This window comes from Vitiosangium sp. GDMCC 1.1324 (assembly GCF_003044305.1).
Taxonomy (GTDB): domain Bacteria; phylum Myxococcota; class Myxococcia; order Myxococcales; family Myxococcaceae; genus Archangium.
Genome location: NZ_PZOX01000015.1, coordinates 1 through 57,671, shown reverse-complemented (window position 1 = coordinate 57,671; position 57,671 = coordinate 1). Strand labels below are relative to the sequence as shown.

The following is a 57,671-nucleotide window of genomic DNA, read 5'->3' as shown; positions in this document are numbered from 1 at the left end:
GGCCAAGGGGGACGGCCGCTCGCTGGAGTGGCGGGGCCGGCATGACGGCACGTACGCCGTGCGGCCCTCCGAGCACCCGCTCGAGCACCCGGGCACCCAGGTCTTCCTCGTCGCCCGGGCGGACGCCGCCGAGTACTTCACCCCGGAGCGGGTGCGGCAGCTCGCGGTGCACTACGGTGGGCTGCTGCCCTTCCCCATCCACCTCACCGCGCACGGCGGCACCGAGCACCTCAACCCGGCCCCGCCCCCCTGGCGCCGCCGGTACGAGAGCGCGGCGGAGCGTCGCGCGGCGCTACTGGCGTACGGGCGCGAGGTGTTCGGCATGGACTTCGTGGACTGCATCCCCCTGCGCGCGGAGGCAGGCCAGGTGGAGGGGGTGGCCTTCGTGCTGCCCTTCTCGCCCCACTTCAACTCGCGGCAGAAGCACCGCGTGTACCTCAAGGACATGCTGCTGTCCGAGAGCGCGGAGAACCTGCTCCCGGAGTGGGCCTTCTTCGTCAAGTGCGTGGTGAATGCCCAGGGCCTGCGCCCCACCGCCAGCCGCGAGGCCTTCTATGAGGACGACACGCTGGCGCGCGCCCGCGAGTCGCTCGGCCAGGTGCTGCGCCAGTACCTGGTGGACCTGGCCCACCACGACCCGCGCAACCTGCAGCGGCTCATCGCCCTGCATGGCCTGTCCGTGAAGGCGCTCGCGCTGGATGATGACGACTTCTACCGGCTCGTCATCCATTGGCTCCCCTTCGAGACGACGCTGGGGATGATGACGCTGGAGCACTACCGCCAGACATTCCCCATCGTGCGCTACGTCAACACCCTGGACACCTTCCGGCAGGTGGCGCGCGTGGCGGCGGCGCAGGGGCTGTGCATCATCAACGCGGCCTATACGCATGACGCGGCGCTGCTCGAGAAGCTGCCGCGCGTGCTGCCGGAAGTACAGGTGGAGCTCTTCTCCGCGGCACAGCTCCCCCAGGGCTTCGAGGAGCTCACGGCCGAGGAGCGCCACACGGTGGAACGGCTGCGGCAGGTGGCGGAGGAGGCGCTGGCGCCGTTCCGCTGCGAGGTGAGCCTCAAGAAGTTCCTCCCCGCCGAGGTGCCCACGCTCTACGGGGACGCGGACGACGGGGCCTTCCGGCGCGACCTGGAGCGCGCCCGCGAGGAGACGGACGAGCTGTATGCCTCGGTGCTGGAGGGCGCGCTGGCCGAGTCCCGTGAGGAGGAGCGGCCGCAGCTGTGCTTCAACTTCCGCAACCCGGTGGTGCGCCGGCTGGCCCGGGTACGGGACACCGCTCAGCTCAAGCTGTCCGTGGAGATGCTGTACGTGCAGGCGCTGCTGCTGGGCCACCGCCCGCTGAACGCGCAGGAGATGGCGTTGCTGAACCGGGGGCTGCTCGGCCTCATCGCGGCGCGCCTGGACGATGACGAAGGTACGGGGAGTGTGCATTGACGGAGTCGGATTGGCGCGAGCAGGTGAAGAGTCTGCTCGGGCGCGCGGAGAGGCTGGAGCCAGGCGAGGCCAAGGTGATGGCGCTGGAGGAGGCGGCGCGCCTGGCGGACGCTCATGGAGACGTGCCGCTCGCCTTCGAGGTGCGGGACGCGCTCATCGACGCGGCCACCTTCGGGGGCTTCCCGGACCGGGCACTGGTGGCCTTCGCGTGGTGCCGGGGCCAGCAGCAACGGGACCCGGAGCGCTTCGCTCCGGAGACGCTGTTGTGGAAGCAGAAGTGGGTGGTGGGCCGGCTGGACGAGTTCCCTCACATCAGCCGCAAGCAGATAGAGGGCGCGCTGGACGACGTGGAGCAGTGCTTCGCGAAGTCGGGCGCGGGCCAGCGCGCGGTGCTGAAGCTGCGCTACCAGGCGGCTCGGGACATGGGCGACGAGGCCCTGGCCGAGTCATTGTGGGCCCGGTGGGTGGAGACGCCACGAGACCACCTCACGGACTGTCGCGCCTGCGAGCTGGATGACGAGTTGGATCACCACATCGACCAGGGCGAGTACGCGGTGGCGCTCCAGAAGGCGCGGCCGCTGCTCGAGGGGCGCAGCGCGTGCGCGGAGGTGCCCCACCTGACGCTGGGAAGCGTGCTCTACCCGCTCTTCAAGCTGGGACGGTTGGAGCAGGCACGGGACAGCCACCTGCGCGGCTATGCCCTGGTGCAGCGCAACCGGGAGTTCCTCGCCACGATGGGCGACCACCTGGAGTTCCTCACGCTGACGGGGAACGTGGAGCGCGGGCTGAAGCTCTTCGAGCGGCACATGGGGTGGGCGCTGGAGCATGCGAGTCACCGGGACCGCTTCACCTTCCACTCGGCCGCGCTCGCCCTCATGGAGCGGGCGCTGGCGGAGAAGCGGGAGCGGGTGGTGCTCTCCCTGCCTCGCGCGTTCCCGCTGTACTCACCCGGGGACGCATACGAGACACGGGCCCTGCGCGGCTGGCTCGCGGCACAGGCGGAGGGCATCGCCGCGAAGTTCGACTCGCGCAACGGGACGGACCGCTTCCACAAGCTGCTGGCCCGCTCGCGCCGCCTCGGGGAAGAGGTGGTCCCCTTCCCCATCGACGCCCCCCTCACCGCTTGAGCGCTACGGCCGCTTCTCGGGGTTGGACAGCTTCGTCTTCTCCGGGTCGCGCTCGACGACGGGGCCCAGGATCTCGTCGATGCGGCGCATCACGTCCGCGCCCAGCTTCACGCCCGCCGCCTTGACGTTCTCCTTCACCTGCTCGGGCCGCGAGGCGCCGATGATGGCCGAGGAGACATTCGGGTTCTGCAGCACCCACGCCACCGAGAGCTGCGCCAGCGACAGTCCCACTCCATCCGCCACCGGCTTCAACTGCTGCACCCGCGTGAGGACATCATCGGTCATGAAGCGCTGGATGAAGCGCGAGCCGCCCTTATCGTCCGTGGCGCGGCTACCCTCCGGCGGCTTCTGGCCCGGCTTGTACTTGCCGGTGAGCACGCCCTGGGCAATCGGCGACCAGACGATCTGCCCCACGCCCAGCTCCTGGGAGGTGGGCACCACCTGCCCCTCGATGACCCGCCACAGCATGGAGTACTGCGGCTGGCTGGAGACGAGCTGGAAGCCCAGCTGTCTCGCCAGCTTCACGCCCGCGCGAATCTGGTCGGCCGTCCACTCGGACACGCCGATGTAGAGCGCCTTGCCCTGGCGCACCACGTCAGCGAAGGCCTGCATCGTCTCCTCGAGCGGCGTCTCGAAGTCATAGCGGTGGGCCTGGTAGAGGTCCACGTAGTCCGTCTGCAGCCGCCGCAGCGAGCCGTTGATGGACTCCAGGATGTGCTTGCGCGACAGGCCCCGGTCATTGGGACCCGGGCCCGTCGGCCAGTACACCTTGGTGAAGATCTCCAGGCCCTCGCGACGCTGCCCCTTGAGCGCGCGGCCGAGTACCTCCTCGGCCCGCGTGCCAGCGTAGACGTCCGCGGTGTCGAAGGTGGTGATGCCCTCGTCGAGGGCGGCGCGCACACAGGAGAGCGCCGCGGCCTCCTCGACCTGGGAGCCATGGGTCAGCCAGTTCCCGTAGGAGATCTCGCTGACCATGAGACCGCTGCTGCCGAGATGTCGGAAGTTCATGCGGGGAGACTTAACCCGCGCCATCCCCTCACACCACCGGAACCTCTCAGCCCTCCGCCAGGGGACGTATCGGCAATGAAACGGTGAACACCGTCCCGTCTCCCGGCACGCTGCTCACCTCGATGTCGCCTCCGAAGCGGCGCACGATATTCCGGCTGATGGAGAGCCCCAGCCCCGTTCCGGTCGAGCCCTTCGTGGTGAAGAAGGGCTGGAAGAGCCGGGGCAGCATCTCGGGCGGGATTCCCGGGCCCGTGTCGCTGACCTCGATGACGGCCCGCTCCGGCTCCCGGCGGGTGGTGATGCGGATCTCCTTGCGCGCTCCCTGCCACCCATCGAGCGCCTGCGCCGCGTTGACGAGCAGGTTGACGAAGACCTGCGAGACGGGCCCCGGGCTCCCCTTCACCTCGAGCCCATCGAGCAGGTCGGCCTGGACGACGGCCCGCCGCGTCGTCTCGACACGGGCGATGCGGAGCGCCGAGCGGATGGCCTCGTTCAGCTCGAACCAGCCCCCGGCCTCATCGTCCATCCGGGCCAGCGAGCGCATGTCCCGCACGATGTCGCTGATGCGCAGAGCCCCCTCGCGCGCATCCAGCACGGCCTGCTCCAGTTCCGCCAGGTCCACCGGCGCGCCCTGGCGCAGCGCCACCAGTTGCTCCCGGATGTAGCCGAGGTTGCTCAGCACGTAGGCGGAGGGGTTGTTGATCTCATGCCCGATGCCGGCCGCCACCTGGCCCAGGGTCGCCAGCCGCTCGGAGGCCGCGAGCTGACAGGCCAGGCGCCCGTTCTCCAGCGCGAGCACCACGTGGCTCGCGAGCACCGCCGCACGGTCGAGGTCCTTCTTGCCGAAGATGCGCGGGCCCACCCTGCGCAGCAGCCCCAGCACTCCGATCACCCGCTCCCCCACGAGCAGGGGATAGAGGATGAGCGAGGCCACCTGCCCCAGCGCCCGGATGGAGCCGAGCCGTGGATCCTCGAGGCCTGGAACCACCAGCGCCGGGGTGCGATCCGAGGACAGCCTCTGGACCACCCGCTCGCCGAACTCGCGCAGCAGCGTCCCCTCGGACTCGGAGGCCAGACCGCTCGCGTGCGCCACCTCGAACCGGCCCTGCGCGTCCGGAATCAGGAGCACCACCGCGTCCGCGGCCATGATGCCCCGGCTTCCCTCCACGATGGCCTCGGGGAGCCGCTCGAGCTCGTTCGAGGAGAAGAAGGACTGGCTGGCGCGCACCAGGTCCGCCGAGGCGTTGAGCCGGTAGCGATCGAGCGCACGCGCCACGCACGAGTACATCTCGTGGATGTCGAAGGGCTTGCGGATGAGATCGAACGCGCCGGCCCGCATGCACTCGATGGCGGTCTCGACCTCGGCGTAGCCGGTGGCGACGATGACCTCGGTGGCCGGCCGGAACTGCTTCACCTCGCGCAGCAGCTCCAGCCCGCTCATGAAGGGCATCCGGACGTCGGTGATGACCAGGCCGGGTGTGGACTCTCGCAGCAGCCGCAGGGCGGCCTTGCCGTCGGATGCCTCGGAGATGTCGTAGCCCTCCAGCTCCAGCTGGTAGCGGAGCAGCAGGCGCATGTCCCGCTCATCGTCCACGACGAGGATCTGCTCGGGGACGGGGGAAGTCCGGGTCGGAGAGGGGGTGCTCATGCGGAAGCCTCCGAGGAGAGCGCCGGCGCCACCGGGAGCCACAAGCGTACCGTGGTCCCGGCACCCGAGGCCGATTCCACGTCGATGCGGCCGCCATGCGACTCGACGATGCTACGGGTGATGGACAGCCCCAGGCCCGTCCCCTGTCCGACCGGCTTGGTGGTGAAGAAGGGATCGAAGATGCGCTGGAGCACATCCGGAGGGATGCCGCTCCCCGTGTCCGTCACGAACAACTCGAGGCCCTCGCGTGTCGGGGAGCGGCGCGCCCCGACGGACACCGTGCCACCTGGAGGCGTCGCGTCCAGCGCGTTGCCCACCAGGTTGAGCAGCGCGGACTCCAGCTCCGGCGCGTTGGCCTCCAGGCAGGGCAGGTCCGCCGGGGGCTCGACGATCTCCAGCCGCACCTGGGCCCGCCGGGCCTGGCCACTGGCCAACTCGCGCACGCGCTCGAGCATCGACGCCACTTCGACACGCTCGCGCGCCGGGCCGCTCTTGCGCGAGAAGTCCAGCAACGTCCGCACCAGCCGGGCACAGCGCTGGGTCTGCTTCTCGATGGAGAGCAGCCCTGTGCGCGACGTCTCGTCCAGCCCGGACCTCCTCAACAGGCCCTGCGCGAAACCGAGGATGATGCCGAGCGGGTTGTTGAGCTCGTGCGACAGGCCGGCCACGAGCGTTCCCACCGCCGCCATCTTCTCCGACTGCACCAGCGTCTCGCGCAGGCGCTTGACCTCGCGCAGGTCCCTCGCGATGCACACGTACCCCTGCACCTGCGCCCCCGCGTCGAGGATGCGCGACACCGTGAGCTGCACGGGGATGGCGCCCGCCTCCCGGGTGAGGAGGAAGAGCTCTACCTCCACGGGCTCGCCGCCGCTGGCACGGGCGAGCAGCGAGGTGAAGTGCTCGCGCGTGTCCTCGGGCACCACCCGCTCCTGGAAGGAGGCCCCCAGCATCTCCAGCCGCGGCCACCCGAAGAGCTTCTCCGCCGCCTCGTTCCACACGAGGATCCACCCCTCCGTGCCCACCATGACGCTGGCGTTGGGAGAGGTGGACGTCATCTGCGCCAGCAGGGAGAGGTGATCTCTCGAGCGCTCCAGCTCGGCGGTGCGGTGCGCGAGCCGCTCGAGCATCAGGTTGAAGGTGCGCGCGATGGCGCTCAGCTCGTCGCGCGAGGGAATCTGGACACGCTCGCCCAGGTCTCCCCCGTCGACGATGCGCCGCATGGAGGCATGCAGTTGGTGGAGCGGGCGCAACAGCAGCCGGGTACGCCAGACGACCAGCAGCGCCAGGAGCACCGCCGCCGCCACTCCCGCCTGGATCATCCGCTGGAGCAACGCATCCACCGGGCCGGAGATGCGCGCCACCGGCACGGAGAGCACCACGGACCAGCCGAAGCCATGCTCCCGCGCGAAGCCCTCCACCGGCACGAGCAGGTAGAACATCCCGTCGACGAGCGCCGTGTTCCGCCCGGCGGACGCGGAGGGCAGGGACCGCAGCTCACCCATCACCTGCCCGGGCAGCGTTCCGGCCAGCGGCTTCTCCCCGTCCAATAGCACCAGCTCGAGTCCCAGGCGCGCGGCGTCCCGCCGCGCGAACGAGAGATCGAACCGGGCGACCAGGACTCCCTCCGTGTGCAGCGGGTTGCGGATGGGGAAGGCGAAGAGTACTCGCGGCTGGCCCGCCTCGGAGGTGACCAGGGCCTGCGGCTGGCCCTCGCGAACCTGCGGCCACCAGGGCGCGTCCGCGAAGGAGCCCACGCTCTGGCCGCGGCCGTTCCACGCGATGACATGCCCCGTGGAGTCGAGCAGCCAGAGGTCCGCCTCCTCACCGTCCTTGCCGGGCAGGCTCAGCCGCTGCACGAAGGGCTCGAGGTGATCGCCCCGGCTCAGCATGTCGATGACGCTGTGGGTCATGAACGGGTTGGAGGCGAGCGCCTGCGTCGCGGCCCACCGGAGCTGAAGCTGCTCGTCGATGTCGTGCGAGGCGTAGCGGGCCAGCTCGTGCAGGTGCTCGCGGCTGGCGGTCTCGAGCGCCGCACGCGCACCACCGGACACCGTGGCGATCAGCGAGCCGACCAGGGCCACGTCGATGAGCAGGAAGAAGAAGAGGAGCTTGCCTTGAAAGCTCCGGAGGATGTTCACGGGGGATACCTACGGCGGGGGGAGGGCCAGCACACCTCGCGCATCGGAGGTGGCTGGTCTGTCATCGGAGGGGCTCAGGGGGGGACCCAGCGCCGCGTGGCGCGAAGGGACGATGGACGACTTCGCGTGGGCCACGGCCACGCCGCAGCTCTGCAGCGCGAGACCGAAGACTCCTGGCGGCGGTCGTCTCATGGCTCCCCGGGAAACCCTGGGAGGCCAGAATATACAAGCCCGTCGGCGGGGGCCATGTGACCCCCCGTGCTCCCGGGCGCCGGACAGCGGATTCCGGCGCCGCGCGGGAGCCCCGCTCAGCGCTTGAGGTTGCGGAAGGGGTTGTTGAAGGGCTCGGCCGAGGGCTTCTGCGGAGCAGGCGCCTTGCCGCTCCCCTGCTTGCCCGCCGGAGCAGGACGCGAGGCTCCAACCGATGAGCGTGCCTCACCGCCGGAGGAGCGAGGAGCCCCGGCGGACGGCCCCGAGGTGCCCTCGGTGACGGCGCGCACGGACAGCGCGAGCCGCTTGCGCACCAGGTCCACGCTCAGCACCTTCACCGTCAGCCGATCACCCACCTTCACCGCCTCGGAGGGATCCTTGATGAAGCGGGTGGAGAGCTGGGACACGTGGACGAGCCCATCCTGGTGCACGCCCACGTCGACGAAGGCCCCGAAGGCGGTGACGTTGGTGACGACGCCCTGGAGCACCATCCCCTCCTTCACGTCCTCCAGCTTCTGCAGATCCTCGCGGTACGCGGGCGCGGTGAAGTCGCCACGCGGATCCCGGCTGGGCTTCTCCAACTCGGCGAGGATGTCCTTCAAGGTCATCTCGCCCAGGTCCGGGCCCAGGTAGCGCTTCGGGTCGATCTTCCGCACCAGCGCGGCGTTGCCCACCAGGTCCTTCACCGGGACGCCCAGGTCCTTCGCCATGCGCTCGACGACGGCGTAGCGCTCCGGGTGCACGGCGCTCGCGTCGAGGGGCTCGGGGCCATGGACGCGCAGGAAGCCGGCGGCCTGCTCGAAGGTCTTCGGGCCCAGCCCGCTCACCTTGAGGATCTCCCGGCGCGTGGTGAAGCGGCCCTTGGCGGCACGGTGGGTGACGATCTTCTTGGCCAGCGTGGGGCCGATGCCAGATACGTGCTCGAGCAACTGCGGCGACGCGGTGTTCACGTCCACGCCCACCGCGTTGACGCACGAGTCCACCACCTCGCCCAGCTTCTTCTTGAGCAGGCCCTGGTCCACGTCGTGCTGGTACTGGCCCACGCCGATGCTCTTGGGGTCGATCTTCACCAGCTCGGCGAGCGGATCCTGCAGCCGGCGGCCGATGGACACCGCGCCGCGCAGCGACACGTCCAGGTCGGGGAACTCCTCGCGCGCCACCTCGGAGGCCGAGTAGATGGAGGCGCCCTGCTCGCTCACGGACACCACCGGCACCTGCGTCCCGAGCGCCTTGAGCACCTCGCGCACGAACGTCTCCGCCTCGCGGCTGCCGGTGCCATTGCCCACGGCGATGAGCTCGGGCTTGTGCTTGAGGATGATGGCCCCGCACTGCTTGGCGGCGGCGGCGCGCTCACTGCCACTCTTCTCCGTGTAGAGCGTGGCGGTGTCCACCAGCTTGCCGGTGCCATCCATCATGGCGGCCTTGATGCCGGTGCGCAGACCCGGGTCCAGCGCGAGCACGGGCCGAGTCCCCGCGGGCGAGGTGAGCAGCAGGTGGCGCAGGTTCTGCCCGAAGACGGTGATGGCCTCGCGGTCCGCGCGATCCTTGAGCTCGTTGCGCAGCTCGGACTCCAGCGAGGGGCCCATGAGCCGGTCCCACGAGTCCTCCACCGCTGCGCGCAGCTCCGGGGCGAACGGGGACTGGGGCTTTGTCACGACACGGGAGGCCAGCGTGCCCTTCACCTCGTCATCCGGGAGGGCCAGCTGGATGCGCAGCACCTCCTCGGCCTCGCCGCGCAGCAGCGCGAGGATGCGGTGCGAGGGCGCCTTGGACAGGTCCTCCTCGTGGTCCGCGTAGTTGTCGAACTTGGTGGCCTCGCCCTTCTTCGCGGCCACGACGGCCGAGCGCAGGCGGCCCTTCTGTACGCACAGCTCTCGCGCTCCCCGGCGCAGTCCCGCGTCCTCGGCAACGCGCTCGGCGCAGATGTCGCGCGCCCCGGCCAGCGCCGTCTCCAGGTCCGGCACCTCCTTGTCCGGGTTGATGAACGCACGCCCCTTGGCCGCGACGTCCTCCTTCTTCCCGCCCTCCTGCTTCCACAGGAGGTCCGCGAGCGGCTCCAGTCCGCGCTCTCGCGCGATGGCCGCGCGGGTGCGCCGCCTGGGCTTGTAGGGGAGGTAGAGGTCCTCCAGCTCGGTGCGCGTCTTCGCCCGCTGGAGCGCCTGCGCCAGCTCGGGGGTGAGCTTCCCCTGCCCCTCAATGCTGCGGAGGATGGCCTCCCGCCGCGTGTCGAGCTCCTCTCGCTCGGCGGCCCGGTCCAGGATGGCTTGAATCTGCACCTCGTCGAGGCCGCCAGTGGCCTCCTTGCGGTAGCGGGCGATGAAGGGGACGGTCGCTCCGTCGGCGCTCAGCGCCAGGGTCCGGTCCACCTGCTCGGGCTTGAGGCCCAGTTCCTTCGACAGCTCGACGGCGTAGACGTGCATGGCGACATAAACCCTACACCATCCCACACAAAATGGCGAGTCCCCTGGAGGGCCCGCTCGGGGGATGGTTCGAGGATGCGAATCGAGCCTTGTTCCCACCGAGGCATGGCCGCCCGCGGGTTCTCCTGGCGAGCCCTGCTGCTCGCACTCGGCATGAGTCTTCCCGCCGCGGCCGACCCGCCCACGCCGGAGCCCACCGAGGAGCGCCTCGTCCGGCTGATCCACGCGCTGGCCTCTTCCAACAAGAGCGCGGCGAGCATTGCGGCGTCCCAGCTCGACTGCTCCGATTCCAACCCCGTCTTCCTCGAGCGCGCGGCGAAGACTCCCGCCACCGTGAAGGAGGCCCGGGGGATGCTCGAACACCCCACCCCCATCGTCCGGCACGTGGCCGCTGCGATCCTCGCGACCGCCGGAGAGCGCGGGTCCGCGGTCCGGCGCAAGTTGAAATGGGCGGCCCGGGACTGTGGCGAGGGATTCGCGCGCCTGCTCGGCACCCAGGCGCCAGAGGACCTGCGGGAGGCCCTGGTGCTCGGGACGCTGGAGACCTCGGCCGACGCCCAGAAGGCGCTTCAGCCGCAGCTCGTGTACCGGCAGGGAATCTGGGAGCCCGTCACCGCGGGGCCCATGACGGGGCCGGCCCGATGGAATCCCCTCCTGCCCGAGGCGAAGCCCCTCCAGACGGAGACGAAGGCCGTCCAGCTCCACGGGGGCTGCGATACGAGCTTCTGGGCTCTGCGAGTGAACGGCCCTGCGCCGGAGAACCTCGACCTCGCGCTCTCCCGGAAGCTGGAGACCCGGCCCATCCAGGAAGCGACCCCGGAGCACCAGGCCTCCATCCGAAATGCGCTCAAGGCCCAGGCGTCCCAGGAACTGGGGCTGATGAAGCAACAGCTCCCGGGCGAGAACGCCGGAGACGCGAAGCCCGCCACCTCCTGGACCGAGGCCCGGCCGCCCCAGAAGGCGCGCGCGTGGTGCTCGCCCGTCAGCGATTCCGAGAGGCTCTGCTACGCGCGCCAGGACCGCACGATGCGAGACACGAAGGGAAGCTCGCCGGAGCCGTACCGGTGCACGTCAACCTTCTGGCTGCGCGGGGACGCCACGCGGATGCGCATCACCCACGCGTCCCGGCTGTGCACCCCCCAAGAGGGGCAGGAGCTGCCCATCGAGAAGCCCCTGGGCACGCTCGAGCTGGAGGGGCGTATCTACTGGCTCATCTCCGTCCATGAGCCCAGCGTGCCGCGAGGCCTGTTGGAGCTGTGGGAACCACGAGCGGACGGCATGCGGCTCGTGGTCCCCCTCACCCACCAGATGGGCACCTGCGACTAGCAAGCAGGCCGCCCACCGGGACTCCGGCCGGGACTACGGGACGGAGGGAACCTCGCCCGTGAGCACGCAGATGAGCGCGTCCGGGTCGCACTTCACCGGGAAGCTCGGGTTGATGCCCGAGCCCCGCAGGCGCACCGGCGGGTCCGCGTACGGGTCGCACTTGGACTCGTCGGGCTTGCCCTTGGTGGCGCAGCTCACCACCGGCCAGATGCCGCGCACCTTGTACTCGGCGGTGCAGCCATTCTCCGTGTAGCGCAGGTCCGCGACGAACTGCGTCCCCGGGATGTCCGGCGTGTTGTAGATGCGCAGGTTGGACCACGCGTAGGTGAGGTCCATCCCCGGCCCACTGCCGCCCGCGGTGGAGCGCACCACCAGCCGCGAGGGCGCCAGCGTGGGCACCTCGCAGAAGTTGTCCGGGCCCGGGGCGGCCGTCGTCAGCACGCCCGGGGAGTTGGCCTGGTTGGGCGCGTCCGGATCCACCTGCACGTCCTCGTCCGTCAGCAGCTTGCCCAGGCGCGAGGAGCGGATGACCACCGACTCCGGCCCGTTCTCATCCTTGCTGAAGTACTTCTCCAGCCCCACCGGCTCGGGCTTGAGCCGAGCGCACGAGAGGCTCGGGTCCTGCCCCTCCTTGAGCGAGTAGGTGGCCGCGAACGAGCCGGTGGAACCATCCGACACGGCCTTGGCCACCACGCACTGCGGGTCCTGCTGAGCGGCGTTGCAAGCGCCCAGGACGGAAGCGAGCACCACCCCCGTCCCCAATCCAATCAATCGCATGTTCATGGAGTCTCTCCGGGTACGCGCCCTAGAAGCTCAGCTTCGCGCCGAAGCGGATGGACCGAGGCGCCTGATAGGCGATGGGACGCTTGAAGTTGGGGTTCACATCCGCGGGGGTAATGGTGGCATTGCCGGTGGCCGAGACCTTGACGAGGCACGAGCCACTGGTGCTCGCGTCCTTGCAGCTGTCCAGGTCCGACGGCTTGCCGTTCTGCTCGATGGGCAGGACCTTGGTGTAGGTGAAGACCTGGTCCACGTCCGTCACCTGCTGGAAGTTGAAGAGGTTGAAGACATCCAGCGAGAGGCTGACGGTGTAGTTGCCCGGCAGCTTGTAGCCCAGGCCCACGTGACCATCGACGTTGTGCACCCACGGCAGCCGGCCCGCGCTGCCACGCGGGAGGATGAACGTCTCCGCGCCGCTGCGCAGCGGGTGGTAGCCCAGGTAGTTGAGCGGCGCGCCCGAGCGGGCCCGGTAGCCACCACCAACATCCACGCTCAGGTCCTTGGTGAGGCGGAACTCCTTGGCGCCAAAGGCCTTGAAGGCGTGCGTGCGGTCACCCGGCAGCGGGCCGTCGCGGTTGACGGTGAGCGAGAGCAGGTCGAAGTCGCGCGTGAGGTTGGGCGACAGCTGGCCGGTGTCGGCGCGGAACAGACCCGAGTAGTTGCCGCGCAGCGTGGACCACGTGTAGCTCACCTGCGCCAGCCACCCGTCCGAGAAGCTCTTGGTGTAGTAGACGTTCACCGCGTCATAGTCGCGGCGGGCCAGCGGGAAGTCCGAGGAGTAGCCCTTGCCCGGGTTGCCCAGGAAGAAGGTGCGGCCGTCGTCGCGGCTCATGTCCTCGATGACGTCGTTGAGGTAGCGCTTGGTGTACGACAGGCCCAGGCGCCCGAGCGCGATTTCGTACTCGCCACCCAGGACGATCTCATCGCTGGACTGGGCGCGGATGTTCGGGTCCACCGGCACGCGGTCGCCACCCTCGGCGGTCCAGTACTGGTTGGGGCTCTCCGTGTTGCCGGTGACCTGGCGGTTGCCGTCCACGTTGCAGTCGCCACCGGGCGCGAGGTCTGCGGGATCCCTCGGATCGCACTCGGGCGCGTTGTACGTGGACGACAACAGCCGCTGCTGCGGGAAGGACAGGTCGGCCATGTCGAGCGGGACGTTCTCGTAGAAGCGCGCGAAGTTGGCGAAGAGCTTCGAACGGCCCTGCTGGGTGAAGTCGTAGATGACGCCCACGCGGGGCGACCACTGGTTGGGCAGGCTCAGGCCCACCTGACGGTCGATGCCCCAGATGGTCTGCGCGTCGTAGCGCACACCCACGTTGACCGTCACCTTGTCGAGGATGGACCAGCTGTCCTGCACGAAGCCACCGACGGTGAGCGAGGAGGACGTGCCCTCCTTGTTGGGCAGCGGCACGACCGTGTCCGGCCCGGAGAGGTAGCCGTACTGGTTGAGCGAGAAGAAGCACGAGCCGTCCGAGCACTCCTGCCAGGGGACCTCACCGGAGCGGGCGCGGTTGAGGTAGAAGCTCGCGCCCTCGGCGTCCACGCCGGCCTTGAAGACGTGGTGGCCGAGCGCCTCGAGCATGTACGTGCCGAGCACCTTGCCCTGGTAGCGGTTCAGCTCCGAGATGCTGATGGTGCCGGGGCCTCCATAGGAATAGTTCGTCACCGGACAGCGGGTCCCGGTCAGCCCCTCGGGTGCGTCACATACGGAGGGATCGGGAAGCGACTCGAACTCGGTGATGCTGCGCTTGCGCCGGTAGGCGATGTTGGATTGCGCGGAGAGCCCCGTGCCGCTCATGAGCCCCGAGCCATCCGACGGAAGGATGGAAGAATCCTGGTGGTGCCAACCCACCGTCGCGTCCAGCAGCAGCGACTTGTTGAAGAAGGAGGAGGACTGCTTGGCCACGACGTCCAGGCCACCGCCCGTGCGGCGCGTAGCGATGGCCCCATAGGCGCCCTGCACGTACGCGGTGCAGGACAGACCGCTGCACACCTCGGGGGCGCCATCACGGCTGAAGGAGTAACGGCCGTCGCCGCCCGACCAGGTGGGCGTGCCGTACACCGACAGCGACAGGGTGTGGTCCGGGTTGAAGAGGTAGGTGAGCTTGCCGATGTACTGCACCGTCCGCTCGTCCGCGAAGCGGTTCTCCAGCGCGCCCGGGATGGGCGTGGCCACCTGGAAGCCCGTCGCCGGATCCTTGCGCGCATCGCCCACCTTGGAGCAGCCGTTGGCCGGATCCACCTGCGTGCAGAGGTCCAGGGTGTTGATCTGCCGCGACACCTGGATGCGCGTGAACGAGGGCGCCACGCCCGCGAAGAACCACAGCTTGTCCTTCACGATGGGGCCACCCAGCTCGAAGCCGAAGTCGCCCTGGTTCCACGGCGTGCCCCGGGCGGAGATGACGCTGCCCGCCTGCTGGATGGCCGGACCCGCCGTCTGCAGCAGGCCCGGAGCGTAGTTGCCGAACACCGAGCCGTGGAACTCGTTGGAGCCGGACTTGGTGACCACGTTGAACACGCCACCCGTCGAGCGGCCGTACTCGGGCATGTAGCCACCGGTGATGACGTTCACCTCCTTGACGAACTCCACCGAGAGCGGCGTGCCGATGGAGCCCAACTGGGGATCATTCACCGACAGGCCATCCACTACGAACTGGTTCTCCGGTGAGGTGCCACCGTTGATGCTCACGCCGTAGGTGTCCTCCTGCGCACCGGGGGCCAGCTCGGCCAGGGACTCGAAGGAGCGCGACGCCGAGCCCTTCGAGCCCGGGCGGCTGAGCGCCAGGTTCTTCAGGATGTTGGCGTCCACGCTGATGCCCGACGCGCTCGAGGCCACGTCCACGGTCGGCGGGGTGCCCGTGACGATCAGGTCCTCGCTCAGGCCGGACTCCGGCAGCATCTCCACGTTGAAACGGATGGTGCGGTCCAGGCGCAGCTGGATGTCCGAGCGCGCGTAGGGACGGAAGCCCTGGGCCTCCACCCGGATGGTGTAGACTCCCGGCGGCAGCTGCGGAATGCGGTACTGGCCGCTCTCGTCGGAGACCATCGTCTGCTCGCCCTGGAGGCTCGGAGACGTGGCCGTCACCACCGCGTCCTGCAGTGGCTTCTTATCGGCCGAGTTGATGATCTTGCCGATGATGACGGCGGAACCCTGGGCCATCGCGCTGGTGCCCCACAGCAACAACAGGACACACCCCGCGCGAGCGAGTCGGACGAACGAAGACAAGATGCTGACCCCTCCTGAAAAGTGGGTAGCAACTTAGTCACATTTTCACCGAAGTTGGGAACTCAACGTTCGTAACGGATGATTCGCTCCACCCGGTAAGTCCCAGAGGGCACCACCGGCCGCAGCAGCATCAGCTCCGCGGGCAGGCCCACCCGCAGCTCGCGCCCGCTCCGGGGAGGCAGGGGCAGCAAGTCCCCCTCCTTCACGCCCCCGGGAGGGAGCGGCACGACGGTGAGCCCGGCGCCGTCCACCCCCTCCACGGCACCGTAGACGCGCAGGTCGCCCAGCTCCTCGATAGAGCCCGAGAGCACGACGGATGCGGTGCCCTCGCGGGTGCGCACCGCCTGGGCCGCGGCCACGCCGATGTCCGCGACGAAGGCCTCCCCCGCCTCACCGAAGACGTGGGCCCCCCGGATGACGAGGTGCAGCATGCCCTTGCTGTCGTTGAAGGGGATGGATTCGTAGCGCGCGAGGTCCGCGAGCTCCACCGCCCCGCTCGCGAGCGACTCCAGGGCGGACACCAGGGCCACGAAGTTGAGCCGGAGCAGCGGTTCGTCGGGCTCGGGCGAGGGCCACGGGCCGGTCTCGATGAGCACGGTGGGAGTGCCCCAGCGCACCAGGTTGTCGCCGAAGGCACGGACCTCGAAGGAGTCGTCGTAGCGGCCGAGCTGCCCGGGCGCGAGCGGCTCGAGCGCGTCCCGGATGACGGCGCACACCTTCTTGGCGAGCACCCTCCCCGGGTTGTCGCCCCGCGTCGCGTCGAAGGCGGGAGCGAGCAGCGAGATGGAAGCAGGCCGGCCCGTGCCCCCCACCGCCGTGCGCCAGCTCTGGTTGTGGAGGTTGAAGCCGAGTGAAGGCTGGAGCCGATCCCGGAGCGCCTTGAGCGTGCGGCCCTCGGGGGTCTGGAGCGCCAGGGCGTCCCGGTTGATGTCGATGCCCTGGGCGTTGCGCCGCTGGAAGCGCTCGGCACCATCGGGGTTGAGCATGGGCAGGGCATGCAGGGTGAGCGCCGAGAGCAACCGGGCCACCCGAGGGTGCTCGCGGTAGCGGCGGAGGTACTCGAAGAGGTCGAGGAGCGCCGTGGTGGCGGTGGGCTCGTCCCCGTGCATCTGGGACCAGAGGAGGATGTGGCGGGGACCGGTGCCGGTCCGGACGAGGTTCAGCGAGCGCCCCTCGACCGAGCGCCCCACCTCCTCCACCTGGAACAGGTCCGGAGCCTCCGTGGGGAGACGCCGGAGATGGGCCGCCACGAGAGCATGACGGACGAGGGCGGGAGGAGGCAGACCCTGGAGACGGACCTCGGCCCAGAGGTCGAAGAGCTCGCGGGGTGTAGCGGGGGCGGTCACGATGAGCCTTTCTTTTCCGGTGGGTGCCCTGGATGCGCAGATCGGATTATGACGGGAATCATGCTGCCTGAACCCATCCGCAACGCGATCGACATCGCCAGCAACTTCGTCTGGGGTCCGTGGACCATGGCCCTCCTGTTGGGAACTGGAGTGTTCCTGACGATACGGCTCCGGTTCGTCCAGGTGTCGCGCTTCCGGGATGGGCTGCGGGCCATGGTGCCGGCGCAGGCAAGCGGTGCGGGAGCGCTGACCCCTTTCCAGGCGTTCATGACGGCGCTCGGCGCGTCCATCGGCACGGGCAACATCGCGGGAGTGGCCACGGCCATCGTGAGCGGCGGACCCGGGGCGCTGTTCTGGATCTGGATGTATGGCTTCTTCGCCACGACCATCAAGTTCTGCGAGGCCGTGCTGGGCATCAAGTTTCGCAAGGTGGAGGGAGACCGGCTGTCCGCGGGCCCGATGCACTACCTGAAGGACGGGCTGGGCTCGCCGAAGCTCGCGTGGCTCTACGCGCTCATCGCGGGCGTGGCGGCACTCACGACGACGCCCTTCACCCAACCGAACTCCATCGCGGTGGTGTGGCAGAGCCAGTTCTCCATTCCGCCGTGGGCCTCGGGCATCACCATCGCGGTGCTCACATGGCTGGTGGTGATTGGTGGCGTGAAGAGCATCGGACGCGCGGCCGAGAAACTCGCGCCCCTGAAGGTGGGCCTCTACCTGGCTGGAGGACTCATCGTCATCATCACCCACGCGGCGCAGTTGCCCACGGTGTTCGCGCTCATCTTCCGCGAGGCGTTCTCGATGCAGGCGGCCGGAGGAGGCGCGGCCGGAGTGGGGATGATGGTGGCCATGCGTTACGGAATTGCCCGAGGCATCTACGCCAACGAGGCGGGGTATGGCACGGCGGCGGTGGCATACGGCACGGCGCGCAGCGAGGCGCCGGTGCAGCAGGGGCTCCAGGCGGTGATGGAGGTGTTCATCGTCTCGTGCGTGACGTCGACCATCAGCGCGCTGGTGATTCTCGCGAGCGGAGCATGGACGTCCGGGCTCACGAGCACGGCGGTGGTGGCGCAGGCCTTCAATACGGCGATCCCCACGGTGGGCGGGTGGATCGTCGCGTTCTGCGCCTTCCTGTTCGGCTACACCACGCTGATTGGCTGGGCGTACTACGGCGAGCAGTTCCTGGAGTATGCCATTGGACTGCGCGTCACCCAGCCCTACCGGTGGCTGTACTGCGGCCTGGTTGTCTTTGGCGCCATGGGGAAGGTGGAGACCATCTGGGCCTGGGGAGACCTGATGAATGGCTTGCAGATCTTCCCGAACCTCGTGGGCCTGATTGGTTTGAGTGGGGTGGCGGCATCGGTGCTGCGCCAACCCAGACAGCAACAGGTGGACACGGCCGCGACCCAGGCCTGATATGAGCATGTGCTCGATGAAGGCTTCGAAGACGTTGGCCGTCGTGGCTCCTTCGATGGTCATCAGCGCCCAAATTCCGTCCAGCGCCAGAGCACCCAGCACCACCACGCGTTCGCCTCGCGTAGCACGTCCGTAGGTGCGCGCCATGCTCGTGTGACAGCCGGTTTCGTCTCCGAGTTCCTGCCGCTCGGCTGGACGGGTGAGGGTGAAGCGAAGGGCCCCGGCCGTCCGAGCACAGGCCGGGGGTTTGTGCACCCGCCGCCGCACCGTGGCGTGCCCCGACGCGCACCTCGCGCCAATGCCCACTCTCAAGGCCCACGTGCTCCCAGGCGAGCGAGCGCGGCCCGGCCCTCTCTCCCGGGTCGTGAGCAGCGCCCGGACGGAGTGGTCCTGGTGGCCAATGACAGCCAGGCCAATGCTTATCTATAACGGCGACAGGCCAGCGACCATGGCACTGCCGCTGCGCTGCCTGCTCGTATGAATCCTCGCGTCACATGAGCTCGTCAGCCGAGTCTACCTAGTGACAGGGACGGAGGATGGACGCCTCGCGTCCAGAAGATCAGCCTGGTGCATGAAACTGGCATCAATGCCTCTTTCCGTCGCGGAGGTCTCTGAGCGATGAAGACGAGCAATTGGAATTCGATTCCAATCAATGAATTCTGGCAGGTGGCGGATGAACTGCAGGAACGCGCGCTTCAGCGTGCGGAGAGCCTCTTTGCCCTTGCCGAAGAGGCAGACCCGAAGCAACTCGTCGCGCTCCTCATTCAATACCGCTTCTTCACGATTTACTATACGACCGACCTCGCGATCCTCATCTCCCGTTTGACGGATGGAAGGATGAGAAGCTTCCTGGCGGAGTTGTTGTTCGACGAGTTGGGGCGGGGAAACCCGCTCGAGGCCCATCCTCGCCTCTACGATGATTTCCTGAGGAGTATTGGCGTGACAGGCCAGGACCTCGACAACCTGGCCCTGAGTGCCAACATCGGGCTCCTCGACGCCGTGCGCAAGAGCCTGACCGATTCGAGCACGAGCACGGCCTACGGCGTCGGGCTCCGGGGCATGGGTGGAGAGTGCGTCTGCCAAGTCTATCTGGCGCGACTCCACGAGCACATGATGAAGAATCCCTACATCCAACACATGCACTCGGAGATCGACTGGAGGTTCTGGGACCTTCACGTAGGTCCTCACGATATCGCGCATCGCCTCCAGACGCGTGAGATCATCCACGATGAAATCGTTGTCCGGGGCCCCGAGGCTCTTGCGGACCTGGGTCGTGGCTACAACGAAAGCATGAACTCCTGGACCGACTTCTGGACCAATATCCTGGACTCCACGATATCTGGGAGAGTCCAACGCATAGCGAGCGGCATAAGCCCTTCCAGCGGCTCTGTTGCGGATTACTGACCATGCGGAGACCAACCGTGGAAGCCATCAGACAATTCCATCTGGCCATTCCCGTGCGCGATCTCGAGGAAGCGAGGCGCTTCTATCGTGATGTGCTGGGCGCCTCCGAGGGCCGCTCCACGCCCAACTTCATCGACTTCAACTTCTACGGACACCACCTCGTCCTCCACGCTGCACCGGATGACGGGCGACTCTTTCACACGTTCCGCTCTGATTTTCACGGTGAGGAAGTGCAGGTCCCTCACTTCGGCATGAACCTGGATGGAGAGGCGTGGCGTACGCTCGCCGAACGAATCAAATCGCACCGTTACCCTTTCTTTGATCCGCCCCACATCCGCCTCGAAGGGAAACCCGGGGAGCACGCGACCCTGTTCGTTCGCGATCCCTCTGGCAATGCCCTGGAGTTCAAGGCCTTCCGGAATCATGACGAGGTCTTCTCGAAGATCTTCGACCCCAAGACCAAGGACTTGCTCGGCCTCGAGAAACTGGCCGTGAACCTGGACGGCGATGATGGAAACGCTGAGTGAGTTGCTGCGGGCTCGCAGCACGGGGATGCACGACAAGCCGTGCATCAAGACTCCCGACGGAAGCGTCGCGTTGACCTATGGCGAGCTCGACCGCGCCGCGTCGGCCTTTGCCGCGCGCCTCCAGGAGCGGGCGTGCCGGGCGGGTGACCGGGTCCTCCTCGGGTTGAGCAACACACCGGATTTCTTCGTCGCCCTGTTCGGTTGTTTCCGAGGGGGGATGATCGCCGTTCCGGTCGATGCGAATCTCGCAAGAGAAGAGCTGCAGGCCCTCGCCGACCACGCCCAACCGGCCGCCATCATCGCAGGTGACGGTACCGGGTCCAGGTTCAAGGACCTGCGCGTTGGTTGTGAGGTGCTGACACTGGAGGACCTCCAGTTGCCGGGCGAGCAGGCGACGGCCACGTCCGAAAAGGACCTCCCCGGGAATCCGGCCCTGCTGCTGTACACCTCTGGCACGACAGGCAACCCCAAGGGGGTGCTCTCCTCTCACGCCACGCTGCTCCGGAAGATCGAGTCCATTCGCCAGTCCTTCGGCTTCGACGAGTCGTACACCTCTCTTTGTCTATTGCCGACCCACTTTGGTCATGGATTGATCTGTAACAGTCTGGCCACCTTCGGTTATGGCGGGACACTCGTCATCACCCCACCGTTCAACCTGGATCTGCTCAGGGAGCTCTGGTCGATCCTGAATAGGAACGGGGTGAATACATTCTCGTCGGTGCCAACGGTCGTGCGGTTGTTGCTCCAGTATGCCACGCGCCGTGATGCCGGGAGCGTCTGTCCTTCGCTGAAGTTCGTGACCTGTGCGTCGGCTCCGCTGCGGCCGGAGGAGATCGAGGCCTTTCAACGTCAATTCAACGTCCCCCTGCTGAACTGCTACGGGCTCACGGAGACGTGCGGGTGGATCGCCTGCTCGCCCAACAGTCCGGAGAGGAACCTGGCTTCGGTGGGTAGGGCGCTCGACTGTGAGATTCGCGCTTTCGGCTCGAATGGCGAACCGCTGAAGCCCGGTGAGAAGGGGGAGCTGCGGGTCAAGGGGCCAGGTGTGATGGCGGGCTACTACTCGCACTCGGATACGCCGGGCCCGGTGGCGCAGGATGGATGGTTTGCGACGGGCGACGTCGGCGAGGTTGACGAATCAGGCGCCGTCTTCCTTCATTCCCGAGTGAAGGAAATCATCATCCGGGCAGGCAAGAACGTCTACCCCGCCGAGGTCGACAGCGTGTTGCTGTCCCACCCTGATGTCGTCGATGCATGCACGGTAGGGCTCGAAGATCAGCTGTTCGGTGAAGCCGTTGCGGCCTGTGTGGCTCGCCGTGAAGGCTCGACCTTGAGCGAGGTCGCGTTGATCGACTACGTGCGGGGGCGTTTGAGCAGCTACAAGTGCCCGCAGCGGATCCTGTTCGTGGAGCGCATTCCAAAAACCTCCCGCGGAAAAGTGAATCGGTCGAAGCTCCGGTCGCTTTTCGAGGGCTGATGATGGCTGGCATACGTTCGATAGGTTGGTGGATTCCAGAGGGTCGTCGACTCGCCCATGAAGTCGCCAAGGACCATGGGTTGGCCGAGAAAGCCCTCGTCGCGCTCGGCCTCGTGGAAAAGCCGGTCGCGGGGAAGGATGATCATCCATCGACGATGGGTGCTCGAGCCACTCGAGCCGCGCTGGAGGCCGCGGGGCTTGGGACCGAAGAACTCGACCTTCTCATCTATGCGGGAGTCACGAAGGATTGGCCCGCGCCGTGGGTGGCGGCCTTCGGGGTGTTGCACGAGCTCGGCACCAGGCGGGCGGCGGGCTTCGACCTGATGGGGCGCTGCGCTGGATGCATCGATGCGCTCTGGCTGGCGAAGACCTTGGTCGAGAGTGGCACCTACCGGACGGTCGCGGTCTGCTGTGCCGAACGTTATGACTATCTGTTGGGTCCGCAGCGTCCCGTGGAGGTGGTCTCGGACGCGGCCTACTCCGCTGGTGCCGCGACGGTGATCGTCTCCGCGGAGGCAGACAATGACATCGTGGCGTTCTCCCACTTCACGAATCCCGACTTGTCCGTACATGGGGCGGGCGGGCCGCGAGCGGGCGGGAGCAGAAGGCCCGTGGACGAGCCCGCGCTCCGGGAGCAGCTCCACATGTGGCAGGAGCAGCTCTCCATCCGCGAGGTGAATGGCATTGCGCGTTACTCCGCTGATGCGGATCGCCATAACTACCCTAGAATCTTGAAACAAGCGGGGTTCGAGGCCGTGGATTTCGTGGTGTGCTCGCCGATGAACCCCGGCCCCCAGCTGGAAGTGTTGAAGGAGCTTGGAGTCGACCCGAAGGCGACGCTCTTCACCATTCCTTTTCTTGGACACATCGGGCCTGCCGACCTCTTCTTGATCCTCGGAGTTGCCATCGCGTCAGGCCGGCGGGTGGGCCGTCGCATCGTGATGTCCACGAGGACGTCGGTGTATTCCAACGCGCTGGCGATTCTGGGCAGGGGCGACGGACCTGGTATCCGTGTCGCTGGCGAGGGGCTGGATGTGGGCCTGTGGTCCTCTGCTTCGGGCACGGAGGTTGGAGCGTGATGCGGACCACGGAGACGGATATCGCAAGTCAGCTTCGTCAGATCATTACGGCGAGGTATGGCAGGGCAGAGGAGGAGCTCATGGCCAGCGGGCTCATCGACTCGCTCAGGGCGGTCGAGCTCGCCCTCGTACTCGCGAAGGAGTTCAACCTCGAGGCGGATGGCTTCGCCTTGAAAGACATGAAGACAATCACGTCTTTGTCACAGCGAATCCTCAGTGCGTTGGGGTCGCCAGGAAAATAGAGATTCGAGTCCTCTGGAGGAGGTCGTCCGTTGAGCCACTCAGATCCGTCAGCAATGATTCCCATCTCCGCGGACCTCTGGTCCGAGGTCGGTGAGCTCTTCGCGAGCAATGGGCTTCCGGAGGACGGCGGCTGCCAACGGCAATCCAGGGCGTGCGAGCGGATCCTGATGGTCTCCACGCATGGGTACTGGAGTGATCCGCCCCCCGCGGGGGCCACGGACACGGGAGGCCAGACCCTCTACGTCCTCCTGCTCTCCAAGGAGTGGGCGCGAGCTGGAAGAAAGGTCATCATCCTCGCCCGTTGGTTCGAGGGGTATCACAGGGTCGACCGCGTCGAGGAAAATCTGTGGCTGGTCCGGATTCCCGCGGGTGACAATCATTTCATTCGCAAGGAGGACCTCTACCCGCTCTTGCCGCAGTTGGCGGAGTACGCGACCGCCGTGGCGCTCCGGTTCGGTGCCCAGGCCGTCATGGGCCACTATGCGGACGGAATGGGGGTCGCGGCCGAGATCGCCACCCGTGTAGGGCTCCCCTTCCTGGCAATGCCGCATTCGCTCGCATTGACGAAGCTCATGGGTCTGGGGCTCGATGCGGGGGACATCAGGACCTGGCTCGACGAGCAATACAACTTCCGTTCCCGGGAGGAATGTGAGCTCTCCGCCCTCGTACAAGCCGACCGCATCATCGGCTGCATGCCCGCCCAGCTGGAGGTGCTCTCGAGTGTCTACAATCTACGGGCACCCCTCCACTTCGTAGCCCCTGGGGTGGCGCCCGTCTTCCTCGAAGCGGCTGAACGAGCTCCGGATCCGGGTGTGCCCGGCCACTTCGGCCTCATCCCGGGCCGTTATCTCATCTTCTCCTCACGACTGGCGAAGACGAAGAACCTCTCCGGAGCGGTGGCCGTCCTGGGCGAGGCCCGTTTGCTCCGGCCAGGGCAGCTCGACCAGGTTCCTCTCGTGCTGGTGGGTGGGAACCTCGAACCGTGCGAGCCCGAGGAGTGTGCTATCGAAGCAGAGATCACTGCTGCCATGGCCCGGTATGGTCTCACCGGCCGGGACGTACGCCGTATCCCCGCCCAGACCTGGCCTGTCGTGGCTCAGCTTCTCCGCCAGTCGCTGTTCTATGTAGGCATGCAACACTTCGAGCCCTTTGGCATGGGGGCGGCGGAAGCACTGGCCGCCGGGGCTCCGGTTCTCATCTCGGAGCGCGCCGGTATCGTGCGCGTCCTCGAGGAGCGTCCAGCGAGCCAGTTGCCTTGTGCCCTGATCGTGAACCCCACGGATCCACGTACCGCCGCGCGTCACCTGGTGGACGCCTTGGACTCGCCAGTACGGCTCCAGAAGATGGTCGAAGCGGGTCATGAGGTGGCCCGGCAGGCGTTCAGTTGGCCAGCGGCCGCCATGAGGTTGGCGAAGAGGCTGGATGGGTTGGTAGCGCAGGGGGCTCCCGCCAGGCCCCCCCGAACGCTTGGGCACCATCGCCTGACGGCGGGCTGGCGAGGGGATCGCCCGCGGATCACCTCGCAGCACGTCTGTTCCGCCGAGCAGCTGCTCCCCTTCCTGGTGGAGGCCCAATGGGTAGCCGCCTGGTCAAACCGCCGGCTCGTCGTCGCGATTGGAGGCGAGTCCGGTGCGGGGAAGACGGAGGTCGCCCATTGTTTGAGTCTCGGGCTGAGGCGTCACGGGCTGCGGAGCGCCCTGCTGCCAGGTGACGTCTTCTTCCGGCTTGCGCCCAGGGCGAACCACGAGGCCCGGCTCCAAGCGGAGCGCGCCGGACGCCTGGCCGACTACATCGGCCCTCCTCAGGAAGTCGACCTGGAGGCACTCGACCGCGTGTTGGCGGAGGCTGCCGATCCTCGGAACTCCGAGGTCTTCTGTCCTTCGGATTGCCGCCAACTGCCGGGACGTCGTTTCGCCCGCGTTCCGTTGGACTTGAGCATGTGTCAGCTCGTGCTCGTGGACCTGACCTATGCCATGTTGCTGGAGACTCCAGCCGTGCGGATCTTCCTCGAGTCGGACTACCTGGAACGGCAGGAGCACATCAGACGCCGCAATACAGCGAGAGATCCCGATCAGGATCTCTCGTTCATCATGAAAGTGCTCGCCATCGAGCACGACCGCATTCTTCCGACATCAGCGCGAGCACATCTGCTGGTGGATGACCGTGGCGAAGTACGGGGCAAGCTTCCGCCGCTGGTGGCCAGTGACCCACGTCACTGGAGCAAGCCCACCAGACGACTTCCACCCTCGCATGGTCATCCCCAGTAGGATGCCGCTCCCATGTCGAGCGGCCCTCGCATCCTCCTCATCGCGGAACGCTTTCCCCCGGACCTCGGCGGGCTCGCCCGCAGTGGCGCTCGCACCGCGGATGCCCTCTCCCGCCTCGACGCCCAGGTCGATGTCCTCACCTGGACCCGGACCCTGCCTCCTGGCGCGCTCCAGACGCTCGACGCCGGTGAGGTCGCCGCCTCCGCTCGCGGTGCCACCCTGCACCGGCTCGGACTCTTCGGTCAGACCGATACCTCTCTCCAGCACACACTCGACGTGCTCGACTACCTGCACTCGCAGCGCCGCTACAAGCTCGTCTGGGGTCACTACCTCTCTCCCCCGGGCTTCCTGGCCGTCACCTTCGCCGGGCTCGCCGGCATCCCCTCCACCGTCAGCGCTCGCGGCAACGACGTGGACCAGGCCATGTTCCCCCCGGGTGACTTCGCCCGCCTCCTCTGGACCCTCCAGCGCGCCACCGTCCTCACCGCCGCCTCCGGAGACCTCGCGCGCAAGCAACACCATTCCGATTGGCTTGAGTTGGATGGCTGCATCAGTGCTGCGCCAACCCAAACAGCAACAGGTGGACACGGCCGCGACCCAGGTCTGAGCCAACCCCGCCCAGGCTCCGTGGAGGAATTCCTGTCAGGGGCACCATTACCGCTCGCCCCCCAGGGAAGAGCGGCGGATATTCAAAACCGGACACAGCATCAAGTTGCATCCGGGCGCGGATTGATGCGCGAGAAACAGAGCGAGAGACTCCCGAGCGGCCATGCGCATGGCCACTCACAATGCAGTCGCAGGGGGGGAGTCATGGCGACGCTCAATCAAATCGAACACATCGTCGTGTTGATGCTCGAGAATCGGTCCTTCGACCACATGCTCGGGTATTTGATGACGGATGGAAACCCGCTCCCTGTGAATGGGCTGACCAAGGGTGAGGTGAACACCTTCAACGGCACTCCGTATAAGCCGCTCCCGCTCGATCAGCCTGTCTTCAGGTACGACCCTCACCACGATTACGATGCTGTTGCCGAGCAAATCTCGGATCAGCATGGCGGGTTCGTGAAAAGCTTCGCCAAAAGCCTCCAGGGCAAGACGGGTGTGCCGATCGATGCCGTCATGGGCTACTACGACAAGCGTCAGGTCCCGGTATACGACAACCTGGCGCGTCAGTATGCCGTTTGCGACCGGTGGTTCGCCTCCGTCCCCGGCCCAACATGGCCCAATCGCTTCTTCGCCATGTGCGGCCACTCCAACGGAGAGGTCCGCAACGGTCACATCCAAGACATCCGCACCATCTTCGAATACCTTGACGCCGAGCAGGTGTCGTGGCGCTACTACTCCCACGATATCGCCTTCCTGCGTACGGTGAGGCGGTACACCGGAAGCATGGACGTCATCGAGAAAGTCAGCAAGTTCTATCAGGCCGCCTCGGCGGGAAATCTTCCCGCAGTGTCGTGGATCGACCCGAACTTCACGATTCAGGAGGCGTTGTTCGGCTGGGGTTACTCGAATGACGACCACCCGCCCGCAGACGTCCGGCGAGGTCAACAACTCGTCTCACGCATCTACAACACCCTGTTGCTGGGAAGGAACGACCTCTGGAAGAAGACGCTGTTCATCGTCCTCTACGACGAGCATGGCGGCTTCTACGATCATGTCATCCCTCGTGACAACGAGCGCGCCACTCCCCCCAACAACCGGAATCCCGAGAAGTTCATGCGCTACGGAGTGCGCGTGCCAGCCCTCGTGATGTCCCCCTACATCGAAGCTGGCACCGTTTCGCACACGACCTACGACCACACCTCGGTGCTGAAAACCATTCTCAGGCGGTTCTGCACACAGCCCAGCGGAAACATTCCCCACATGAGCGACCGTGTGAACGCCGCAGCGAATCTAGAGTCGCTGCTCACGCGTTCCACGCCGCGCACGGACTGCAAGCCAGCACCCGTTGTCAATGTGGCGGAGATAGCGGTGGTCCCCCTCCAGTTCAAGTCCGCGCAGGGCGTCGATCATGCGCATGTCGTAGCCGCTGCGGGCTCCGGGGCAGGTGGCCCCGTCACGATCGATTCGGTCGCTCTCGAACCGACGGACATGCAGCGAGAGATGTTGTGGCTGCGTGAGCAGGCGCTCGCCGAAGGTGTGCCTGAAGACAAGCTCTAGACCGCATCACTTGAGACCCCTCGAACCCCACAAGCATTCCGCAAGGGAGTGGACCATGCTGCGTTTCCTCGTCAAACGACCCGTCAATATTGATTCAACGCGCGGAGCCAAGCTGCGCAGGGCACTCGACCTCCTAGAGCAGATCGTGAATTCCGACGTATTCCGGAGCCAGGTGCTGGAACACAAGGCCTACACGTGGAATCAAGGACTCACGAATGAGCAGATATACAATCGGCTCATCTGGGGGGCCGCAAACCCAACGGCGGATGTCAAGCTCAAGGATCGTATCGTCCAGTTCGACTACGAGCTCGTCCCAAGGCCCTGGTATAAACAGCTCTCCAAAACCATCGGATGGCGAATCCCGGGGACGAACGACATCTATACCTACGCCAACTCCTTTGATCACATGAGTGTGGCCGAGCTTGCGTCCCATCTGGGCCACGAGGTCGTTGGCCACCTTGCCGGCGAGTTCGATCATCCGGAGCTCGCGAGCAGGGAGCGTGCCGAATCCGTCCCCTATGTCATCGATGGCTTCATCGAGGCTCTCGCGACGCAGAAGCCGGTTCCTGAGGCCGCATAGGCATTCACGACGCGCCAAGACGCGAGCGAGCGGAATTCACCCCCATCCAGTTGCTGGAAAAACGGAGCACATGTGGCGCGCAGCGGCCGAAACAAGATGCGTTCGAGCAGCCGAGGCAGGAGCACAAGCAAGGTCACCGGGGCTCCTCTGCTCGGAGAGACCCCGCCTCCAGTCGTCGAGCTCGAACGACTCGCACCAGGGCCGTTGCAAACCACGGGAACCCTGCGAGCGGGTGCCGCCCGGATGGACATCACGCCCGGGTTCCTCACGCCCCTGGCAGGATGGGGCCCGTCGCTGCCATCTCGACGGATGCTCGCCACCTGGGGTCGACTCATGGCACGCGTGCTGGTGCTGGATGATGGCCATGGTGAGCGGGTAGCCCTCATCGCGGCAGACCTCCACGCCGGCACGCGGTACATCGCCGAGCGGCTCGCGCAGCGCACGTCCCCCTTGGGTCTGCACATCGGTCGTCTCTTCTTCGCGGGGACGCACACACACAGCGGACCCGGCAACTTCTACGGGAGTACATTTTATGATGCATTCGCCCAGAGCCCGGGCGGCCTGGACGACACTCTGGTGAACTACCTCGTGGAACGACTCGAGAGAGGCGTGCGGGAAGCATGCGAGAACCTGCATCCCGCGCGTGTCGGGCATGGCGTGGCCCGCCTTTGGGGATACTCGTGCAACCGAAGCCACTCGGCATTCCGTCACAACTTTCCCAATCTGGACGACACAGCCCTCCGCCAGAAGGGGGAGTTGCTGGGCTTCCCAAACGGCGCGTCGTTCTCCCCTCCTTCTCAACTGCCAATCGAGCAGGTCTGTGTGGACCCCCGCGTACAAGTGCTCTGGGCCGACGAGGCCCAGCCGCCCTACCGACCCATCGGTGCCTTCGCCACCTTCGGGGTGCACGCGACCCTGGTCGCACTGAGCCATCCCCTCTGTGGACCAGATCTCTTCGGGGTGGCCACGCGCCATGCGGAATCGCTGCTTCGCGGGGCGGAGCCGGGAGCCGAGCCGATCCTGGGACTCGCCGCGGGAGCCATCGGTGATGCGGATCCAGCGCTGCCCGGCTTGACGCTCGAAGCGCTCAAGCGGGAGCGCAAGAATCTGTCACGGGACATGGAGCTAGTAGAAAAAGCGGGCCGCGAGTTGGGAGGCCGGCTTTTCGAGGCCTGTGGGGAGGCACGCTCGAACGTGAAGACGTCGCTGCGCATCACGACGCTCTTCGACGAGCCCCTGATTCGCAACGCGGTCCTGAAGGATGGCACCAGGATGCCGAAAACAGCCATTGTGGGCGCACCCACTCTCGGCGGCTCGGAACTTGGCGGAGGGGTCCCCTGTTTCCAGGAAGGGAATCGACAGAAAGTGCCTGATTCCGACCCGCAATGGCCGAAAGAGCCCCCACTCGTGTTGGAGCGGCTGATGCGCGACTCCTTCAAGTACCAGGCGCCGACCCTACCGCTGCGGCTCCTCAAGGTTGGCGAGGTCTGGATGGTGGGCCTTCCCGGAGAGCCCACGTCCTGGCTGGCCCACCGCCTGGAAGAGGAAATGCGTGCGCAAGGCGCCCTGCAAGTCATGGTCGCTGGAGTGTGTGGTGATTACAGTGGCTATCTCACAACTGAGCGAGAATACGAGGCTCAGCACTACGAGGGCTCCAGCACGCTCTGGGGACGGTATACAGAGCGCTGGCTCGTCGAGCACTTCCAGTCGTTGGCCTCCAAGACGTCTGGATCCGTGCCTTCGGGTACCGCGCGCTTCACGGTCAAACGTGGCGAGCACCCCGAGCTCACGGAGCCGGCACCCCATTCCGACGAGCCCGTCCCCACATGGGCCATCTCACCCGAGTTCGAGCAACCGAAACAACACGACGGGCGATTGGTGCTCGAGGGGCGTTGGTTCGCATGGGCACCGCAAGAGCACCACGAATTGGGATGGGGACCCTGGCTCCAGATTGAGAACGCCTCCACCGGGCAAGTGATGCTCAGTGCGGGTCGCCCCGTCGATGACCAGCATCACGCCTTCCTGCTGGAGTTCAAGAACGGCCCTGGCTTCATCGAATGGCGGTGGTCGCTCACGCTCGACGAATGGCAACACTGGGATGGACTGAAGGTGCGCTTCCGCCCCGTGGGTCCACGAGGGATCCGTGTACAGCCACCTCCTGGTAGCCAGTGGCCAGAGCAACTGATCACAATGAATGCCACGGAAGAACACCTCGAGGCTCAGTCTGAATGAGATGAAGTGAGCCAACTCGGCCACATCTTCCAAGCTTCCCACGAGGGGTGGGAATAATGGCCTTGCTCACGGTCATCCCCAGTAGGATGCCGCTCCCATGTCGAGCGGCCCTCGCATCCTCCTCATCGCAGAACGCTTTCCCCCGGACCTCGGCGGCCTCGCCCGCAGCGGCGCTCGCACCGCTGGCGCCCTCTCCCGCCTCGACGCCCAGGTCGATGTCCTCACCTGGACCCGGACCCTGCCTCCTGGCGCGCTCCAGACGCTCGACGCCGGTGAGGTCGCCGCCTCCGCTCGCGGTGCCACCCTGCACCGGCTCGGACTCTTCGGCCAGACCGATACCTCTCTCCGGCACACGCTCGATGTGCTCGACTACCTGCACTCGCAGCGCCGCTACAAGCTCGTCTGGGGCCACTACCTCTCTCCCCCGGGCTTCCTGGCCGTCACCTTCGCCGGACTCGCCGGCATCCCCTCCACCGTCAGTGCTCGCGGCAACGACGTGGACCAGGCCATGTTCCCCCCGGGTGACTTCGCCCGCCTCCTCTGGACCCTCCAGCGCGCCACCGTCCTCACCGCCGCCTCCGGAGACCTCGCGCGCAAGATGGTCATGTTGCTCGGGCATGACTCACGCGTCGAGGTCATCCCCAACGCCGTGGACACCTCTCTCTTCAGTCCTGGCCCCGCCGACCCCGCGCTGCGCCAGCGTCTGGGCATCCTCCCCGAAGAGCTCGTGCTCGGCTTCTCCGGAGAGCTGCGTCACAAGAAGGGCGTCCCCTTCCTCCTGTCCGCCCTCTCCGAGGTACGCAAGGTGCGGCCCGCCTGTCTCCTCGTCATCGGAGAGGTGCGCCCCCGCGAGCTGGAGCAACTCACCGCCTTTCGCGTCGAGCACCCAGAGGACGCCGCGCGCCTCATCGTCTCCGGCCGGCTCGATGCCCCCGAGGACGTGGCCGCCCACCTGCGGCTCTGTGACGTCTACCTCCAGCCCTCCCTTTGGGATGGCATGCCCAACGCGATGCTCGAGGCCATGGCCTGCGCCCGCGTGGTCGTCGCCAGCGACGCGGGGGGCATCCCCGAGGCCATCGACTCCGGGCACAATGGTTTCCTCGTGCCCAAGGCGATGCTCAACCACCTCGGGCAGGCCGTCATCGACGTGCTCAGTCTGTCCGAGGAGCGCCGGGTCGCCATCGGCGCCGCGGCTCGCGCTCGCATCGAGCAGCGCTTCCAGGCTCAGGCCGAGGCCGAGGTGCTCCAGCGGGTGCTGGCCCGCACCATCCCGAAGGCCTCCTCGTAGGCCGTCACCAGGGACTCCTGGGCGCGGGCCCAGGTGAAGTCCCGCTCGATGAGCGCTCGCGCCTGCTGGCTCAACCGGGGGCCGAGCGCCGGGTCCGCCCGCAACGCGCGCACCGCCTCTGCGATGGCCTTCGGCGAGCCCGGGCGGACGAGGAACGCGTGCACTCCGTGCTCCGCCACCGCACGCACCACCGGCAGGTCGCTGGCCACCACCGGCGTGCCCGAGGCCATCGCCTCCAGCAGCTTCAGCGGGCAGCACCCCTGCACGAGGTTGCGGTCGTTGGGTGGCAGCGGCACCAGCACCACGTCACAGGCATGGTGGAGCCTCGCCAGCTCCGCCTGGGGCAGCGCATCGAGTATCTCCACCGCGCCTTCGCCCACCAGCTCGCCGCACTGTTCGAGCAGCTCGCGCCGTTGCTGTCTCCGCGTGGGTCCCACCAAGGTGAGGAGGACGGGCACATCCCGGCGCAGCAGGCGGCACGCCTCGATGGCGTGATGGACGCCCTGCCAGGAAGTCATCGTCCCGCTGTAGAGCAGGCGCACGGTCCTGTCCTCACAGGGTCGCGGCGCCTGGAAGGAAAAGCGCCCCGTATCCACCCCATTGGGGATGACGCGGATGCGGTCCGGCGCGACCCCTCGTGACTCCAGGTAGCGCGCCGTCACCACGCTCGGTGTGAGCACCAGGTCCGCCCTCGCGAGACAGAGGTCCTCCTGGGCCACCAGCTTGCGCAGCAGCTCGTCATCCTCCGCGACTCCCGGTGCGTGGTACTTCAGCTCGATGGACGGCAGGCCATTCACCTCGAACACCAGGTGCTCGGTGAGCTGCTCCTTGCGCCGGGCGATGGGGTAGCCCTCGAAGATGGAGCGCACGTGCACCACCGAGGCCCGGGCACGCCCCTGCCACCACGCCGCGAGCCCTCCCCGGAAACACATCGCCTGCTGGATGAGGTCCTTCCCCTGGGCCGGCAGCGGATGGAAGCGAACGCACTCCGGCGGAGGCTCCCCCGCCTCTCCACCGATGGCGAGCAGCTCCACGCCCCCAAACGCCTGACCGAGCGCCTCGACGAAGGCGCGGATGTGGACCGCCGCTCCCTTGGGGGCGGGGAAGCGATCGAAGGACGCGTAGACGATTCCCGAGGATGACACGGCCCGTGCAGTATCTCCCCTCGAGCACGCCACACCAACACACGCTCGCGATTGACCGGCGGGAGGGCGGGCCCCTACGCTCCCACTCCCCTCCTCGAAGCGAAGGGCTTCAGACCTTGGCCGTCGTCGATCTCGACAAGTTCCGCCGGGAGCGCACCTACCGGACCCAGGCACCGGGCTCCCAGGTGCTCAAGGACCTCGATGTCCTGCGCAACCTCGATACCCACCACGAGAGGCTGCAACAGCAGACGGGCCACGTGGGCTGTGGCGCGCTGCTCGCCGCCGTGGCCCTCCTCATCCTGGTATTCAACACCAACGCATTCGAGGAGCCCACGCTCCACCCGGTGGCGGCGTGGGGCAGCGGGCTCCTGCTCGTCACGGGCGTCATCGCCTTCATCCTCCGCTTCCGCCACGCACGCCTCAACCTGGAGGACCGGCGCTACCAGCTCGCCACCCGGCTCGTGCAGATGATCCAGGCCGACACCGCTCCCGAGGAGCTCATGACCGTCGAGATCGATCTGCGCCCGGCGACAGACTCGGACAAGCTCTCCGGCAAGGGGAAGACGCCTGGTGGCTGGGATGTGAAGCACTACGTCGACCGCTGGCTCTCCCTGCAGGGCCGGTTGATGGATGGCACCCACCTGCGCGTGGAGATGACCGAACGCACCGACCAGCGCAGCCGGACCAAACGGTCCCGCTCGGGGAAATACAAGACCAAGAGCAAGACCCAGTCGGATGCGCTCGTCCGGGTGCGGCTCCAGGTGAAGCCCGAGAAGTACCAGCACCTCGGGCGGCTCGGCGCTCGGGCCAGGAACGCGGTGCAGCTGCCCCAGGGCACCCGGCTCAGGGCCCTCTCCGTGGAGGAGGACCGCCTGGACATGACGATCCTCGTCAGCCAATCGTGGAGCGCGGACAACAAGCCCCCCATGGTGAACGGCGTCCAGGTGGTGGCGATGTCCCTGCTGAGCCTCTACCAACTCCTCCACCTGTCGCGCGCCATCGACAAGAGAGCCGCTCACGCATGAGCCCGCCCTTCCAAGAGTCGCTCGCCCCGTGTCAGGAGCGGGCGGGATTCCTCTTCGCCCACGACTGCCCCCGGCCCGCCACCCAGCAATGCGAGCGGTGCGCGAAGCCCATCTGTACCCGGCATGGGCACCCTGCCCAGAGCGGCGAAGTGCTCTGCACCACCTGCTTCAAGGAAGAGCACGCGGGGTCGCAAGAAACGGAAACCGACATGTCGCTGGATGAGGGGACGGACAATCCCTTCCTCTATTCCAGCTATTACTACCGGGGCCACGGCTACTACGGCCGGGGTCACTGGGGACATGACATCCTCCACGACCCCAACGACTTCACCGAGGCCGATGGAGAGTCTCTCCGCGCCAACGCCAGACATCAGTTCGAGGAGGACATGGGCGGAAGCTGAGCCATGAGCGCGGAACGATGGCTCCTCTATGCGCTCGGCGGAGGCCTGGGGCACCTCACTCGCGCCGTGGCGCTCGGCCGCGCGGCCCGCCGCCGGGGCCATACCGTGGACGTCGTGACGAACAGCCCCTTCGCGCCCGCGCTGGCACTCGAGGCGGAGCTGGGCGAGGGCCACGTCCACAGGCTCGGTGCGGAGCTCGACAAGCACGCCGTGCGCGAGTCCATCGAGCAACTGCTCGGCCACCTGCGCCCCGAGGTGCTCGTCGTGGATACCTTCCCGCGAGGGCTCGGCGGTGAGCTCGCGCCGCTCCTGCCTGGGCTACGCGCCCGGAAGGTACTCGTGCACCGCGACCTGCATCCGGACTACGTGGAGCGCTTCGGGCTCGCGCGCTTCGTCGACGTGTTCGACCGGCTCATCCTCCCCGGCGAGCCCGCTCCGTTCGCCCACCACCGGCTCGCCACGAGCACGCCGCCCTGGCTCGTCCTCGACGCCCATGAGTTGCTCGACGATTCCACCGCGCGCAGACAGCTGGGAGTGCCCCCCGGAGACGAAGCGTCACCCGTGGTGGCGGTCCTCGCGTGTGGGCGGCGGGAGGAAGTGGACGAGTGCGCCGGGCTCGCGGAGACACTCCAACGGGGGCTCGGCCCACGCGCACTCGTCCGGCTGCTGGCTCCGGATGCCCCACCCCGACTCTGGCCCGCCCTCGCGGTCATGCGAGGCGTTGACGTCCTCGTCGGCGCGGGCGGCTACAACACCGTCCAGGAGGCACGCGCCACGGGAACACCCCTCGTGGCCATCGCCCGGCCCCGCCTCTATGACCGGCAGGCGCTGCGCCTCCGGCCCTCCGAGCGACTCGCCACGTTCGACGAGGCCCTCGGACGCGTGAAGGCCCTGCTCCAGCTCGAGTCCGACACGCACCGCGAGCGGCCCACGCCTACCTACGTCAATGGAGCCCACGAGGCGGTGCGACTCATCGAGCGAAGTGCCGAGCCGCGATGAGCGGGTGTGCCTCCGCCAATCGTCCAGGATTCGCCACTTTCCTGATTTGCTGCCACGGATTGAACCCCTGCCATGAATTTCCAGGTAAATTGACATCTCTGCTGCCAACTCCATACAGGGGGTCGAATGGAAGCCCGCTGCGAGCTGGAGAGACCCGAAGAAGCGTACCGCGGGCATCCTGCCGTGAGCCGCTCCTGCCCGGTTCCACCCAACGAGGACGCTCGTCTGGCGGCGCTCAGGAGTTACGCCGTTCTCGACACCGAGCCGGAGCCCGCCTTCGATGATCTGACCCGGCTGGCGGCGCTCTTCACCAGCACTCCCATCGCCCTCATCTCCCTGGTGGACGAGCACCGGCTGTGGTTCAAGGCCCGGCAGGGGCTCGATGTCCACGAGGTCCCTCGGGTGGGGAGTCTGTGCTCATACGCCGTCCTCCAGTCGGCGGACCCACAGCCCCTGATCGTCCCGGATGCGCTCGCGGATCCCCGCTTCGCCCACACGCCCCTGGTCCAGGCTGCCCCGTACGTCCGGTTCTACGCCGGAGCCCCGCTCGTCCTCCCGGGAAACCTGGTGCTGGGAATGCTGTGTGTGATTGACCAGAAGCCGCGAGAGCTCCAGCCCGCGCAGGTCCAGGCCCTGGTGATGCTGGCGCGGCAGGTGGTGGACCAGCTGGAGCACCGCCTGGCCGCGAGGCGTCACGCCCTCTTGAATCAGGAGCTCGAGCGGGCCCATGCCGCCATGGCGGAGAGCCGGGAGCAGCTGGCCGCGTTCATCCAGGCCGAGCCCGAGTGCGTGAAGATCGTCGGCGCGGACGGGACCCTCCTCCAGATCAATCCCGCGGGCCTGGAAATGATCGAGGCGGAGAGCTCCGAGCAGGTGCTCGGAGCCTCGGTGTTCCCCATCATCGCGCCCGAGTACCGGGAGGCCTTCGAGCAATTCCACCAGCTGATCTGCGCGGGTGAGCGGGGATTCCTGACGTTCGAGATCGTCGGGCTGAAAGGCACCCGCCGGTGCATGGAGACCCATGCCAGTCCATTGCGGTATGGCCCGTCCGGGGAGATCGCCCACCTGGCCGTCACACGCGACGTGACGGTGATGAAGCGGGCCCGGCAGGCCGAGCTCCGGGAGATCGAGGAGCGGCGCTCGGCGGAGCACGCGCTGCGCCGCAGCAATGAGCGCTACCAGGCCGTCCTGCGCGCCACCCAGGACGTGGTCTGGGATTGGGACTGGCAGCGCGAGACAATCATCTGGAGCGAGCGCCTGGAGCCCATGCTCGGCCATTCGCTCCCGGGGCTGCTGGCGAAGCCCGCCTGGAAGGAGGAGCAGATCCACCCGGGAGATCGCGAGCGCGTGGGGGCGAGCCTGCGGGAAGCGCTGGCGCGGCGAGCGGCGCTGTGGGCCGAGGAGTACCGGTTCCGCCGGGGAGATGGCACCTACGCCCAGGTGCTCGATCGCGCGGCGGTGAGCTACGACTCCACGGGCAGGCCCACGCGTCTGGTCGGGGCCATCAGCGACGTGACCCGGCAGCGCGAGTTGCAGGCCCAGCTCTCGCTGGCGGAGCGCATGGCCACCGTCGGCACGCTGGCGGCCGGAGTGGCGCATGAGATCAACAATCCCCTCTCCTACGTGCTCTCCAACCTGCGCTTCTCCCTCGACACCCTGGCGCCCCTGACCACCACCGGAGAGAGCGAGGACCTCTCCGAGGTGCATGGAGCGCTCCAGGACGCGGTGGAGGGCGCCCAGCGCATGCAGGTCATCGTCAGCGAGTTGAAGACGTTCTCGCGAGGGGATGAGGAGAACATCTGCCCGGTGGACGTCCACAAGCCACTCGAGTCCGCGCTGCGGATGGCGGCCAACGACATCCACCGCCGGGCCCGGCTGCGCCGCGACCATGCGAACCTCCCCCTGGCGCGGGCCAATGAGTCCCGGCTCGCCCAGGTCTTCTTGAACCTCCTGGTGAACGCCGTCCAGGCCCTGCCGGACCGTGCCCCGGAGCAGAATGAGATTCGCGTCGTCACCCGGAAGCTGGGGGACGCGCAGGTGATGATCGAGTTCTCTGACACCGGCGTGGGAATCCCCCCGCATCTCCGGGCCCGCATCTTCGAGCCCTTCTTCACGACCAAGCCCGTCGGAGAAGGAACCGGGCTTGGCCTCTCCGTCTGCCACCGGCTCATCACCCAGATGAAGGGCTCGATCGAGGTGGACAGCGAACCGGGCCAGGGCGCGACCTTCCGGGTCATCCTGCCCGTGGCGTGAGGGCAGCCACGGGTCAGAGCATCGGAACGGACCCGGCCAGGCCGGAAAGCACCCTGCCCTCCTCATCCGCCGCCTCCTCCGGGACGGAGGGCCAGCCCTCCCGGGACGACGGCTGCGGTCTCACGGGCATGTAGGGGAGCAGCACGGTGAAGGTCGCACCCTGACCGGGGTGGCTGGTGACATGCACCTCCCCGTTGAGCGCCTCGACGATCTGCCGGGTGATGTAGAGCCCCAGGCCCAGGCCTCCGTAGTGCCGGCCGCTCACCGCGCGCTCGAAGCGGCCGAAGATGCGCGACAGGTTCTCGACAGCGATGCCGATGCCCTTGTCGGTCACCGAGAGCTGGGCCCACTCCGGCCACCCCAGCACGCGCACCCGCACCGGCTTGCCCGCTCCATACTTGAGAGCGTTGGTGAGCAGGTTGGCCATCACCTGCTCCAGGCGCAGCCGATCCCACTGCCCCACCACGGGCCCGTGCTCGTTCAGCACCAGCTTGCAGCCGGCGTTCTCCGCCTGCTGGGCGAAGGCGATCATGACGTCGCGCGCCACCTCCACCAGGTCCACCTGCTCGCGATGCAGCAGGAGGCTCCCGGAGGCGAGGCGGGACACGTCGAGCAACCGGTTCTCCAGCGCCACCAACCGGGCCACGCCCTGATCGAGGTTCTCCACTCTCTCCCGGAACTGCTCACGCGAGGGCAACGGACCCTCGCCAGAGAGCCGCCGGAGCATCGCCTGCACGCTCAGCTTGAGGGAGGTGGTGGGCGTGCGCAGCTCGTGCGCCGCGATGGACAGGAACTCGTCGCGCAGCGAGATGGCCCGCTGGGCCCGCTGATAGAGCATCGCGTTCTCCACCGCGAGGGCGGCGCGGTTGGCCAGCTCGCTGGCCAGCGCCACATCCGTCTCGTCATAGCGCCGGCCGATTCCGGACAGGAGCAGGCTCAGCACACCCAGGGCCCGCCCGCGTACGGTCAATGGCACCAACAGGTAGGACGAGGGATTCAACTGCTTGAGCGTGGCCAACAGCCCGGAATCCCCCCGGGCGGCCTCCACCAGCAGGGTATGAGGGAAGTGAGAGCCCCACCGCGGCCGTCCCGTCTCCACCACCCTCATCAGGATGGACCGCCCGCTGGAGCTCCCCAGGAACGAGTCCTGCAACTCGAACGCCAAGGACGGCGTCTCCGAGTGCGGGTGGGCCATCGCCACCCGACGCAGTTGCCCCTCCTCATCCACCACATCCACGCCACACCAGTCCGCCAGCCGGGGCACCACCATCCAGACCAGCCGCTGCAACGTCTCCTCCAGCTCCAGGTTGGCGCCCAACTGAGCCCCCGCCTCGGAGAGGAAGCGCAGGTTGCGCTCGGCACGCTTGCGCTCGGTGACGTCCTGCAAGCCCCCCACCATGCGCAGGGCCCGGCCGCGCGGGTCGCGGATGATGTAGCCCTGTTCCACCACGTCCGCGTATGAGCCATCCGCCCGGGCGAAGCGGTACTCCTCCCGCCATCGGACGTCTCCCCTCGCGATGGCACGTCCCAGGCTTTCCAGCGCCCGCTCCCGGTCCTCCGGGTGGACGCATTGGGTCCACCATTCCAGGTTGTCGCGGATGTTCTCCGGCGGGTGGCCGAAGAGCGCCTGCACCTGGACGTTCCAGTGCAGGGTGTCCGTCACGATGTCCCAGTCGTAGATGGCATCACTGGAAGCGAGGGTGGTGAGACGGTAGCGCTCCTCGGACTGGCGCAGGGCCTCCTTGGCGGTGCGCGCATGGAAACGTTCCACCAACCCGGCCATCCGAGCGCGCAGGACATGAGGCTCGGGTGGAGAAGAGATGGAGTCCGCGGCCCCCACCGGGTGGGCGGCCATCACTCGCACCGCCTCCTGGAGATCCTCACTGAGGAGCAGCACGGGCACCCCCCGGGCATGCGACCTTCCCGTCAGCAGGAGGGCCTGCCGCTCGGAGACCCCACCGGCGCTCGCCAGCGGAAGCACGACCGCGGCGAGCGGCCAGGAGGCCAGGCACTCGATGACCTGCCTCGCCTTGGGCCAATGCAGGTCCAGCCCCAGCGGGTCGAGCGCACGACGCAGACGCCGCTGGAGCGCGGGAGGTGTGTCCACCAGGAGGATGTGAGGAGCGGCATCGGGCACAACACGTCACATAGTGGATGCGGAGTGACTGGCGGGCTCGTCTTCCCTCTTCCTGCCCGGACGAAGGAGGGAGCTTCCGGCCCACCCGTCCCACTCAGTGGAGGAGCCGGTACACCTGCTCCAGCATCACCGCGCACACCAGCCCGCCGTAGGTGCCCAGCACGTAGCCCGCCACCGCCAGCATGACGCCCACGGGAGCGAGCGACGGATGGAAGGCCGCCGCCACCACCGACGCGGAAGCCGCGCCCCCCACGTTGGCCTGCGAGCCCACGGCCGCGAAGAAGATGGGCGCCCGCATCAGCCGCCGAGCCCCCAGGATGAAGCCCGCATGCACCGCCATCCACACCACGCCCACCGCCACCATCGCGGGCGCGTCCAACAGCCGCCGGAAGTCCGCCTTGGCGCCGATGGTCATCACCAGCACGTAGAGGAACAGCGCGCCCACGCGGCTCGCCCCGGCCCCCTCCAGCTTGCGCAGCGGGGTGAAGGACAGCGCCGCGCCCACCGTCGTCACCAGGATGATCACCCAGGTGAAGCCCGAGACGATGGAGCCGATGTCCGGTAGGAGCTTCGCGACTTCCGTGCACACCACCGTGGTGCCCAGACCGATGGTCAGAATCCACACCAGGTCCGTCAGGGTCGCGGGCCGCAGCACCGAGGCGTGGAAGCGCTCCACCTGCTCGCGCACCACGTCGATGGCCCGCCGGTCCGCGCCCATCTGCGTGTCCATCACCAGCTCGCGGCCCGCGAAGTAGAGCAGCACCGCCGTCCACATGTTCGACACGCCCACGTCCACGACCACCATCATGCTCAGGACGTCGTCTCTCGCCCCGATGCTCTGCCCGATGGCCACGAAGTTGGCGCTGCCTCCAATCCACGAGCCGCTGAGCGCCGCCAATCCCTTCCAGGCCTGGTCTCCGAGCTCCGCCGGCATCCAGTGCCCCAGCAGCAGGTACGCGAGCGGCCCTCCGAACATGATGCCCGCCGTCCCCGCCAGGAAGAGCACCACGGCGCCGCGCCCCAACCGGGAGATGGCCGGCAGATCCATGGACAGCACCTGGAGCACCAGGCTGGCCGGGAGCAGGTACGTGGACACGAAGCTGTAGAGCTCGGACTTCGTGGGGATGATGCCCGTGTTCGAGAGCAGCGTGGGGATGAAGTAGACGAGCACCAGCATGGGCAGCGTCTTGAAGACGCGCTCGCCCACCGGGTGCCGCTCGGCGAGAAACAGCAGTGACAGCACGGCCAACAGCACCATGAGCACCGCCATGGGATTCTGGATGAGCGGCTGCGTCATGGGGCGGACTGAGGCTCCACACCGAGCCCGGGCCCATCACCCAGGCGGATGCGTCCATCCACCACCGGGTGGCCCCGGAACGGGTCCGCCGAGATGAGCAGGTTGCCGTCCAGGTCCAGCCAGTCCGCCAGCGGCCCCAGGTGCGCCGCCGCGGCGATGCCCACCGACGTCTCCACCATGCAGCCCAGCATCACCTTCAGCCCGCAGGAGCGCGCCGTCTCGATGATGCGCAGCGCCTCGCGGATGCCTCCGCACTTCTGCAGCTTGACGTTGATGCCGTGGTAGCCCTCGGCGAGCCTCGGCACGTCCGAGGCCATCATCAACGCCTCATCCGCCACCAGCGGCAGCGGCGAGCGCTGGCGCAGCCACTTCGCTCCCTCGACGTCCGCCGCCGGCAACGGCTGCTCCACCAGCTCCACGCCCTGCGACGCCAGCCACTCGATGTGCTTCAGCGCCTCCTCGGGCTTCCAGGCCTCGTTGGCGTCCACCCGCACCGTCTTGGGCGTGGCGGCCCGCACCGCACCGAATGTCTCACGCACCGACTGTGCGCCCAGCTTCACCTTGAGGACGGGGTACGGCTCCGCCTCGCGCACCTTGCGGGCCAGCGTCTCCGGGTCATCGATGCCGATGGAGAACGACGTGAGGGGCATCCTCGCCGGGTCCAGGCCCAGCATCCGGTAGAGCGGCACGCCGAGCCGCTTGCCAGCCAGGTCGTACAACGCGATGTCCAACGCCGCCTTCGCCGCGTGGTTGCCCGGCAGGGCCTCCTCGACGCGCTCGGACAGGACGCGGAAGTGCCACGGGTCTCCCTCGAGCACCGGGGCGAGCTTCTGGAGTGCCTCGGTCACCGTCTCGGCGGACTCGCCGTAGCGCACGTTCGGAGCCGCTTCCCCCCGGCCAACCACGCCGCCATGACACAGCTCGACAATCACATTGCGCTTCGACGTGCTCGTCCCGCGCGCAATCGTCCAGGCGTGACGGAGGGGGAGCTCGATGACGCGGACATCCATCGGGAGTGACATGCGATGAGCCTCTCAGGAGGGAAGCCATTACCACAGGTCCAGCGTGGACGGCGCTCCGGACTTCCATACACTGCCGGCATGCGCCCCCTGCTTTTCGTACTCGCCCTCCTGGCCGTGCCGGGTTGCGGCCATGCCGCCGGACAGTCCCGAGGCAGCGCCCCCGCATCAGCCACGGAGATGCGCGCACTGCTCGCCGAGCTCATCGCCGTGGACACCTCCAACCCGCCGGGCAACGAGGCCGCCGCCGCCCAGGTGGCCGCGCGGTGGCTGCGCGAGGCCGGAATCGAGTCCCAGCTCGCCGAGCCCGCCCCCGGACGCGCCCACCTCATCGCCCGGCTGAAGGGCAACGGCCGCGCCCGCCCCGTGCTGGTGCTCGCGCACCTGGACACGGTCCCCGCCCGGAAGGAGGAGTGGGCCTCGGATCCGTGGACACTCACCGAGCGCGACGGCCTGCTCTACGGGCGCGGCGTCCAGGACAACAAGGGCATGGCCGCGGCCAGCGTGCTCGCGCTGCGGCGGCTGAAGCGCGAGGGAGTGAAGCTCTCGCGCGACGTGGTGCTGGTGCTCAGCGCGGATGAGGAGGTGGGCTCCGGCCATGGCATCGAGTGGCTGCTGGAGCACCACCCCGAGCTGCGCGAGGCGGAGCTCGCCATCAACGAGGGAGGCCTCACCGAGCTGACCGCCGACCGGAGCCGCGTGCGCTTCGTCAACCTCCAGGCCGCCGAGCGGGTATCGCGCAACGTGGTGCTGAAGGCCACCGGACCCGGTGGACACTCCTCGGTGCCACCGGCCGCGCCCAACCCGATGGTGCGTCTGGCGGCGGCGGTGGCCCGCGTCGGAGCGCTCACCTTCCCCACGCGGCTCATGCCCGTCACCCGGCTGAACGTGGAGGGCCGGGTGAAGGTGACGGACGGCGAGCTGGGCGAGGCCCTGAAGCGGCTCGCGGCCTCGCCAGACAACCCGCCCCAGGAGGCGGTGGATGCCATCGCCCGGCTCGAGCCGGCCCTGGCCGCCGTGCTGCACACCACCTGCGTGCCCACCGTCTTCAACGCCGGCACCCGGCCCAACGTCATCCCCGCCACCGCCGAGGCCACCGTCAACTGCCGGCTGCTCCCGGACGAGGACATCCAGGCGTTCCGCGCCCGGCTCGTCGCTGCGGTGAATGACCCGGACATCCAGGTGGAGCTGAACATGACGCCCCCGGACTCACCCGCCTCACCGGTGGGAGACAACGCGATGTTCCGGGCCGCCACCGCCGCCGCCGCGAAGGTGTGGCCGGGCGCGCCCGTCTTCCCGCGCATGTCCACCGGCACCACCGAGTCCAGCGCGCTGCGCCGCGCGGGCATCCACGCCTACGGCATCGACCTCTTCGCCCTCACGCCGGACGACGCCCGCACGGCCCATGCGCCCAACGAGCGGATCCCCGTGGCCTCGCTCCAGCCCGGCGCCGAGTTCGTCTTCCACCTCCTCTCCGGGCTGGCGAAGTGAGCCCCCGTCCCCTCAACCCGGCAGCACCCGAGCGAGCCTCATGAAGACCCCCACGCATGCACGAGCCCCGCTGTATCTGATTCTGCTGGCATCGACGCTGACGGCCTGTGCCTCATGGCAGTCCCAGCCAACCCCCACGGAGACAGGACCGGTGGCGAGAATCTGGAGGAAGAGCGCCCAGACACGCGACTTCGAGCGCTTCATCCGGGAGGGCACCGCGCTCACCTCGGAGGGAGCGCTGGAGCTCGACGCGGCGACGGCCCGCTCCGCGCCCGACCCGTTCCCCAGCCACACGCCGCCCGGCACGCAGACGCCGCTGACCCCGGGCAGCTACGTCCTCGGCAGCGCCATCTCCGAGGAGCACACCATCTCCGGTGGCTTCGACAACGTGGTGCCCTCGTTCGACGTGCTCACCCCGCCGGGCACGTGGGTGCGGCTGACGCTCGCCGCGCGCGTGGAGGGCCAGTGGACGAAGGACTACGACTTCGGCGTCTGGGCGCTCGACAAGGACACCGTGGCGCGCCACAGCGGCGAGCGCCAGGAGGACGAGCGCGGCAAGGTGCTCACCGACACGCTGGCCCTCAAGAAGAAGGCGGATGCCCTGCGGATGACGGTGTGGCTCTTCTCCTCCAAGTCCGGGGTGAGCCCGCGCGTCCGAGCGCTCTCGGCGGCGATGACCGACACGGGCCGCTCGGCTCCGGAGGAGGCCTCGGACAAGCGCGCCTGGGGGACGGTGCTGGAGGTGCCCGGCCGCTCGCAGCTCCTCTACCCGCCGGATGGAGGCGTCTGGTGCTCGCCGACCTCGACCTCCATGCTGCTCGCGTACTGGGGCAGGAAGCTCGGCCGCAACGAGCTGGTGGTGCCCGTGCCCGTGGCGGCCGAGCACGTCTATGACCAGGTGTACAAAGGCACCGGCAACTGGCCCTTCAACACCGCCTATGCCTCCGCGCTCGGAGACGGTGCCCTGTACGGACTGGTGGCGCGCTTCGACTCGTTCGCGCAGGTGGAGCGGCTCATCGCCGAGGGCATCCCGGTGAGCATCAGCATCGCCTTCGAGAAGGGAGAGCTGACGGGCTCGCCCATGCCGCGCACGGACGGACACCTCATCGTGGTGAAGGGCTTCACGCCGGAGGGGGACGTCATCTGCAACGACCCCGCCTTCCCGAACGACGAGTCGGTGAACGTGACGTACAAGCGCCAGGAGTTGCAGCGGGCGTGGGACCACTCCCGCCGCTCGGCCTACGTCCTGTGGCCCACGGGCACCTCCCTGCCCGCGGGCGCGCTCACCTTCGTGCAGTGAGCGCGGGGGGCACGCGGCTCAGTGCCGCTTGCTCTCCTGGAAGGTGACCGGGAGCTTCACTTCCTTGCCGTCGCGCAGGACCACCGCGGTCACCGTCTCACCCGGCTTGGAGGCATTGAGCGCGTACATGAGGTCCTCCACGCTGCCGACCTCATGGCTCCCGAGCCGGATGAGCACATCTCCCCGCTTCAGGCCGCCCAGCTCGGCGGCCCCACCCGGCCGGACTCCCGCGAGCAACACGCCGCGAGTCCCCGGAGGCGGGGCGTAGTCCGGCACCGTGCCGAGTGACGCATTGAACGAGCGCATGTCCCCCATGGGCGCCGGCGCGGGCACGTTGCGGTAGGTGACTCGCGCATCGTCGTGGCTCACCGTGGCCGCGATCTCCGAGACGATGAGCGCCACCTGCGCGAGGCCCGCGGCATTGATGTGCTCCGCGCTGTCGGAGGGCTTGTGGTAGTCGCCGTGCGCGCCGGTGAAGAAGTGCAGGACCGGGACGCCGGCCGCGTAGAACGGAGTGTGGTCCGACGGCCCGTATCCATCCCCGGAGCCATCGCACTGCACGCGGGCCAGCTCGCATGCCGGCGCGAGCACCTCACGCCACCCCTGGCCGGACTCGACACCCAAAACCGAGAGGCGGTTCTCCCGCAGCCGCCCCACCATGTCGAGGTTCAGCATGGCGACGACGTCCTTCATCTTGACTCCCGCCGGGGGCGAGCGCGTCCACGCGGTCGAGCCGAGCACCCCTAGCTCCTCTCCCGAGAACGCAGTGAAATAGACGTCCCGCCGCAGGCGCGTGCGCTGCTCGGAGAGCACCCGCGCGGCCTCCAGCAGGCCCGCCACGCCGGAGGCGTTGTCATCCGCGCCCAGGTGAGGCTCATGGCTCTCGGGAGCCAGCGAGCCCCGTCCGCCCAGGCCCAGGTGGTCATAGTGCGCCCCGACGACGACCACGCCCTGCGGCAGGGAGTTCCCCTCCGGCGACGAGGCCGCGAGCCTGCCCACGATGTTCCAGGTGTCCTTCACCACCTTGTCGAGCTTCACCACCACGCGGCCCTTCACCTTGCGCTTCTGCTCGAGCAGCGTGAGCACGGGCTCGAAGCTGGCGCGCTGGATGACGACGACGGGGATTCCCGCGTCCTGCGCGCCCTCGGGCCGCAGCGCGGGCAGACGGGCATCGGCCGAGCCCTTCGCCCAGTCCACGACGACGAGCGCCTTCGCCCCGGCCTCCTTCGCCGTCCAGGCCTTGTAGCGGAGGTCTCCGTAGCGGCGCTGCGCCTCGTTCGAGGAGAACGCTGGCGCCTCGGGAACGAAGCGCCTGACGACGACGATCTTCCCCTTCACGGAGACTCCCGCGTAGTCGTCGACCCCGAGCTCCTTCGCCTGGATTCCGTGGCCCGCGAGGATGACGTCACCGCTCACGTCGCCCTCGGCGGAGAAGCCCAGCGGAGTGAAGGCCTCGGCCGCCGCCTGGATGCCGCCCAACGTCACCGCCGAGCCGCTCCCCACCTTCACATCCGTGATGACCGGGAACTTCTGCCGGAAGGTCCCCGAGTCGCCCGCGGGCACGAGGCCCAGCTCCGTGAAGCGCTTCTCGAGGTAGCTCGCCGCCGACTCGAGCCCGGCCGAGGCGACGCCCCTGCCCTCGCGCTCGGGCGCCGCGAGGAAGCGCACGTCCGTCATCACCCGATCCGCCGGCAGCGGCACGCTCGTGCCCCGCGGCTCGTCCTTCCAGTCCGCGATGAGGACGTGGGTGTCATGCCGGCCCTCCGGCGTCGCGCGGTTCGAGGAGAACGCAAGCTTCGTCCCGTCGGGCGAGAACAGCGGGAAGCCATCGAAGCCACGCGAGGTGGTGATGCGCTCCAGCCCGGTGCCCGTCGCATCCACCGCCCAGATGTCGAACTCGCGCCCCTTCGGATCTCCGTAGTTGGAGGAGAAGAGGATGCGGTCCTTCGTCGGGTGCCACGAGGGAGCGAAGGACGCGGCGTTCAGATAGGTGATCTGCGTCGCGTTGGAGCCATCCGCGTTCGCGACGTAGAGCTCCAGCTTCGTGGGCCGCACCAGCCCCTGCGCGAGCAGTGCCTGGTAGTCCTCGAGCTCCTTGCCCGGCTTGGGCCGAGAGGCGCGCCAGACAATCTTCGAGCAGTCGGGATTGAAGAACGCGCCACCGTCATAGCCTGGCGTGGACGTGAGCCGCTTCACGTTCCCGCCGTCCGCGTCCATGCGGTACAGCTCGAGGTCACCATCGCGCGTGGAGGTGAAGATGATGGAGCCGTCCTTCGGGCACACCGTCGCCTCGGCGTCGTAGCCCTTCACCTGCGTGAGGGGCCGCACGTTCGAGCCGTCCGCGTTCGCCTTGTAGATGTCGTAGCTGTCGTAGATGGGCCAGACGTAGCCGAGGCTCATGTCGGGCTTCGGAGGGCACTCGGGGCCGGCCCCGTGCGTCGAGGCGTAGAGCACCTGCTGATCATCCGGCGGGAAGGAGTAGGCACAGGTCGTGGCGCCCGCACCGCTGGAGATGGGACGAGTCGCGCCCGTCTGGACATCCATCCAGTAGATGCGGTCGCACTTCTGGCCCTCGTGACGGGCCTGGAGGGTGAGCGCCTTGCCGGAGAATGCCCAATAGGCCTCGGCGTTCTCCCCCTCGAAGGTGAGCTGCCGAAGCGAGTTGAAGTGCGCCTCCCCATCCAGGGGCGCGAGCGTCTTGGGCACGGGGGCTGAAGCCTCCGGGGACGGAGTGGCCGGGGTTTCCGAGTGGGCGCAGCCGAGAGAGACGAGAAGGCAGAGAGCGAGTCGCTTCATGGGCACCAGGGAGTTGAAATTGAGAATCAGTATCAGCGTGTCCCTGCTTGTCGAGCGAATTCAAGAGGGAACTCCAGTGCCCCGTTCAGACGGGCACACCGCCCCCTCACGGGCCAGAAGGCGAAGTGAGCAACTCCTGGGAGGTACTGGAGGGGCAGCGCTTCCAGAGCACCGCCGTGCCCCACCGCTGCAGGACACAGAACCCAGCCGCTTCCAACTCGTGCTCTCCCAGAGCCCCCTTGTTGACGAGCACATGGGAGAACCGCGGCTCCGAGAGAGAACCGTACAGGTCCGTCACCTCGTGCGCGGGACGCACGAGCAGGGGCACGTCGCGATGCAGATGGAACTGGCCGCTGACATTGCGATCCACCTGACCGGCGACGATGAGCCCGGTGAGTGAGGGATCCCTCCCGGCGAAGACCAGGGCATCGATCTGCTCCGTGGCCAGCCCGCCCGGCATCTGCACGGTGGCCGCCGCCAGCGAGGAGAGCGCGTACACGCCCACGAGCCCACCGAGTGCCCGGCGGGACCAGACCCGCTGCGAGAGGGTACGCCAGGCGGGCCCGGCCGCGAGGGCCACGAAGAGCGGGAGCAGCGGAGCCAGGAAGCGCACCTCCTTGTGCGCCAGCGCCGTCACGACCGCGAAGTAGAAGAAGAAGGAGCCCACGAGCAGGTCGCGCCGGGCGAGCCCGCGGCCGAAGTGCCAGACGAGCAGCAGCGGCACCATGCCCGCGAGGGTGGGCAGGTACCACCACCAGGGCCGGGTGCCGAACTTCTCCGCGCCACCCGTGAAGAGGTTGAAGTGGAAGTACTTCCAGACGGAGTGCCAGGGCGCGCCCCAGGTGAGCCAGTCGAGCAGGCCGAGCCCCAGGAGCACGACGCCCACGCCCACGGCGGCCCCCGCCACCGAGCGCCAGCGCCGCGCCACCAACAGACTCACGGCGATGGGCACACCAAAGACAGCCGAGGGGTAGCGCACCACGAACGCCACGCCCAGCAGGAGGCCACACCAGAAGCCCTCGCGCAGACCGTCGCGTGCGCGGGCGCGCCAGGCCCACAGGAGCGAGCCCAACAACGGGGCCACGCTCAACGAATCCGCGAGCGGCCTCGCGGCATAGAGGAGCCACCCGCCCCAGGTGACGTGGACCGCAGTGGCGAGGAGCGCGGCCTCACGCCCATCCCGTTCCTCGACGAGCCGGAACAGCGCCACGGTGCCCCAGGCCTGCACGGCGGCACAGCAGGCCCACACCACCGACGCCAGGGCCCACGGGTGATCGAGCCCCAACCGACCACACAGCGAGAGAACGCCCCCGAGCACGCCAGGGACGGCCCAGTTGCGCAGCCCCTCCAGCCACTCCCAGGTCTTGAGCCAGTACCCGAAGGCGAGCCCATGGGCCGGCTCGAGGAACTGGAAGATCTCATCCGGGTGCTGCCGGCCGCGCTTGAGCGCCACCACCGCGACGGCGAGGACGGCACCCGCCACGGCGATCCTCCGCTCCCAGGCGGGCTTGAGGGGTGAAGAAAGGTTCATCGATGCGGGGAGCCTCCGCTCCCGGCGCGGAGATTGCCACGAACGACCCGCACGTGGGGCATCGCCCTTGCCCAAAGGGAGAGCGAGCAGGCGCGAGGCTCTCCCCGGCGGGGCCTACTTATCGCCCTGGAGCGAGGGGAACTGAACCGACGGGCCGGTCCCCTCGTGCGGCGCCTCTCGAGGCTCGTCGTGCGGGCGCCGTGCACCGCGCAGGCTCCTCACCGCCTGAGCCACGCGCTCGAACCACAGGTAGACCACGGGAGTCGTGTAGAGGGTCATCACCTGAGACACGATCAGGCCTCCCACGATGGAGATGCCCAGCGGGACCCGGAGCTCGGCCCCCGCGCCCGTCCCGAAGGCCAACGGAATCGCTCCGAGGAGCGCCGCCATCGTCGTCATCATGATCGGCCGGAACCGAAGCAGGCAGCCCTGCCGGATGGCCTCGGTGGGCGACAACCCCTGCTCGCGCTCCGCCGACAGGGCGAAGTCGATCATCATGATGGCGTTCTTCTTCACGATGCCGATGAGCAGGATGATGCCGATCATCCCCATGATGGACAGGTCCTGGCCGAACAGCCTCAGCGCGAGCAGGGCGCCGACACCCGCGGATGGCAGCGTCGAGATGATGGTCAGCGGGTGGATGGCGCTCTCGTAGAGCACGCCGAGGACGATGTAGACCGCGACGAGCGCGGCCAGGATGAGCCAGGGCTGGCTCCGCAGCGAGCTCTGGAACGCCTGCGCGGTGCCCTGGAACGTGGCCACGACCGTGTCGGGCTTGCGGGCCTCCAGCTCGGCGGCATGGATGGCCGTGACCGCGTCTCCAAGCGCGTGGCCGGGTGCCAGATTGAACGAGAGGGTCACCGCCGGAAACAGCCCCTGGTGGTTGATGGAGATGGGGGAGACCCCTTCCTCGACGGTCGCCAGGAGGCTGAGCGGCACGAGCTCGCCAGAGAGTGCCGACCGGACATAGAGGTGCTTCAGCGATTCGGTGGAGAGCTGGAACCCCGGATCGACCTCCTCGATGACGTAGTATTGATTCGACTGCGTGAACATCGTCGCGATCTGGCGCTGCCCGAAGGCATCGTAAAGCTCATTGTCGATGGCCTGCGCGGTGACTCCGAGCCGTGAGGCGGTGTCGCGGTCGATCTTCAGCGTCGCGCTCGTGGCATCCGCTTGCGCATCCGAAGTCACATCGCGGAGCTCGGGCAGCGACGCGAGCTTCTTCAACATCACCTCGGACCACTTGCCCAGCTCGGCGACATCCGCGTCCTGCAGCGTGTACTGGTACTGGGCCGCGGCGCTACGGCCGCCCACCTGGATGTCCTGGCGGACCTGCATGCGGAGCACGATGCCCTCCACACCCGCCACCTTCTTCTTCAACCGGGCCATGACCTCATCGGCCGTCGCGTGCCGTTGCTCAAAGGGCTTGAGGTTGATCATCACCCGGCCCTGACTGAGGGTCGGGTTCGGTCCGACCCAGTAATAGATGTTGTCCACGTCCGGATCCGTCATCACCAGATGCCCGAGCCTCTGCATCCGTTCGGACATGGCGGCGAAGGAGACATCGGGCTCGGCCTGAGCCGTGCCCATGATCAGACCGGTGTCTTCCTGCGGGAAGAAGCCCTTGGGGCTCACCCAATAGAGCCAGACCGTCGCGCCGAGCGTGGCGAGGGTCACCGCCAGCGTCAGCACGGGGTGGCGCAGCACCCGGTCGAGGCTCCTCCGGTAGACATCGACCATCCCCTCGAAGAGGCGCTCGGACCAGCGATAGAGGCGGCCGTGCGTCTCATGGGACTCGTGACGGATGAGCCAGGCGCACATCATGGGTGTCACGGTCAGCGAGAGGATGCCGGACATGATGATGGCGACGCTCACCGTGACGGCGAACTCGCGGAACAGCCGGCCGATGATGCCGCCCATGAGCAGGATGGGGATGAACACCGCGACGAGCGACACCGTCATCGAGACGATGGTGGGGCCAATCTCCCGGGCGCCATCGATCGCCGCCTGCATCCGCGGCTTGCCCTGCTCGAGATGCCGGATGACGTTCTCGATGACGACGATCGCGTCGTCCACGACGAAGCCCACGGCGATGGTCAGCCCCATCAAGGACAGGTTGTCGAGGCTGTAGCCGAGCAGGTACATCACCCCGAAGGTCGCGATGAGCGACAGTGGGATCATCAGGCTGGGGATGACCGTCGCCCACAGGTTGCGCAGGAAGGAGAAGATGACCAGGACGACCAGGCCGACGGTGAGCACCATCGTGAACTGCACGTCGTCGACCGACGCCCGGATGGTCTGCGTGCGGTCTCCCACGATGTGGAGCTGGGCCGAGGGCGGCAGCGACGCGGTCAACGCCGGGAGCCGGTCGCGGATCTGCTGGATCGTGTCGATGACGTTGAAGCCCGGCTGTTTGTGGATGTCGATGATGACGGCGCGTTGGTCCTGGAGCCACGCCGCCTGATAGACGCTCTGGGGCGCGTCCAGGACGGTCCCCACGTCCTGGAGATGGATCGGCGCGCCGTTCTTGTACGCCACCGCCATGGATTTGTAGGCATCGGCGCTCATCATCTGGTCGGTGGCGTTGATGACGACCGTCTGATCCGGCCCGTTCAGGCTGCCCTTGGGCGCGTTCACCGTTTGCACAGCGATGACGTTGCGGATGTCCTCGAGCGTGAGACCAAGCCCGGCCAACCGGTCGGGGTTCAGGCGGACGCGCACCGACTGGCGCTGCTCCCCGTGGAAGTCGATCATTCCGACCCCTGGCATCTGGGAGATCTGCTGGGCGATGAAGTCCTCGGCGTAGCGGTCGAGCTCGGTGAGCGGCAGCGTGTCGGAGGTCAGTGCGAGCGACAGGATGGTGAAGTCCGCCGGGTTGACCTTGTTGTAGGTCGGGGGGTTCGGGAGGTTCTTGGGCAGCATGCCGCCCGCGGCGTTGATCGCCGTCTGCACGTCCTGCGCGGCGCTGTCGATGCCCCGGCCGAGGTCGAACTGGAGCACGATCTGCGTGCGGCCGAGCGAGCTCGACGAGGTCATCTGGGTGATGCCCGGGATGTTCGACAGCGAGCGCTCGAGCGGCGTGGCCACCGAGCTGGCCATGGTGTCGGCGCTCGCCCCAGGCAGCGAGGCCTGGACCTGGATGGTCGGGAACTCGACCTGCGGCAGCGGAGCCAGCGGAAGGGAGAAGTAGGCCGCCATGCCGACGAGCACGAGCCCGATGGCCAGCAGCGACGTTCCGATCCTGCGGCGGATGAAGAACTCGGTCAGGGTCATCGGGATACTCCCAGCTCCGCGGTGGCGGTAGCGGTGGGGGCTTGTTTCGCATCGACCTTCGCGCCGGGAACCAGTCTGGACTGGCCATCGAAGACGACGAGCTCGCCCGGGGTGACCCCGGAGAGCAGGGCCGTGAATCCATCCACGGTCGGGCCTGTCTTCACCGAACGAACCTCGACCGTCTGATCCGGCTTCAGTGCGTAGACAAAGGTGCCGCTCTGGCTCCGCTGCACCGCCCTCGCCGGAACGACCGTGGCGTTCCGGTCCGTCCGCAGCAGCAGGCGCGCCGTGACGAACTCGCCCGGCCACAGGGAGCGGTCGTCATTGGCGAATGCGGCCTTCAAGCGCACCTGCCCGTTCGCCGGGTCGACCTGGCTGTCGACGAAGACGAGCTCGCCCTGGGCCAGGCCGCGCGTGCCGTCCCGGGTCTGGGCCGCGACGGTCAGCTTCCCCTGGGAGGACGCCGCGAGGATGTCCGCGAGATCGTCCTGTGGCAGGGAGAAGAGCACGGAGATGGGCTGCATCTGGGTCACCGTGACCAGGCCGTTCGGATCCGAGGCATGCACGATGGAGCCCGGATCGACCTGCCGCAGACCCACGCGCCCGTTGATGGGTGAGGTCACGTTGGTGAACTCCAGTTGCAGCCGCGCCGTGTCGATCACCGCATGGTCCGCCTGGACCGTCGCCTCGAGCGATGCGACCTGCGCCTTGAGCGTGTCGACGTTCTGGCCTGGGGACGCCCCCATGCTGGCGAGCCGGGTGAAGCGCGCCAGGTCCACCCGGGCGTTCGCCAACTGGGCCTCGTCCCTGGCCAGGTTCGCCTCGGCCTGCTTCAGCTGCGCCTGGAACGGACGCGGGTCGATCTGCGCCAACAGGTCACCGGCATGCACCTCCTGGCCCTCGGTGAACACCACGCGCTTGAGCTGGCCATCGACGCGGACCTTGACGTTGACGACGTTCAAGGGATGTACCGAGCCGACCCCGGAGAGCCAGATGGGCAATTCCCTGCTCGCAACGGGGCCCACCACCACGGGCACCGGGGCAGGCGCCGGAGCAGCCGTGGCCTCGGCTCGTCCCCGATGCCCCACCACGAAGGTGCAGACAGCCACGGCCATGGCCAGGAGCACGAGCCGGACGGCGGCACGCTTCTTCCTGGCTCCCGGCGAGACCTGAACACCGCGGTCAACCACCTCGTTCATCACGTCCTCCCCGCCTGATTCCGGGCGATGGCGTTGTCGAAGCCGCCCCCGAGCGCGCGAAACAGCCCCACTGCCGCCTGCAGCCGCTGCAGGCGCACCTGCAGCAGGGCATCCTCGGCCTGGTAGAGCGTCCGCTCGGTGGTGAGGACGGTCAGGAAGTCGGTGGCGCCGAGCTGGAACCGCGTGTCCGCGAGCTCCGAGGCTCGGCGGGCCGATTCGACGGCCACCGTATCGGCCACCTCGAGTTCCTTCAGGCGCACGACCGCGGTCAACGCGTCCTCCACATCCTGGAAGGCCGTGACGACCGTCTGGCGATAGGTGGCCGTGAGCTCCACGGCGTGCGCGCGATCGACCTTCAACCGCCCCCGCAGCCGGCCGCCCTCAAAGAGCGGCTGGACCAGGCTTCCGGCGAGGTCCCACAGCGCGGCCGGTGGGAAGAGGTGACTGAGGGCACCGCTGGCCACACCTCCCTGCGCGGTCAGGGCGATGTTCGGGTAGAGGGCCGCGCGTGCGGCGCCCACGTCGAAGTTGGCCGAGACCAACCGTGCCTCGGCGGCCTGGATGTCGGGGCGCCTCGTCAGGAGGGTCGCGGGCAGGCCGGCCTGGACTTCGGGAATCGAGAGGCCATCCACGCTCTGCCCGCCCACATGAAAGTCCTCGGGAATGCCACCGACCAGAACAGCGAGCAGGTGGACGCGCTGGTCCAACTGTTGGCGTAGCGCCGGGACCGCGGCGTCGAAGGTCGCGACCACGTTGCGCTGCTGCTGAACCTGGAGCTCGGACGCGACGCCCTCGGAGGCCTGGGCCTCGAGCAGGGCGAGGGTGCGCCGGGCGGAGTCCGCGATCTGCTGGGCCAAGTGCACGCGATCCTGGAGCGAGAGGATCTGGAAGTAGGTATCGGCCACGGACGCCGTGAGTGTCAGCGTGACCGTCTCGCGGTCGAAGGCCGTCGCCTGGGCGAGGGCCTCCGCCGAATGGGCAGCCGCGCGGTTCTTGCCCCAGAAGTCGATCTCGTAGCTCGCCTGGGCGAAGACGCTCAGGGGGAGACTGCTCCCAGCGGGGCTGCTCCCCTTGGCGGTCCCATTCACCGAGAGGCTCGGGTAGAGGGCCGCCCCGGCGATCTGCGCCGAACCGCGCGCCTCATCGACGCGGGCGATGGCGGCCTGCAGGTCGAAGTTCCCCATCAGGCTTCGGTCCACCAGCGCGTTGAGCTCCGCACTCCCGAAGTCGCGCCACCAGCCGTCATGGACCGGAGCGACATTCCTCGCACTGCCCGCATCCACGGTGGTCCACGCACCTGGAACCGGCGGATCCGGCCGGCGGTACTCAGGTACGAACGAGCACCCGCCGATCAGGAGCGAGACTCCCAGGGCGAGGGTTGGCGCGGCCGAGCGCGCACCGGATCGCTTCATGATGTCCACTCCCGTTTCGCGCTCAGCATCTCGAATCCGCCCCAAGGTAGCGACCCGGCCGCCCGAGTCCTCCACGATCCGACGAGCCGTCCTCCCGAAGCGACGAACCCCCGCCGCGCGACGACGAACGGCGCGCCCTACCCGGGCCCATGCACCCCCTCGACGAGAGTGGGAGCCTCGTCGTCAGGACACTCGACCGGCGGCACCCGCGATCGGGCGCCAGACGAGCAGCCGCGCGAAACCGACGGACCGTGGACTTCTGCGGACGAGCGGCCGGGCATCAAGCGTGCGCCACGGCTACACTTTGAAGATGGACAACGTCCCGGACATCACGGCGTGGACGCGCAGGCGCACGCTGGGCATCTGCGTGATCACGCTCGTCCCGCTGCTGCACCACACGGCGGAGTACCTGGGGAACCACGACCGGGGGCGCTTCTTCTGCAAGCTCGCCGTCCTGCTCATCGGATTGCCCCTGCTTCTCTGGGGGGCCTCGGTGGGTGTCCGCTGGGCGGCGCGCAAGCAACTGGGAGCGCCGGTGCTGCTGTCCACGGGAGTCCTCGTCGCGGGGGCGGTCTTCGCGGCCCTGCTCTCGGCCATTCGCGCCGTGAGCTTCTCCGCCGGAATCACGTGGCTGCAACCCGCGACGTGGAGCAACTTCGACGTGGTCCGCGTCGGGTTCATCATGGGGGTGACGAACTTCGCCCTGTGGGCACTCGCCTTCGTCTTTCCCTTCGCCGTCGAGGATGCCCGCGTGCGAGCCCTCGAGGCGGAGAAGCTCCGCACGGTGGCGGAGCTCGCCCAGCTCCGCGCGCACCTCGAGCCCCACTTCCTGCTCAACACGCTCAACGCCATCGCCGGGCTGGTGACCGAGGATCCGCGCGGGGCACGGCGACTGCTCGCCTCGCTCGGAGATCTGCTGCGCGACTCCCTGAACGAGGAGGACGAGATGCAGACGCTGGACGAGCAGATCGAATGGCTGCGTCGGTACGCGCAGATCCTCGAGGTGCGCCACGCGGGACATCTGTCCTTCCACTGGGAGGTAGGGGGCGAGACGCGGCGGGCACTGCTTCCGCGGCTGCTCCTCCAGCCGCTGGTCGAGAACGCCGTGAAGCACGGAGCGCTGAGGCGGCACCGAGGCGGGGAGATCATCGTCCGGACCGAAGTCGTCGATGCGACGAAGCTCGTCTGTACCATCGAGGACAACGGCCCGGGTCTGCCGGAGGGAGATACGCGCCCCGGCGCCTTCGGGCTCGTCTCCGTGCGCCGCCGGCTGGAGCTGCGGTATGCGAACGCGGCGAGCCTGCGTCTCGAATCCTCCGCATCCGGGGCGCGTTCGATCGTGGAGCTTCCACTTCAGGACGCGAGGGTCGTATGAGCCAGGAGCCTCTGCTGCGCGCGCTCGTCCTCGAGGACGAATGGCCAGCGCGGAACTATCTCGTCGAGCTGATCGAAACCTCGCAGCTGGCCCAGGTGGTCGGCGCGGTCGAGAGCATCGACGAGGCGCGCGAGGCACTATCCGGACTTCCTGTCGACGTCGTGTTCGTCGATATCCAGTTGGAGGGGACCGGCGGCACGCGAACGGGCCTCGACCTGATCCGTTCGATGGCGGCCTCGCCCGGCGCGCCGATGTTCGTCCTGGCCACTGCCTTCAGCCAGCATGCGCTCGAGGCCTTCAACCTGGGCGTCGTCGACTACCTGCTCAAGCCCTTCAGTGAGGAGCGAGTCACCCAGTGCCTCCGGCGGCTCATCGAGCGCCGGCCGGCACCACGCCCGGGCGCAATGCGCGTGGTGGCGCGACGGAAGAAGAGCCTCGTGTTCCTCGACCCGGACGAGCTCTGGGCGTTCGAGGCGGCCGATCGCCTGACGTACGTGCACTCCCGGCACGGCAGGTTCGACATCGATCTCTCCCTCACGGCCATCGAGGCCTCGTTTGGTCGCACGCTCACTCGGGTGCATCGCAACTGGCTCGTCAACCTCGCCTACGTCAAGGAGTTGGGACGCGAGGACGGCGAGACGACGGTCTTCGTCGGCACGGGCATGGGAGATACGAACCAGGGGATACTGGTGCCCGTCTCGCGCGACCGCGCCCAGTCACTTCGCGAGTCATTGCTCACGAACGCCACGGGCGTGCGCCGGGGGTGAACCCTCGCACGAGTCCCGCCAGATCCGCTGGGCTCGCCAGAGCCCCTGTTTCGTCGGCCATTGCCCTCTCCGCGAGATAAAGTTCAAGCTTCCTCATCAGGAAGGAGCGTGAGCAGCAGCTCGTCGTCGGGGCCGAGGGGTCGCCAACCAGGGGGAGGTGGAGTGGCGAGGAGTGCATCGCTGGCCTTCCTCGCGCGCTCCTCATGGGTTTCTGGGGTGAAGGCAATCCACGAACCGAGCGCCTTGGCGACCTTGAAACGGTTGGCGTCATCCAGCACGACCGGCCAGCCGTCGGGGAGGGATTCGTACAGTTCGCGTACGAACTGCCCGCGCACTAAACGTGTGACCTTATGGCTCCGTTCCGCTTCCTCAACCAGCCCTTGGAACACCTGCACTCCGGCAATGTCGTCTCTACCAAGCTCCTTGGCCAGTGCCACCAACGAAGCAGTGGGGCGCGCCTCGGCGAAGGCGGTGAGCGAATGGTAGCCATGCTTGCGGACCCGCTCATACATGCGAGCCACCCAGTTGCCCCGAAAAGGATGTCCGTCGCTCATGGCCCTCTCCACGGGATGAATTCAATCGGAATGTAGTACCGCTCCATACGCTCTGCGACGATGTTCAGGACCTCGTTCCGCGTCAACATCCGGCCTGTCCTGAGCTCGGCCTCGTACAGCACCTTCATGATCATCCGGTTCCATTCACCTGGCCATGTGCGCCCCAGCTTCCAATCGCCACCGCCGTGAATGGCCTCGTGGTGCGCCTGCTCCAGCTTGATGCAGAACTCGTCAATGTCCATCTCGCCAGTGAAGCCGCGCTTCTCGAACCACTCGCGGAACTCTTTGGGCATGACGTGGTGCCGCGGCGGCTCGGCCATGCCAGCCCCCGCCTTGCCCGTCTCGTGC

40 protein-coding genes (1 of these 40 running past the window's edge) are annotated in these 57,671 nt (G+C 67.9%); 22 read left to right on the top strand and 18 right to left on the bottom strand.

Annotated features, from left to right (window positions below):
• Positions 1-1,444: the 3' portion of an HSP90 family protein gene (locus tag DAT35_RS35510; RefSeq protein WP_108073664.1), read on the top strand. It extends 386 nt beyond the left edge of the window; the window shows 1,444 of its 1,830 coding nt (coding positions 387-1,830); its start codon lies off the left edge, out of view; the stop codon is at positions 1,442-1,444.
• Positions 1,441-2,571 carry a hypothetical protein gene (locus DAT35_RS35505; RefSeq protein ID WP_108073662.1) on the top strand — a complete coding sequence of 377 codons (1,131 nt, stop codon included), beginning with the start codon at positions 1,441-1,443 and terminating at the stop codon, positions 2,569-2,571. Before DAT35_RS35510 ends, DAT35_RS35505 begins: the two co-directional genes overlap by 4 nt.
• 3 nt (positions 2,572-2,574) lie before the next feature.
• Here the strand turns inward: DAT35_RS35505 and DAT35_RS35500 are convergent, their stop codons facing one another.
• From DAT35_RS35500 to DAT35_RS35485, 4 genes are all read right to left on the bottom strand, one after another.
• On the bottom strand, positions 2,575-3,579 hold the full coding sequence (locus DAT35_RS35500; RefSeq protein WP_108073660.1) for an aldo/keto reductase family protein: 1,005 nt from the start codon (positions 3,577-3,579) through the stop codon (positions 2,575-2,577).
• 46 nt (positions 3,580-3,625) lie between these two features.
• Entirely contained in the window at positions 3,626-5,227 is a 1,602-nt protein-coding gene (locus DAT35_RS35495) for a hybrid sensor histidine kinase/response regulator (protein WP_146210033.1), read from the bottom strand.
• Positions 5,224-7,365, bottom strand: a complete 2,142-nt coding sequence (locus tag DAT35_RS35490) for a PAS domain-containing sensor histidine kinase (protein WP_108073656.1) — start codon at positions 7,363-7,365, stop codon at positions 5,224-5,226. Before DAT35_RS35490 ends, DAT35_RS35495 begins: the two co-directional genes overlap by 4 nt.
• A 308-nt stretch (positions 7,366-7,673) precedes the next feature.
• A complete protein-coding gene (locus DAT35_RS35485; RefSeq protein ID WP_108073654.1) occupies positions 7,674-9,995 on the bottom strand; it encodes a Tex family protein in 2,322 nt (773 codons plus the stop codon).
• Between the two features lie 105 nt (positions 9,996-10,100).
• Here DAT35_RS35485 and DAT35_RS35480 point away from each other — a divergent pair, with 105 nt between their 5' ends.
• The gene (locus DAT35_RS35480) at positions 10,101-11,321 is read left to right on the top strand and encodes a hypothetical protein (protein WP_108073652.1); all 1,221 of its coding nucleotides are present in this window, start codon (positions 10,101-10,103) and stop codon (positions 11,319-11,321) included.
• 33 nt (positions 11,322-11,354) lie between these two features.
• On the opposite strand, the gene DAT35_RS35475 is transcribed toward DAT35_RS35480, so the two are convergent.
• The 3 genes from DAT35_RS35475 to DAT35_RS35465 all read right to left on the bottom strand — a co-directional run bounded on the left by DAT35_RS35475 (position 11,355) and on the right by DAT35_RS35465 (position 16,673).
• Positions 11,355-12,104 (bottom strand): hypothetical protein, encoded by a 750-nt coding sequence (locus DAT35_RS35475; protein WP_108073650.1) that lies wholly within the window; start codon positions 12,102-12,104, stop codon positions 11,355-11,357.
• Between the two features lie 22 nt (positions 12,105-12,126).
• Positions 12,127-15,261: a TonB-dependent receptor gene (locus DAT35_RS35470; RefSeq protein WP_108073648.1), complete on the bottom strand. Its 3,135-nt coding sequence runs from the start codon at positions 15,259-15,261 to the stop codon at positions 12,127-12,129.
• A 128-nt stretch (positions 15,262-15,389) separates the two neighbouring features.
• The gene (locus tag DAT35_RS35465; RefSeq protein WP_108073645.1) at positions 15,390-16,673 is read right to left on the bottom strand and encodes a M14 metallopeptidase family protein; all 1,284 of its coding nucleotides are present in this window, start codon (positions 16,671-16,673) and stop codon (positions 15,390-15,392) included.
• Between the two features lie 60 nt (positions 16,674-16,733).
• Between DAT35_RS35465 and DAT35_RS35460 the strand changes: the two genes are divergently transcribed.
• From DAT35_RS35460 to DAT35_RS35410, 11 genes are all read left to right on the top strand, one after another.
• Positions 16,734-18,089, top strand: coding sequence for a sodium:alanine symporter family protein (locus DAT35_RS35460; RefSeq protein WP_108073923.1), 1,356 nt, complete (start codon positions 16,734-16,736; stop codon positions 18,087-18,089).
• A 618-nt stretch (positions 18,090-18,707) separates the two neighbouring features.
• On the top strand, positions 18,708-19,493 hold the full coding sequence (locus tag DAT35_RS35455) for an iron-containing redox enzyme family protein (RefSeq protein WP_108073643.1): 786 nt from the start codon (positions 18,708-18,710) through the stop codon (positions 19,491-19,493).
• Between the two features lie 17 nt (positions 19,494-19,510).
• Positions 19,511-20,020: a VOC family protein gene (locus DAT35_RS35450; protein ID WP_199243090.1), complete on the top strand. Its 510-nt coding sequence runs from the start codon at positions 19,511-19,513 to the stop codon at positions 20,018-20,020.
• Positions 20,001-21,497 carry a class I adenylate-forming enzyme family protein gene (locus DAT35_RS35445; RefSeq protein ID WP_108073638.1) on the top strand — a complete coding sequence of 499 codons (1,497 nt, stop codon included), beginning with the start codon at positions 20,001-20,003 and terminating at the stop codon, positions 21,495-21,497. The genes DAT35_RS35450 and DAT35_RS35445 overlap by 20 nt, the downstream gene beginning before the upstream one ends.
• Before the next feature lie 80 nt (positions 21,498-21,577).
• Entirely contained in the window at positions 21,578-22,576 is a 999-nt protein-coding gene (locus tag DAT35_RS35440) for a 3-oxoacyl-ACP synthase III family protein (RefSeq protein WP_158502046.1), read from the top strand.
• Entirely contained in the window at positions 22,573-22,818 is a 246-nt protein-coding gene (locus tag DAT35_RS35435; protein ID WP_146210030.1) for an acyl carrier protein, read from the top strand. Before DAT35_RS35440 ends, DAT35_RS35435 begins: the two co-directional genes overlap by 4 nt.
• A 54-nt stretch (positions 22,819-22,872) precedes the next feature.
• Positions 22,873-25,086 carry a glycosyltransferase gene (locus DAT35_RS35430; RefSeq protein ID WP_108073629.1) on the top strand — a complete coding sequence of 738 codons (2,214 nt, stop codon included), beginning with the start codon at positions 22,873-22,875 and terminating at the stop codon, positions 25,084-25,086.
• Positions 25,087-25,098: 12 nt separating this feature from the next.
• The gene (locus tag DAT35_RS35425; RefSeq protein WP_108073627.1) at positions 25,099-27,249 is read left to right on the top strand and encodes an alkaline phosphatase family protein; all 2,151 of its coding nucleotides are present in this window, start codon (positions 25,099-25,101) and stop codon (positions 27,247-27,249) included.
• 55 nt (positions 27,250-27,304) lie between these two features.
• A complete protein-coding gene (locus DAT35_RS35420) occupies positions 27,305-27,829 on the top strand; it encodes a hypothetical protein (RefSeq protein WP_108073624.1) in 525 nt (174 codons plus the stop codon).
• Between the two features lie 96 nt (positions 27,830-27,925).
• Positions 27,926-30,061, top strand: a complete 2,136-nt coding sequence (locus DAT35_RS35415; RefSeq protein ID WP_108073622.1) for a neutral/alkaline non-lysosomal ceramidase N-terminal domain-containing protein — start codon at positions 27,926-27,928, stop codon at positions 30,059-30,061.
• 97 nt (positions 30,062-30,158) lie between these two features.
• A complete protein-coding gene (locus DAT35_RS35410) occupies positions 30,159-31,349 on the top strand; it encodes a glycosyltransferase (protein WP_108073619.1) in 1,191 nt (396 codons plus the stop codon).
• Here DAT35_RS35410 and DAT35_RS35405 read toward each other — a convergent pair.
• Positions 31,286-32,494 carry a glycosyltransferase family 4 protein gene (locus DAT35_RS35405; protein ID WP_108073617.1) on the bottom strand — a complete coding sequence of 403 codons (1,209 nt, stop codon included), beginning with the start codon at positions 32,492-32,494 and terminating at the stop codon, positions 31,286-31,288. The two genes, DAT35_RS35410 and DAT35_RS35405, sit on opposite strands and share 64 nt — an antisense overlap.
• A gap of 116 nt (positions 32,495-32,610) precedes the next feature.
• Here DAT35_RS35405 and DAT35_RS35400 point away from each other — a divergent pair, with 116 nt between their 5' ends.
• The 4 genes from DAT35_RS35400 (at position 32,611) to DAT35_RS35385 (ending at position 37,172) form a co-directional block, all read left to right on the top strand.
• Positions 32,611-33,519 carry a hypothetical protein gene (locus DAT35_RS35400; RefSeq protein ID WP_108073615.1) on the top strand — a complete coding sequence of 303 codons (909 nt, stop codon included), beginning with the start codon at positions 32,611-32,613 and terminating at the stop codon, positions 33,517-33,519.
• Positions 33,516-33,920, top strand: a complete 405-nt coding sequence (locus DAT35_RS35395) for a hypothetical protein (protein ID WP_108073613.1) — start codon at positions 33,516-33,518, stop codon at positions 33,918-33,920. Before DAT35_RS35400 ends, DAT35_RS35395 begins: the two co-directional genes overlap by 4 nt.
• A gap of 3 nt (positions 33,921-33,923) precedes the next feature.
• A complete protein-coding gene (locus tag DAT35_RS35390) occupies positions 33,924-34,919 on the top strand; it encodes a hypothetical protein (RefSeq protein WP_108073611.1) in 996 nt (331 codons plus the stop codon).
• A gap of 126 nt (positions 34,920-35,045) precedes the next feature.
• Positions 35,046-37,172: an ATP-binding protein gene (locus DAT35_RS35385; protein ID WP_108073609.1), complete on the top strand. Its 2,127-nt coding sequence runs from the start codon at positions 35,046-35,048 to the stop codon at positions 37,170-37,172.
• A gap of 13 nt (positions 37,173-37,185) precedes the next feature.
• On the opposite strand, the gene DAT35_RS35380 is transcribed toward DAT35_RS35385, so the two are convergent.
• From DAT35_RS35380 to DAT35_RS35370, 3 genes are all read right to left on the bottom strand, one after another.
• Positions 37,186-39,309: a PAS domain-containing sensor histidine kinase gene (locus DAT35_RS35380; protein ID WP_108073607.1), complete on the bottom strand. Its 2,124-nt coding sequence runs from the start codon at positions 39,307-39,309 to the stop codon at positions 37,186-37,188.
• Between the two features lie 94 nt (positions 39,310-39,403).
• Positions 39,404-40,606, bottom strand: coding sequence for a DUF819 domain-containing protein (locus tag DAT35_RS35375; RefSeq protein WP_108073605.1), 1,203 nt, complete (start codon positions 40,604-40,606; stop codon positions 39,404-39,406).
• Positions 40,603-41,628, bottom strand: coding sequence for a dipeptide epimerase (locus DAT35_RS35370; protein WP_108073603.1), 1,026 nt, complete (start codon positions 41,626-41,628; stop codon positions 40,603-40,605). Before DAT35_RS35370 ends, DAT35_RS35375 begins: the two co-directional genes overlap by 4 nt.
• Before the next feature lie 78 nt (positions 41,629-41,706).
• On the opposite strand from DAT35_RS35370, the gene DAT35_RS35365 reads away from it, so the two are divergent.
• On the top strand, positions 41,707-43,116 hold the full coding sequence (locus DAT35_RS35365) for a M20/M25/M40 family metallo-hydrolase (RefSeq protein ID WP_108073601.1): 1,410 nt from the start codon (positions 41,707-41,709) through the stop codon (positions 43,114-43,116).
• 40 nt (positions 43,117-43,156) lie between these two features.
• Entirely contained in the window at positions 43,157-44,416 is a 1,260-nt protein-coding gene (locus DAT35_RS35360; protein WP_233261916.1) for a peptidase C39 family protein, read from the top strand.
• 18 nt (positions 44,417-44,434) lie between these two features.
• Here the strand turns inward: DAT35_RS35360 and DAT35_RS35355 are convergent, their stop codons facing one another.
• The 5 genes from DAT35_RS35355 to DAT35_RS35335 form a co-directional block, all read right to left on the bottom strand.
• Positions 44,435-47,122, bottom strand: coding sequence for a M28 family peptidase (locus tag DAT35_RS35355; protein WP_233261915.1), 2,688 nt, complete (start codon positions 47,120-47,122; stop codon positions 44,435-44,437).
• A 196-nt stretch (positions 47,123-47,318) separates the two neighbouring features.
• Positions 47,319-48,743: a glycosyltransferase family 39 protein gene (locus DAT35_RS35350; RefSeq protein ID WP_108073595.1), complete on the bottom strand. Its 1,425-nt coding sequence runs from the start codon at positions 48,741-48,743 to the stop codon at positions 47,319-47,321.
• 114 nt (positions 48,744-48,857) lie between these two features.
• Complete coding sequence (locus tag DAT35_RS35345; protein WP_108073593.1) at positions 48,858-52,016, bottom strand: efflux RND transporter permease subunit; 3,159 nt, start codon at positions 52,014-52,016, stop codon at positions 48,858-48,860.
• Positions 52,013-53,215 carry an efflux RND transporter periplasmic adaptor subunit gene (locus tag DAT35_RS35340; protein WP_108073591.1) on the bottom strand — a complete coding sequence of 401 codons (1,203 nt, stop codon included), beginning with the start codon at positions 53,213-53,215 and terminating at the stop codon, positions 52,013-52,015. The genes DAT35_RS35345 and DAT35_RS35340 overlap by 4 nt, the downstream gene beginning before the upstream one ends.
• A complete protein-coding gene (locus DAT35_RS35335; protein WP_108073589.1) occupies positions 53,215-54,627 on the bottom strand; it encodes an efflux transporter outer membrane subunit in 1,413 nt (470 codons plus the stop codon). Before DAT35_RS35335 ends, DAT35_RS35340 begins: the two co-directional genes overlap by 1 nt.
• Before the next feature lie 286 nt (positions 54,628-54,913).
• On the opposite strand from DAT35_RS35335, the gene DAT35_RS35330 reads away from it, so the two are divergent.
• Together DAT35_RS35330 and DAT35_RS35325 are read left to right on the top strand one after the other, a co-directional pair.
• On the top strand, positions 54,914-56,002 hold the full coding sequence (locus DAT35_RS35330) for a sensor histidine kinase (RefSeq protein WP_158502044.1): 1,089 nt from the start codon (positions 54,914-54,916) through the stop codon (positions 56,000-56,002).
• Positions 55,999-56,769 carry a LytTR family DNA-binding domain-containing protein gene (locus DAT35_RS35325; RefSeq protein ID WP_158502043.1) on the top strand — a complete coding sequence of 257 codons (771 nt, stop codon included), beginning with the start codon at positions 55,999-56,001 and terminating at the stop codon, positions 56,767-56,769. Before DAT35_RS35330 ends, DAT35_RS35325 begins: the two co-directional genes overlap by 4 nt.
• 83 nt (positions 56,770-56,852) lie before the next feature.
• Here DAT35_RS35325 and DAT35_RS35320 read toward each other — a convergent pair whose 3' ends face one another.
• Positions 56,853-57,323 carry an NUDIX hydrolase gene (locus DAT35_RS35320; RefSeq protein ID WP_108073585.1) on the bottom strand — a complete coding sequence of 157 codons (471 nt, stop codon included), beginning with the start codon at positions 57,321-57,323 and terminating at the stop codon, positions 56,853-56,855.
• The coding region (locus tag DAT35_RS35315) for a DUF2380 domain-containing protein (RefSeq protein ID WP_146210026.1) at positions 57,320-57,671 on the bottom strand (352 nt) is incomplete at its 5' end. The genes DAT35_RS35315 and DAT35_RS35320, both read right to left, overlap by 4 nt.

Excerpts from the sequence above, each read along its gene's own strand:
- DAT35_RS35420 (WP_108073624.1), top strand. The coding sequence starts at position 27,305 with ATGCTGCGTTTCCTCGTCAAACGACCCGTCAATATTGATTCAACGCGC.
- DAT35_RS35395 (WP_108073613.1), top strand. The coding sequence starts at position 33,516 with ATGAGCCCGCCCTTCCAAGAGTCGCTCGCCCCGTGTCAGGAGCGGGCG.
- DAT35_RS35350 (WP_108073595.1), bottom strand. The coding sequence starts at position 48,743 with ATGAACCTTTCTTCACCCCTCAAGCCCGCCTGGGAGCGGAGGATCGCC.
- DAT35_RS35385 (WP_108073609.1), top strand. The coding sequence starts at position 35,046 with ATGGAAGCCCGCTGCGAGCTGGAGAGACCCGAAGAAGCGTACCGCGGG.
- DAT35_RS35500 (WP_108073660.1), bottom strand. The coding sequence starts at position 3,579 with ATGAACTTCCGACATCTCGGCAGCAGCGGTCTCATGGTCAGCGAGATC.
- DAT35_RS35375 (WP_108073605.1), bottom strand. The coding sequence starts at position 40,606 with ATGACGCAGCCGCTCATCCAGAATCCCATGGCGGTGCTCATGGTGCTG.
- DAT35_RS35360 (WP_233261916.1), top strand. The coding sequence starts at position 43,157 with ATGAAGACCCCCACGCATGCACGAGCCCCGCTGTATCTGATTCTGCTG.
- DAT35_RS35480 (WP_108073652.1), top strand. The coding sequence starts at position 10,101 with ATGGCCGCCCGCGGGTTCTCCTGGCGAGCCCTGCTGCTCGCACTCGGC.
- DAT35_RS35410 (WP_108073619.1), top strand. The coding sequence starts at position 30,159 with ATGTCGAGCGGCCCTCGCATCCTCCTCATCGCAGAACGCTTTCCCCCG.
- DAT35_RS35325 (WP_158502043.1), top strand. The coding sequence starts at position 55,999 with ATGAGCCAGGAGCCTCTGCTGCGCGCGCTCGTCCTCGAGGACGAATGG.
- DAT35_RS35430 (WP_108073629.1), top strand. The coding sequence starts at position 22,873 with ATGATTCCCATCTCCGCGGACCTCTGGTCCGAGGTCGGTGAGCTCTTC.
- DAT35_RS35320 (WP_108073585.1), bottom strand. The coding sequence starts at position 57,323 with ATGAGCGACGGACATCCTTTTCGGGGCAACTGGGTGGCTCGCATGTAT.
- DAT35_RS35425 (WP_108073627.1), top strand. The coding sequence starts at position 25,099 with ATGTCGAGCGGCCCTCGCATCCTCCTCATCGCGGAACGCTTTCCCCCG.
- DAT35_RS35470 (WP_108073648.1), bottom strand. The coding sequence starts at position 15,261 with ATGGCCCAGGGTTCCGCCGTCATCATCGGCAAGATCATCAACTCGGCC.
- DAT35_RS35335 (WP_108073589.1), bottom strand. The coding sequence starts at position 54,627 with ATGAAGCGATCCGGTGCGCGCTCGGCCGCGCCAACCCTCGCCCTGGGA.
- DAT35_RS35495 (WP_146210033.1), bottom strand. The coding sequence starts at position 5,227 with ATGAGCACCCCCTCTCCGACCCGGACTTCCCCCGTCCCCGAGCAGATC.
- DAT35_RS35445 (WP_108073638.1), top strand. The coding sequence starts at position 20,001 with ATGATGGAAACGCTGAGTGAGTTGCTGCGGGCTCGCAGCACGGGGATG.
- DAT35_RS35390 (WP_108073611.1), top strand. The coding sequence starts at position 33,924 with ATGAGCGCGGAACGATGGCTCCTCTATGCGCTCGGCGGAGGCCTGGGG.
- DAT35_RS35455 (WP_108073643.1), top strand. The coding sequence starts at position 18,708 with ATGAAGACGAGCAATTGGAATTCGATTCCAATCAATGAATTCTGGCAG.
- DAT35_RS35370 (WP_108073603.1), bottom strand. The coding sequence starts at position 41,628 with ATGTCACTCCCGATGGATGTCCGCGTCATCGAGCTCCCCCTCCGTCAC.
- DAT35_RS35415 (WP_108073622.1), top strand. The coding sequence starts at position 27,926 with ATGCGTTCGAGCAGCCGAGGCAGGAGCACAAGCAAGGTCACCGGGGCT.
- DAT35_RS35475 (WP_108073650.1), bottom strand. The coding sequence starts at position 12,104 with ATGAACATGCGATTGATTGGATTGGGGACGGGGGTGGTGCTCGCTTCC.
- DAT35_RS35345 (WP_108073593.1), bottom strand. The coding sequence starts at position 52,016 with ATGACCCTGACCGAGTTCTTCATCCGCCGCAGGATCGGAACGTCGCTG.
- DAT35_RS35460 (WP_108073923.1), top strand. The coding sequence starts at position 16,734 with ATGCTGCCTGAACCCATCCGCAACGCGATCGACATCGCCAGCAACTTC.
- DAT35_RS35485 (WP_108073654.1), bottom strand. The coding sequence starts at position 9,995 with ATGCACGTCTACGCCGTCGAGCTGTCGAAGGAACTGGGCCTCAAGCCC.
- DAT35_RS35365 (WP_108073601.1), top strand. The coding sequence starts at position 41,707 with ATGCGCCCCCTGCTTTTCGTACTCGCCCTCCTGGCCGTGCCGGGTTGC.
- DAT35_RS35340 (WP_108073591.1), bottom strand. The coding sequence starts at position 53,215 with ATGAACGAGGTGGTTGACCGCGGTGTTCAGGTCTCGCCGGGAGCCAGG.